Annotated in this window: 51 protein-coding genes and 1 tRNA gene (1 of these 52 cut by a window edge); 23 read left to right on the plus strand and 29 right to left on the minus strand. The window is 63.7% G+C overall.

All coding sequences use genetic code 11. The features are described from left to right. On the minus strand, positions 1-2,171 hold a 2,171-nt coding region (locus BLW40_RS17695), incomplete at its 3' end, for a P-loop NTPase family protein (protein WP_170834591.1). A gap of 749 nt (positions 2,172-2,920) precedes the next feature. On the opposite strand from BLW40_RS17695, the gene nadS reads away from it, so the two are divergent. Together nadS and BLW40_RS14780 are read left to right on the plus strand one after the other, a co-directional pair. Continuing rightward, a complete protein-coding gene (gene nadS, locus BLW40_RS14775) occupies positions 2,921-3,253 on the plus strand; it encodes a NadS family protein (protein WP_074770036.1) in 333 nt (110 codons plus the stop codon). Positions 3,254-3,432: 179 nt separating this feature from the next. After that, entirely contained in the window at positions 3,433-4,767 is a 1,335-nt protein-coding gene (locus BLW40_RS14780) for a ferredoxin reductase family protein (RefSeq protein WP_074769931.1), read from the plus strand. 87 nt (positions 4,768-4,854) lie between these two features. On the opposite strand, the gene soxR is transcribed toward BLW40_RS14780, so the two are convergent. The 3 genes from soxR to BLW40_RS14795 all read right to left on the minus strand — a co-directional run bounded on the left by soxR (position 4,855) and on the right by BLW40_RS14795 (position 9,945). Next, positions 4,855-5,352: a redox-sensitive transcriptional activator SoxR gene (gene soxR / locus BLW40_RS14785; protein WP_074769932.1), complete on the minus strand. Its 498-nt coding sequence runs from the start codon at positions 5,350-5,352 to the stop codon at positions 4,855-4,857. A 374-nt stretch (positions 5,353-5,726) separates the two neighbouring features. Next, positions 5,727-8,822, minus strand: a complete 3,096-nt coding sequence (locus BLW40_RS14790) for an efflux RND transporter permease subunit (protein ID WP_074769934.1) — start codon at positions 8,820-8,822, stop codon at positions 5,727-5,729. Between the two features lie 10 nt (positions 8,823-8,832). After that, a complete protein-coding gene (locus BLW40_RS14795) occupies positions 8,833-9,945 on the minus strand; it encodes an efflux RND transporter periplasmic adaptor subunit (protein ID WP_074769936.1) in 1,113 nt (370 codons plus the stop codon). Between the two features lie 176 nt (positions 9,946-10,121). Here BLW40_RS14795 and BLW40_RS14800 point away from each other — a divergent pair, with 176 nt between their 5' ends. Together BLW40_RS14800 and BLW40_RS14805 are read left to right on the plus strand one after the other, a co-directional pair. Beyond that, the gene (locus tag BLW40_RS14800) at positions 10,122-10,472 is read left to right on the plus strand and encodes a hypothetical protein (RefSeq protein ID WP_074769938.1); all 351 of its coding nucleotides are present in this window, start codon (positions 10,122-10,124) and stop codon (positions 10,470-10,472) included. A gap of 69 nt (positions 10,473-10,541) precedes the next feature. After that, complete coding sequence (locus BLW40_RS14805; RefSeq protein ID WP_083386810.1) at positions 10,542-11,024, plus strand: GNAT family N-acetyltransferase; 483 nt, start codon at positions 10,542-10,544, stop codon at positions 11,022-11,024. A gap of 10 nt (positions 11,025-11,034) precedes the next feature. Here BLW40_RS14805 and BLW40_RS14810 read toward each other — a convergent pair whose 3' ends face one another. Next, entirely contained in the window at positions 11,035-11,280 is a 246-nt protein-coding gene (locus BLW40_RS14810) for a hypothetical protein (protein ID WP_074769940.1), read from the minus strand. 374 nt (positions 11,281-11,654) lie between these two features. Beyond that, positions 11,655-13,088 carry a hypothetical protein gene (locus BLW40_RS17485; protein ID WP_074770040.1) on the minus strand — a complete coding sequence of 478 codons (1,434 nt, stop codon included), beginning with the start codon at positions 13,086-13,088 and terminating at the stop codon, positions 11,655-11,657. 149 nt (positions 13,089-13,237) lie between these two features. Between BLW40_RS17485 and BLW40_RS17700 the strand changes: the two genes are divergently transcribed. Further along, on the plus strand, positions 13,238-13,414 hold the full coding sequence (locus BLW40_RS17700) for a hypothetical protein (RefSeq protein ID WP_170834593.1): 177 nt from the start codon (positions 13,238-13,240) through the stop codon (positions 13,412-13,414). Positions 13,415-13,756: 342 nt separating this feature from the next. Here BLW40_RS17700 and BLW40_RS14820 read toward each other — a convergent pair. Continuing rightward, positions 13,757-13,832: transfer RNA gene (locus tag BLW40_RS14820), tRNA-Lys, on the minus strand. A 197-nt stretch (positions 13,833-14,029) separates the two neighbouring features. Between BLW40_RS14820 and BLW40_RS14825 the strand changes: the two genes are divergently transcribed. Next, the gene (locus tag BLW40_RS14825; RefSeq protein ID WP_074769942.1) at positions 14,030-14,701 is read left to right on the plus strand and encodes a glutathione S-transferase family protein; all 672 of its coding nucleotides are present in this window, start codon (positions 14,030-14,032) and stop codon (positions 14,699-14,701) included. A gap of 164 nt (positions 14,702-14,865) precedes the next feature. Here the strand turns inward: BLW40_RS14825 and BLW40_RS14830 are convergent, their stop codons facing one another. After that, a complete protein-coding gene (locus tag BLW40_RS14830) occupies positions 14,866-15,822 on the minus strand; it encodes a lysylphosphatidylglycerol synthase transmembrane domain-containing protein (RefSeq protein ID WP_074769944.1) in 957 nt (318 codons plus the stop codon). Between the two features lie 165 nt (positions 15,823-15,987). Between BLW40_RS14830 and BLW40_RS14835 the strand changes: the two genes are divergently transcribed. Next, positions 15,988-16,185, plus strand: coding sequence for a hypothetical protein (locus BLW40_RS14835; protein WP_074769946.1), 198 nt, complete (start codon positions 15,988-15,990; stop codon positions 16,183-16,185). Between the two features lie 54 nt (positions 16,186-16,239). Here the strand turns inward: BLW40_RS14835 and BLW40_RS14840 are convergent, their stop codons facing one another. The 7 genes from BLW40_RS14840 to BLW40_RS14870 form a co-directional block, all read right to left on the minus strand. Continuing rightward, complete coding sequence (locus BLW40_RS14840) at positions 16,240-16,572, minus strand: cysteine-rich small domain-containing protein (RefSeq protein ID WP_074769948.1); 333 nt, start codon at positions 16,570-16,572, stop codon at positions 16,240-16,242. Positions 16,573-16,730: 158 nt separating this feature from the next. Next, positions 16,731-17,231, minus strand: a complete 501-nt coding sequence (tpx, locus tag BLW40_RS14845) for a thiol peroxidase (protein ID WP_074769950.1) — start codon at positions 17,229-17,231, stop codon at positions 16,731-16,733. Between the two features lie 74 nt (positions 17,232-17,305). Next, the gene (locus tag BLW40_RS14850; protein WP_244511214.1) at positions 17,306-17,650 is read right to left on the minus strand and encodes a hypothetical protein; all 345 of its coding nucleotides are present in this window, start codon (positions 17,648-17,650) and stop codon (positions 17,306-17,308) included. An 89-nt stretch (positions 17,651-17,739) separates the two neighbouring features. Further along, entirely contained in the window at positions 17,740-17,976 is a 237-nt protein-coding gene (locus BLW40_RS14855) for a DUF1178 family protein (protein WP_074769954.1), read from the minus strand. A gap of 32 nt (positions 17,977-18,008) precedes the next feature. Further along, positions 18,009-19,073 carry a 5-oxoprolinase subunit C family protein gene (locus BLW40_RS14860; RefSeq protein WP_074769956.1) on the minus strand — a complete coding sequence of 355 codons (1,065 nt, stop codon included), beginning with the start codon at positions 19,071-19,073 and terminating at the stop codon, positions 18,009-18,011. Then, positions 19,070-19,795, minus strand: a complete 726-nt coding sequence (locus BLW40_RS14865; RefSeq protein WP_074769958.1) for a 5-oxoprolinase subunit B family protein — start codon at positions 19,793-19,795, stop codon at positions 19,070-19,072. The genes BLW40_RS14860 and BLW40_RS14865 overlap by 4 nt, the downstream gene beginning before the upstream one ends. A 15-nt stretch (positions 19,796-19,810) precedes the next feature. After that, positions 19,811-20,899 (minus strand): HD domain-containing phosphohydrolase, encoded by a 1,089-nt coding sequence (locus tag BLW40_RS14870; protein ID WP_074770042.1) that lies wholly within the window; start codon positions 20,897-20,899, stop codon positions 19,811-19,813. Between the two features lie 445 nt (positions 20,900-21,344). Between BLW40_RS14870 and BLW40_RS14875 the strand changes: the two genes are divergently transcribed. Then, complete coding sequence (locus tag BLW40_RS14875) at positions 21,345-21,758, plus strand: DUF2155 domain-containing protein (RefSeq protein ID WP_083386812.1); 414 nt, start codon at positions 21,345-21,347, stop codon at positions 21,756-21,758. Positions 21,759-21,933: 175 nt separating this feature from the next. Further along, the gene (locus tag BLW40_RS14880) at positions 21,934-23,451 is read left to right on the plus strand and encodes a succinyl-CoA:acetate CoA-transferase ScpC (protein ID WP_074769960.1); all 1,518 of its coding nucleotides are present in this window, start codon (positions 21,934-21,936) and stop codon (positions 23,449-23,451) included. Positions 23,452-23,640: 189 nt separating this feature from the next. On the opposite strand, the gene BLW40_RS14885 is transcribed toward BLW40_RS14880, so the two are convergent. Continuing rightward, positions 23,641-24,048 carry a hypothetical protein gene (locus BLW40_RS14885; RefSeq protein ID WP_074769962.1) on the minus strand — a complete coding sequence of 136 codons (408 nt, stop codon included), beginning with the start codon at positions 24,046-24,048 and terminating at the stop codon, positions 23,641-23,643. A gap of 333 nt (positions 24,049-24,381) precedes the next feature. On the opposite strand from BLW40_RS14885, the gene BLW40_RS14890 reads away from it, so the two are divergent. Next, entirely contained in the window at positions 24,382-27,957 is a 3,576-nt protein-coding gene (locus BLW40_RS14890; RefSeq protein WP_170834594.1) for an ATP-binding protein, read from the plus strand. A gap of 61 nt (positions 27,958-28,018) precedes the next feature. After that, positions 28,019-28,906 carry a universal stress protein gene (locus tag BLW40_RS14895; protein ID WP_244511215.1) on the plus strand — a complete coding sequence of 296 codons (888 nt, stop codon included), beginning with the start codon at positions 28,019-28,021 and terminating at the stop codon, positions 28,904-28,906. 149 nt (positions 28,907-29,055) lie between these two features. Here the strand turns inward: BLW40_RS14895 and BLW40_RS14900 are convergent, their stop codons facing one another. The 5 genes from BLW40_RS14900 to BLW40_RS14915 form a co-directional block, all read right to left on the minus strand. Then, on the minus strand, positions 29,056-29,472 hold the full coding sequence (locus BLW40_RS14900) for a hypothetical protein (RefSeq protein ID WP_074769968.1): 417 nt from the start codon (positions 29,470-29,472) through the stop codon (positions 29,056-29,058). 79 nt (positions 29,473-29,551) lie between these two features. After that, a complete protein-coding gene (locus tag BLW40_RS17705) occupies positions 29,552-29,704 on the minus strand; it encodes a hypothetical protein (protein ID WP_170834595.1) in 153 nt (50 codons plus the stop codon). 66 nt (positions 29,705-29,770) lie between these two features. Further along, entirely contained in the window at positions 29,771-32,278 is a 2,508-nt protein-coding gene (locus tag BLW40_RS14905) for a sensor domain-containing protein (protein WP_074769970.1), read from the minus strand. An 8-nt stretch (positions 32,279-32,286) separates the two neighbouring features. Continuing rightward, entirely contained in the window at positions 32,287-32,907 is a 621-nt protein-coding gene (locus BLW40_RS14910; protein ID WP_074769972.1) for a chemotaxis protein CheC, read from the minus strand. Then, complete coding sequence (locus BLW40_RS14915) at positions 32,904-33,275, minus strand: response regulator transcription factor (protein WP_074769974.1); 372 nt, start codon at positions 33,273-33,275, stop codon at positions 32,904-32,906. The genes BLW40_RS14910 and BLW40_RS14915 overlap by 4 nt, the downstream gene beginning before the upstream one ends. 599 nt (positions 33,276-33,874) lie before the next feature. Between BLW40_RS14915 and pufB (BLW40_RS14920) the strand changes: the two genes are divergently transcribed. The 4 genes from pufB (BLW40_RS14920) to pufA (BLW40_RS14935) all read left to right on the plus strand — a co-directional run bounded on the left by pufB (BLW40_RS14920) (position 33,875) and on the right by pufA (BLW40_RS14935) (position 35,285). Beyond that, the gene (pufB, locus tag BLW40_RS14920) at positions 33,875-34,018 is read left to right on the plus strand and encodes a light-harvesting antenna LH1, beta subunit (protein WP_074769976.1); all 144 of its coding nucleotides are present in this window, start codon (positions 33,875-33,877) and stop codon (positions 34,016-34,018) included. Between the two features lie 30 nt (positions 34,019-34,048). Then, entirely contained in the window at positions 34,049-34,222 is a 174-nt protein-coding gene (gene pufA, locus BLW40_RS14925) for a light-harvesting antenna LH1, alpha subunit (protein WP_021133196.1), read from the plus strand. Positions 34,223-34,941: 719 nt separating this feature from the next. Next, positions 34,942-35,082 (plus strand): light-harvesting antenna LH1, beta subunit, encoded by a 141-nt coding sequence (gene pufB, locus BLW40_RS14930; RefSeq protein WP_002725582.1) that lies wholly within the window; start codon positions 34,942-34,944, stop codon positions 35,080-35,082. A gap of 29 nt (positions 35,083-35,111) precedes the next feature. Further along, the gene (pufA, locus tag BLW40_RS14935; protein WP_021133196.1) at positions 35,112-35,285 is read left to right on the plus strand and encodes a light-harvesting antenna LH1, alpha subunit; all 174 of its coding nucleotides are present in this window, start codon (positions 35,112-35,114) and stop codon (positions 35,283-35,285) included. A 310-nt stretch (positions 35,286-35,595) separates the two neighbouring features. Here the strand turns inward: pufA (BLW40_RS14935) and BLW40_RS14940 are convergent, their stop codons facing one another. Both BLW40_RS14940 and BLW40_RS14945 read right to left on the minus strand, forming a co-directional pair. Beyond that, positions 35,596-37,605 carry a YgiQ family radical SAM protein gene (locus BLW40_RS14940; protein WP_074769978.1) on the minus strand — a complete coding sequence of 670 codons (2,010 nt, stop codon included), beginning with the start codon at positions 37,603-37,605 and terminating at the stop codon, positions 35,596-35,598. A 6-nt stretch (positions 37,606-37,611) separates the two neighbouring features. After that, positions 37,612-39,399, minus strand: coding sequence for a M3 family oligoendopeptidase (locus BLW40_RS14945; protein WP_074769980.1), 1,788 nt, complete (start codon positions 39,397-39,399; stop codon positions 37,612-37,614). A 67-nt stretch (positions 39,400-39,466) separates the two neighbouring features. Between BLW40_RS14945 and BLW40_RS14950 the strand changes: the two genes are divergently transcribed. The 4 genes from BLW40_RS14950 (at position 39,467) to pufA (BLW40_RS14965) (ending at position 43,278) form a co-directional block, all read left to right on the plus strand. After that, complete coding sequence (locus tag BLW40_RS14950) at positions 39,467-41,311, plus strand: AMP-dependent synthetase/ligase (RefSeq protein ID WP_074769982.1); 1,845 nt, start codon at positions 39,467-39,469, stop codon at positions 41,309-41,311. A gap of 167 nt (positions 41,312-41,478) precedes the next feature. Next, positions 41,479-42,780: an RsmB/NOP family class I SAM-dependent RNA methyltransferase gene (locus BLW40_RS14955; protein WP_074769984.1), complete on the plus strand. Its 1,302-nt coding sequence runs from the start codon at positions 41,479-41,481 to the stop codon at positions 42,778-42,780. A gap of 154 nt (positions 42,781-42,934) precedes the next feature. Then, positions 42,935-43,075, plus strand: coding sequence for a light-harvesting antenna LH1, beta subunit (gene pufB / locus BLW40_RS14960; protein WP_039853353.1), 141 nt, complete (start codon positions 42,935-42,937; stop codon positions 43,073-43,075). A gap of 29 nt (positions 43,076-43,104) precedes the next feature. Then, a complete protein-coding gene (gene pufA / locus BLW40_RS14965; protein WP_002725584.1) occupies positions 43,105-43,278 on the plus strand; it encodes a light-harvesting antenna LH1, alpha subunit in 174 nt (57 codons plus the stop codon). Positions 43,279-43,531: 253 nt separating this feature from the next. Here the strand turns inward: pufA (BLW40_RS14965) and BLW40_RS14970 are convergent, their stop codons facing one another. The 3 genes from BLW40_RS14970 to BLW40_RS14980 are packed head-to-tail and all read right to left on the minus strand — an operon-like array spanning position 43,532 to position 49,322. Then, complete coding sequence (locus BLW40_RS14970; protein ID WP_074769986.1) at positions 43,532-44,956, minus strand: efflux transporter outer membrane subunit; 1,425 nt, start codon at positions 44,954-44,956, stop codon at positions 43,532-43,534. A gap of 31 nt (positions 44,957-44,987) precedes the next feature. Next, a complete protein-coding gene (locus tag BLW40_RS14975) occupies positions 44,988-48,128 on the minus strand; it encodes an efflux RND transporter permease subunit (protein ID WP_074769988.1) in 3,141 nt (1,046 codons plus the stop codon). 15 nt (positions 48,129-48,143) lie between these two features. Then, positions 48,144-49,322, minus strand: a complete 1,179-nt coding sequence (locus tag BLW40_RS14980; protein ID WP_074769989.1) for an efflux RND transporter periplasmic adaptor subunit — start codon at positions 49,320-49,322, stop codon at positions 48,144-48,146. Positions 49,323-49,494: 172 nt separating this feature from the next. Between BLW40_RS14980 and BLW40_RS14985 the strand changes: the two genes are divergently transcribed. After that, a complete protein-coding gene (locus BLW40_RS14985; RefSeq protein WP_211656777.1) occupies positions 49,495-50,088 on the plus strand; it encodes a TetR/AcrR family transcriptional regulator in 594 nt (197 codons plus the stop codon). A 5-nt stretch (positions 50,089-50,093) separates the two neighbouring features. On the opposite strand, the gene BLW40_RS14990 is transcribed toward BLW40_RS14985, so the two are convergent. From BLW40_RS14990 to BLW40_RS15000, 3 genes are all read right to left on the minus strand, one after another. Then, complete coding sequence (locus BLW40_RS14990) at positions 50,094-52,067, minus strand: methyl-accepting chemotaxis protein (RefSeq protein ID WP_083386811.1); 1,974 nt, start codon at positions 52,065-52,067, stop codon at positions 50,094-50,096. 45 nt (positions 52,068-52,112) lie between these two features. Then, entirely contained in the window at positions 52,113-53,789 is a 1,677-nt protein-coding gene (locus tag BLW40_RS14995; RefSeq protein ID WP_074769995.1) for a methyl-accepting chemotaxis protein, read from the minus strand. An 83-nt stretch (positions 53,790-53,872) separates the two neighbouring features. Further along, positions 53,873-54,850 (minus strand): mitochondrial fission ELM1 family protein, encoded by a 978-nt coding sequence (locus BLW40_RS15000; protein WP_074769997.1) that lies wholly within the window; start codon positions 54,848-54,850, stop codon positions 53,873-53,875. 167 nt (positions 54,851-55,017) lie between these two features. On the opposite strand from BLW40_RS15000, the gene BLW40_RS15005 reads away from it, so the two are divergent. The 3 genes from BLW40_RS15005 to BLW40_RS15015 form a co-directional block, all read left to right on the plus strand. Then, positions 55,018-55,563 carry a hypothetical protein gene (locus BLW40_RS15005; protein WP_074769999.1) on the plus strand — a complete coding sequence of 182 codons (546 nt, stop codon included), beginning with the start codon at positions 55,018-55,020 and terminating at the stop codon, positions 55,561-55,563. Positions 55,564-55,697: 134 nt separating this feature from the next. Beyond that, positions 55,698-56,378, plus strand: a complete 681-nt coding sequence (radC, locus tag BLW40_RS15010) for a RadC family protein (protein ID WP_074770001.1) — start codon at positions 55,698-55,700, stop codon at positions 56,376-56,378. Positions 56,379-56,393: 15 nt separating this feature from the next. Beyond that, positions 56,394-56,548, plus strand: partial view of a hypothetical protein gene (locus tag BLW40_RS15015; protein ID WP_074770003.1) — the 5' portion only. Its footprint extends 229 nt past the window's final position; only the first 155 of its 384 coding nucleotides appear in the window; it begins with the start codon at positions 56,394-56,396; the stop codon falls past the right edge of the window.

Consider the following 56,548-nt stretch of genomic DNA (forward strand, 5'->3'; position numbering starts at 1 on the left):
GCGAAGGCGGCGGCGATTGCGCTAGGCGCCTCTTTCCCCATGTTCCCCTGGGCCAGCAGTGGGGCTATGACATGCGAGGCTTCCGCCGTTGCACCATGATTGGTCAGCCAAACGAAAGCCGATTCGCTTAGGGAAGCCGTGATGGTTCGGGTTGACTTTAGGGCTCGGCCGATAAGATGGCGCGCCTCCCTATGAGAACCGTTTCTTTCCAGCCACGGGGTGATCAACCGATCCCATAATACGACCAACCCGTCCTGGAACAGTGGCGCGGAAATCATAGATCCGAGGGCGTAGGAGACGGTATCCAGTGGCTCGGCCGTGAAGGACTCCGCGATCAACGGGGAGTGGGTGTCCAACCACCGGCCGATGGCGGCAGAGAGGGACGTGACCAGCTCCGGCTCCCCGGCACTGAACGTTCGCGACAGGGCGTCAGCATGGCGGCCCAACACCCTCAAATATACCAGCCCTGCCGAAAGAATAAGGTCCAGGCTCCGGGGGCGCAGATTCCCGCTTAAGGGATCCACCAGGCATTGGGTCAATATCTCGTCGGTCACCACGTCGTGCGCGACGTGAACGAAATCTCCATCGCTTTCCAGCCACCCCAGGTCCCGCAGATGGGCGATCAATTCCTCAGCGCGCTCGACCAAATTGGGAGCGGCCTCGGCCAGCACCGCCCTGGCTATATCCTCCATCTTCCATTCGACGAGGGGGGCCGCGGCCATAACGGCGGCGGCCGCGATCACGGACGGTTGGGGCGGTTCCCTGGTGGGGAGGAGGCCAGTGGGCCGGGCGGGTGGGGGCGGAATCAGATTGTCTTCCTGTAACCGCCTTTCCAACCAAGCAGAGAGGTCCCCCTGCCGCATCCCGGCAAGAAGAGCGCCGAGTTCCGCCCCGCCACCGGCCAAGGACTGCCGACGTTCGATCTCCCGCGCGATCAACAGGGCGATGATGGGGCGGTTGCCGACGGACGTCAGCATGGTGTCTTCGCCGAGCCTGTCGCAGGAACGGGGCGCCACCGATCGCACCATGGCCCGCACGATCCTGTCGCGTTGTTCCGGCTGCGGGACAAAGTCTACGCGGTCGAAAAGTACCTTCCAGTTCCGTTCGTTGACCCTGGCCATTCCGGGCCGGGACAGGGCGAGAAAGCAGACCCGTCCGCCCTTCCCGACAACCGGGTCGATCACCGACAACCGCAGGTCGTCCAGGTTCAGGGCGGCCATCTGCTCCAGATAGTCCAGGACGAGCAGGATTGGGCGCGTTTGTTTTCCCGACGGCACGCTCTCGGCCAGGGTGGCGGCAGTGACCTCGGATCGGCCGGCGACAACGTGCAGCACACGCCAACCGGCACGGCTGGCACGCGTAGCGATCTCCAGGGCGATCCGCGTCTTGCCGATGCCTCCCGGCCCGACCACCAGCATTCCGCGGTTATTGGCGCGTCGCTCGACAGCCTCAAACAAACGGTCCGGGTGAGTGTCAGACGTCTGGTCCGGGGCAACGAAAGCGAGGTTGTCCTCCTTGAGATACAAGCGAAACCCGTGGAGGCGGCTGACGTAGGTCTCATGGTCAAGAATGGAGTCGAACCCCACCCCTAACCACTTGTCGGCAAGAAGCGTATCCCGATCGAATTCCGCGCGCAGGTTCTGCCAATCGGCAACCTGCACCTGCTCGATCGGCGGCCGCTGGGCGGCGGGGAGCCCATCGAAGAAGCCCTTGATCTTCTTTTCAAGGTCCAGGCGCGACTGGGCGTCGGGACAAGTGACGGACAGGCAATAGAGGTAGCCCCTGGCGCTTCTCCATGGTTCATATCGGCCGATCCAACCGCCCTCGGCCGCCTTGCGAAGGGCCTGCGCAACCTTGTGCCAGCCTTGCTTGACGTTGGCCCAGCAATCGCTAGCGGTGGAGTCGTGCCATTTGCATTCGATGATAAGGGGTGCGTGTGCATTCAATAGTAAAGGAGGGCGCTGCGGCGGGAGGGACTTGAGGAAGACGTCGATACGGCCGTCCGCCCCGACGGTCGGAGGCGCGCTCGCATGCGGATCGACGTTCAGGAACCAGTCGCCGACCAGGGACTGGAACCCATCCTCCGGCTTCTTGTCCGCGAAATCTGCGCTTCGTCTCCCCTCCATCGCTTTCAGGGAGAAACCTTGCGGGAACGCTCGCCCGGCCCCCATGCTGCCCCCTTATATTGTCGTCGAGCACGAACGAAACCACACGCAATCTGATGCGTTGTTCTTATCTTAACCTAATATGAACGCTACCCTTGTGTCGGCGCAAGTAAACGTGGATCTGCTGTTCGACATCAAGCCACGCGGCGCATTCCATCACAGCGCAATCGCGAACTGCGACAGTTGTCTTGACTATTGCCGTGTCGAGGCGCCACAATCGTTGCTTGTTGGTGCCTTCGAACCGTTCTACGGAACACGATAAGAACGACTGAGTTGGAATTCCAACTCTGAAGAAGTTGGAAGATGGCCGATGCTCTTCCTTTGTTCCCATAAGGGAAGCCCGCGAAAAGCGAGGCTTTTCAGGGGCTTAAACTTGTTGGGCGCGCACGGACTCGAACCGTGGACCCGCTGATTAAGAGGTCGCGGAACGAGGCGGGAACGCGCACCGTACACGGCCTGGGAGCCAAGGGCAGGGAAGGGGAATGATACCGTCGCGCCCGCTGCCGATTCCCCCGAATCTCCCGTGATTTTCCCGTGGCCCCCCGCTATCCCCGGGGGACTGATGGGGGACGATCCACTCCCTGGAACGTGGCCACATCCATAAACCGCCTCGAACCCGCGACCGAAAGCGATGGCGTCTCATGCGCCATTGGCGCATAGTCACGAGATGGGCCGGGAGCGTATAACCGTCGTCGAAACCTCTGCCTTCATCGCCAAGGCCAAAGCCATCGCCACCGCGTAGGGAGAGAATGACCATGGGAGAGCAGGCCTTCAACGACATCATGGCCGGTCTGGAGGATGCCTTGGCCTATGCCAAGGGTGATCGCAGCCGGGGCCAGGAAACCGTCGTCGACATCCCGACTGTCGATGTCCGCGCCGCCCGCCAGCGGCTGGGCCTGTCGCAGCCGGACTTCGCCAGCGCCTTCGGAGTCAGCGTTGCTACGATCAGAAACTGGGAACAGCAGCGCCGCCAGCCCAAGGGCGCGGCACGAGTGCTTTTGACCGTCATCGAACGCAACCCGGCGGCAATCATGGATGCCTTGCGTGATCTGCGCCAGGACCACAAGGATGGTGCCACTGAGGGGTGAGAGCGCGTACTGACTGACGCCGGTATTACGCCCCCCCCATTCGGTAGGAAATCCACTTATCGTCCTGTCCGAATTTCCGGGGCCGGCTCTCTCGCCGCTCGCATCGGCAAGATCCCTGTGGGACAAACAGGAAAACGCTGCCGCGACCATCGTCACCTTCGGCAATCGAGGAGAAGAGTGTGCAGAAGATCCGGGCGTCGTTGTGGGGCATTCTGGCGCTGTTGACTGCCCTTTGGCTGGCAGCAGAACTGACCGTGTTGCAAACAAACACCTTTTTTGCCATCCGCGCCCTGATGATGCAATACAGCGGTGTCCTCGCCATTGGCTGCATGAGCGTCGCCATGATCCTGGCGCTACGCCCGCGCTGGCCGGAGACGTGGTTCGGCGGGCTGGACAAGATGTACCGCCTGCACAAATGGCTTGGCATCGGCGCTCTGGTGATTTCTGTGATTCATTGGCTGTGGGCGCAGGGGACCAAATGGGCTGTGGGCTGGGGCTGGCTGGTCAAGCCGCAGCGCGGACCCAGGCCGGTTCTGGAAAATCCGGTCGAGCAGCTTTTCCGTGATTGGCGTGGTCTGGCGGAAAGCGTGGGCGAGTGGGCGTTTTATGCCGCCGCGCTGCTGATCGTCCTGGCGCTCGTTAAACGCTTTCCCTACCGGCTGTTCTTCAAGACCCACCGCCTGATAGCGGTGGCTTATCTGGTGCTGGTGTTTCACACCGTGGTGCTGACCAAGTTCAGCTATTGGATGTCGCCGCTCGGCTGGGTGATGGCACCGCTGCTCGGCCTGGGCACGTTTGCCGCCGTGATCGTTCTGCTGCGCCGCGTCGCCGCCGATCGCAAGGTGGCGGGGGAAATCGCCGCCATCCATTATTACCCGGCCTTACGGGTGCTGGAAACGCAGGTCGCCCTGCCCGAGGGCTGGCCCGGCCACAAGGGGGGGCAGTTCGCCTTTGTCACCTCCGATGTGTCGGAGGGCGCCCATCCCTATACCATCGCGTCGGGCTGGACCGACTCCAACCGCCGCATCACCTTCATCGTCAAGGAATTGGGCGACCATACCCGCCGTCTGCGCGAGAAACTGCGCGTTGGGCAGAGCGTCACCGTGGAAGGCCCCTATGGCTGCTTCACCTTCGATGATTCCTGCCCGCGCCAGATCTGGATCGGCGGTGGTATCGGCATTACCCCCTTCGTCGCCCGCATGCAGCACCTTGCCCTGCTCCAGGGGGAAAGGCCGGGGCAGAGCATCGACCTGTTCCACACAACAGCCGATTATGACGAGGAGGCGCTCGCTAGGCTGACGGCCGATGCCGAGGAGGCGAAGGTGCGCCTGCATGTCCCCCGCGACGGCCGCCTGACTGGAGAGCGCATCCGTGCCATGGTGCCGGAATGGCGCGATGCCAGCATCTGGTTCTGCGGCCCCGCCGCTTTCGGTCAGGCGTTGAGGACCGATTTCGCCGCTCAGGGACTGTCGGTGACGCAACGGTTCCACCAGGAACTGTTCGCCATGAGGTAAGCTATTGAAATAAAAGCGGAGAAGGTTCGATCCCGGACGGCTGCCCTCTATAGATTCAGACAAAACGCGCTTTGGGAATCGTCTATCTCAAACGACATCATGACGTTCCGAGGCTATGAGTTCAGCGTTGAACTGCCCTTTCCCCAGGCACCTTGGCCCCGGTCCATTTCGCCCGAGTTCATCGCCGGGATTTCTTAACGGGCAGTCTTCAAGCGAGAGGCAGCCGCATCCAATACAGCTGGTGATTTGATCGCGCAATTCGGTCAGGCTGACTATTCGTTTTTCGAGCATGTCTCTCCATGAATTGGCAAACCGAGCCCAATCCTCTGCCGTCGCTTCGTGATAATGGGGCAGATCGGCCACGGCCTCGCGTATCGTGGACAGGGTAATGCCGGTAAGCTGTGCAACACGGATGATGGCGATACGGCGGAGAACCGAGCGGTGATACCGTCGTTGATTGCCCTCCGTGCGCCAGCCTTGGATCAGTCCCTTGGCTTCGTAAAAGTGGACCGTTGAGACCGCGACACCGCTTCTCTTCGCGACTTCGCCGACCGTAAGGTTTGTTTTGATCGTGCTGTCGTCCATTCTTAAAACCTCAGCTAGTCGGTCGTGAAAAAGTCCTTCGGCCTTTGGCCTCAGTGTACTTTTCCCCGGTTCAAAAAGAATCCCCGTGCTCAATCAAGCTTTCCGCGCGGGGATGGATTTGGTTCCCTCCGAGGCCGATGGGCGACGCCCACGGCTTCGGAGGCGGGATTTCATCAGTTTTGCGCACTTAAGCGGCGCAAGGCTGGTGAAACAGACAACACGAAAAATGGGCGCTGGGCCGCCCCGAGCCCATTTTTCTCCTTTTAATCTAACGGGAAAAAGTACACCGAGCGACAGCGAGGGACTTTTTCACGGGAGACCAGCTATTCGCATGTCCTCCAACCGTGAAGATCGTGAGCGCCAGAGCGACACGATCAATCAACGGAGGCTTCGGGCGGATTGGTGGGTCTGACGTTGGCGAATGCTTGCTCTCGCTCGCTCGTCTTGCTTGGGCGGTGGTCCTTGGCGATCAGCGTGTAGAAGGTGGGCAGTACGAACAGGGTGAACAGCGTACCGATCAGCATTCCCATCACCACGACGATACCGATGGCAAAGCGGCTGGCGGCACCGGCGCCTCCCGCAAACAGCAGCGGCACCAGACCGGCGACCATCGCCGCCGTGGTCATCAGCACGGGCCGCATTCGGACTTTCGCCGATTTCCGAATCGCGGCGTGCCGGTCGAGTCCCTCGCTGTGCTGGATTTCGTTGGCGAAGGCCACCATCAGGATGCCGTGTTTGGAAATCAGCCCGATCAGGGTGACGAGTCCGATCTGGGTGTAGATGTTGAGCGTTGTGAAGCCGAGATAGAGCGGCAGCAACGCACCGCAGACGGCCAGCGGCACCGTCACCAGGATCACCAGCGGATCGCGAAAGCTTTCGTACTGTGCCGCGAGAACCAGGAAAATGACGATCAGCGCGAAGCCGAACGAGACGGTCAGGCGATTGCCTTCCTGCACGTACTGCCGACTGTCGGCCAGCCAGTCGATGGTCACGCCGGGGCCGCTTGGCTGGGCTTCCATGAACGCCACGGCTTGCCCCATCGTCACGCCGGGTTTCAGCACGCCTGAGAGGGTCGCTGCATTCATCTGATTGAATTGCGGCAATCGATTCGCCTGCGGCACGACATCGATCTTGATGATACTGGACAGCGGCATCATCGCGCCCGATTGCGCCCGGACGTAGAAGCGGCCCAGTGTTTCCGGCGTCAGGCGATCCTGCTGGAGAACCTGCGGGATCACGTCATAGGATCTGTCGTGATAGTTGAAACGATTGACGTAATTCTCTCCGACCAGCGTGGCGAGGGTATCGGCGATTTCCTGCATGGTGATGCCCACCATCCCCGCCTTGGCGGTGTCGATGGTGATCCGGGCGGACGGGCTATCGAAAGCGAGGTCGCTATCGACAAAGACAAACAAGCCGCTTCGCCATGCCGCCGCTTTCAGGACGGCCATGTCCTGATAGATAACGCTGAAGTCGGCGGGGGAACGCAGCACCATCTGAAAGGGCAATCCTCCGCTGGATGCGGGCAGTGCCGTGGGCTGGAACGGCGTCACCGAGGCGCCGTGCACGCCATTGGCCTTCCCATAAAGCAGTTTCTGGATATCGGTGGCGCTGCGGGTGCGCTCGTGCCATTCCTTGAGGACGATGCCGCCAAAGGCTCTGTTCTGGCCGTCGGTTCCGTCAACAAACCAACTGCTGGAAAATTCGGGGATCTCCGTGAAGATGCGGTCCACTTCGCGGGTCGCGGCGGAAGTGTAGTCGATACTGGCATATTGAGGTGCGCGGACTGCCGTGTAGACATAGCCCTGGTCCTCCTGAGGGGCCAGTTCGCGCCGCGATCCCATGAACAACACCACGATTGCCACCAACATGGCCGTGGCGACGAGCAGGACGACGGGGCGTATCGACAACGTCCAGTCGAGCGCATGACCATAGCCGGAAGACAGTCTTTCGAAACGATGCTCGACCGCTTTGGCGAAACGGCCTTCGGTGACTTTGCGGCTGAGAAGCAGCGAACTCATCATTGGCGACAGAGTGAGTGCGATGATCCCCGACACCACCACCGAACCGGCCAGCGTGAACGCGAACTCGCGGAACAGACTGCCCGTCAGGCCGCCCATCATTCCGATCGGCGCATAGACGGCGGCCAGCGTGATCGTCATCGCGATCACCGCACCGATAATTTCGCGTGCGCCGACCAGGGACGCTTCGATCGGGGATAACCCATCTTCGATATGGCGGTGGATGTTCTCGACCACGACGATCGCATCATCGACCACCAATCCAATCGCCAGCACCATTGCCAGGAGCGTCAGCAGGTTCAAGGAGAAGCCGCACATCAGCATCAGCGCCGCCGAGCCGATCAGCGACAGCGGAATGGTGACAACCGGGATCACAACCGCGCGCGGCGAGCCAAGGAACAGGAAGATGATGATCACGACGATCACAACCGCTTCGATCAGCGTCTGCTTGACCTCCGCAATCGAGGCATTGACGAAATGCGCGACGTCGAACGTGCTCTTCACGATCAGCCCTGGCGGTGCCGACTTCTGAATCTGTGGAATCAGCTCCATGGCCGCATCGACGATATCCAGCGGGTTGCCGTCCGGTGTCGGAGTAAGGGCGATGAAGACGCCCTTGTGGCCCGAGGCACGCGCACCGCTGTTGTAATTCTGCCCCCCCAATTCCAGTGTCGCGACATCGCTCAACCGGACCAATCCGTCCGAACCGGTCTTGATCACCATGTTGCGGAAATCGTCGATGTTCGCGATATCGGTCGATGCGGTGATGTTGGTAACGGTCGCGCTATCCTTCAACTGACCGGGGGCCGCCTGGACATTATTGGCTTTGAGAGCGGCGGCAATGTCGCCAGCGGTGAGGCTGCGTGCGGCGAGTCGCACGGGATCGATCCACACCCGCATCGAAAGGGTCTGCCCGCCCAGAATATCGGCCGCAGCCACCCCCTTGATCGAGGTGAACAATGGCTGCGCAACACGGGTGGCGAAGTCGGTGATCTGGGGAACCGCCAGCGTATCGCTGGTGAACGAGATGTACTGAACCGCCGAAGCGCCGTCGGTCACCTTTTCGATGACCGGATCGTAAGCCCCTTGGGGAAGGCGGTATTTGACCTGTTGTACCTTGGCCAGAATCTCGGTCATCGTGCGGTCGGCATCGGCGTTGATCACCAGCTTCGCCTTGATCTGGCTTCGGCCCATCGTCGATATCGAGGTCAGATATTCGATTCCGCTCGCCGTCGCGACCGACTGAGCGATGGGCGTGGTGACAAAGCCCTGCATGACGTCTTGGGTTGCACCAGGAAAGCTGGTGTTGACCGTGATCGTCGCACTTTGCAGATTCGGATATTGCCGCACCGGCAATGAGAAAAGCGCACTCAGGCCCGCCAGCAAAATCAGCAGGCTGACGACGACAGACAGGATCGGTCGGCGGATGAATAGATCGGTGAACCGCATGATGATCCTCTCAGGGCGACGGACTTGATACGACCGTCGGCTGGGCGATGCGGACCGCCGCGCCCGGCTGGACGCGGAGCTGGCCGCTGGTGATAACGCTGTCGCCAGGGGTAAGACCTGTTTCGATGACGATACGGTCGCCGAGACGCTGCCCGGTAATCACCGGCAGAAGCTCGGCCTTGCCATTTCGGACGACAAAGACGCTATCACCCGATGCGCTGGTCTGGACGGCGGTCGTCGGGACCAGAATCGTCTCCGGGCGCATCGGCTGCATGATCCCTGCGGTTACATAAAGGCCGGGGCGCAGGATTTGATGGGGATTGGCGAGCGTCGCCTGAACGCTGATATTGCGCGTGTCCTGTCCGACCTTGGGTTCAATCGCATTGATCCGGGCTGGAAAGAGCCGATCCGGGTACGCGTCGGTGCGAACCGTGACGTCGCCGCCAAGGCGCAGCTTCGACAGATCCTGTTGCGGCACGGTAAAGTTTACATAGAGCGGATCGAGCGCTGTCAATGTCGCCAAAGGATCGCCCGCATTGACATATTGGCCCAGATTGACCCGTCTGATCCCGATCAGACCCGCGAACGGTGCCCGGATCGCTTTCTGGGCAATGCGTGCATCGATTCCCTGAATGGCGGCGTTGGCCTGTGTCAGTTCGGCTTCGCGCTGTTGTAAAAGCTGCTTCGGTTCGGCGCCAATCGGGACAAGCCCAACCGAACGCTCATGCTGCAACCGCGCGAATTGAGCGCGTGCTACGGCTTGCGCCCGATCCGCCCGGTCCGGTGCGTCATAGAGCTGTACGAGCGGAGTCCCGGCCGTAACCGATGACCCTGCTTCGAAATGGATCGCAACCACGCGACCCGCGACTTCGGGGGCCAGGGTTACTTCGCGTACCGCCTGTAGCGAGCCGGTCGCTTCGAGCGATTGAGGCAGCGTTTCCGGCTGAACCGTCTGGGCTGAGACTTCCACCGGCGGGGGGGCATGGCCGCCCGCATTCGTTGAAAGCCGGGCACCACGCCAAAGGTAAATCCCCGTAAAGATCGCGAGAAGGATGAAAGTCGCGAAAACCAACGGCACACGGTACCGCCGAGGCTTAGGCAACCGTTCCAAGGTGTCGGGCATGTCGGCTCCAGATCGGATTTGCGGGCATTCCCAGCCCATGAGAGTGACTCATGGCGCAGCCGTGGGGGGCTTGGGCGCGCAGGCCGACTCCATCCTTACAACCTCAACATTAGTTGAGGTCAAGAGCCTTGATGTTATAAATGGTTGGGGGTGACGCAAAGCACAGCGTTACCGCCGTGGCGAATACAACAGGTGGCGACGGCTGCTCTGGCCGTCAAGATGGCCCGGATCTCGTTCTCGCCCTTGCGGTCGATACCGACGACGGCCATTCCGTGCCGTTCGAAATGCGCCTGCATCTGGTCGTGATCGCGTCCGGGCTCCGTCTTTCCGCCCGATCGGGGGTTCGCCTCAACCCGATGCGTGCCTTGGCTGCCGATCTGGGCGGGGTCGCGACAGGTGACCGAGATGGCCGCTGTCGAAATGTCCCGACGAACCCCGACGGCGGGATGGACGTCGCCATCGCCTCAGCCGCTTCCCTCTGGCGGGTCAAACGGCACAAGCCCATAATCGGCCGCATCGCCGCCTAATAAACGTCGTCAACCGGGGAAACCGCAGCCGTCAGGGGACGCTTACGGTAAGCTTGAGGTGACCAATCATTGAACTCGCTCCCTGCCGGTATCCTGATCCACTACCTCGCCAACCACCCCCACCACGTCCACACCTGTGCCACCTGGGAACATCAGGAATGGGGGATGGGCGGCGGCAGGACGATGGATGATGCCCTGGCCAGCTACACCGGCAGCCGGAGAGACAGGCTGCCGCTCACGCTCCTGGCCTGCGGAGCAAATGATGACCTACTGGGGATGGTGAGCCTATGGGCCAGCGATTGCCCATTGCGCCCTGACATCACGCCGTGGGTGGCTTCCCTGTATGTAGCGCCGAACGGTAGAGGCCAGGGCATCGGTACCTACCTGTTCGAACGGATACAGGAGGAAGCAAGGCGGCTGGGCATTACCCGACTCCATCTGATGACCCAGCACTCAGATGCGGTCTATGCCGCACAGGGCTGGAAAATTTTTGAGCGGATTGACGGGCCTGGCTCGATGCGGGATGCGGTGCTGATGTTTAAGGTACCCTAGGCCAGCGGCATCAAGGCTCTCTCGTCCTTTCCCAAAGGTAGGTTTCGATAACCTCCGACCTCAAGGTTCGTAGGGTTGTGCCGCTATAGGGGGTGACGATCACCTCCAGCAATTCGTTGATATGGGCTATCCGCTTTTCCTCATCCCAGGCGTCGAATTCTTCAGGAACGATAAATTCCGAGTCTGGCTTTTCGATCATGCCGTCGGGCCGCGTATTGCTCTTGGTGTGCTCGGCAAAGCGGACAAAAAATGCCACTCGCCTTGATGTCGTGGAGCGTCAATCACCTCTTCGCCGCGACTGACAATCCCCATCCAGATTGTCGCGCCATACGCAGCCGGCCGCTGGACGTCACGGAGGATGCCTCAGCGCCGTGACGGTGCTGAGGCATCCTCACTGTCACGATGACGTGTGGCCGAACCGGTCAGGAGAGGGGCTGACGGTGGAGGGTGGGGAGAATACGGCGGGATGGGGCCGGAAGGAGAATGGCGGGCTTGGGGGAGGTCGAAGACGGAAAGTGGACCTTCATATTGAGTGCACTGTCACCGTAATCATGGCTGGTGATCCGCGCAATGTGCTTAATGCGTGTCATTGTAATTTACATCGATAAACGTTCGTTTACGGTTGTTATATCAAGTTGCTATCTCACGAAATCGGTCTTCCATTATCCGATCTATGAGTGGCCTATTGTTGGCGGCGATTGCCATCAACATTTCAATAATGTCCTTATCCTCTAAGGCGATAATTGCTCCCCGCCCATCTCTGAGGGTATCCCTGCACCGTGCAACAAAGCGATCTCTGTCAGTGAAGCTTCTCCCCAAAATAAGTCCCAGGCGCCCGCGAGCAGGTGAAAACCGTCCAGCCATCTGGTCGAGCTCTGCGTTGGCGATGTCATTAGAATAGTTCTTGCACTCCACCATAATCAGTGATGCAGCTATATTATGCTCACTCCTTCTGCGGAAGAAGAAACCTCCAGTTGACCCGTTTGTATAAACAATATCTATTCTCTTTCTGCCGTCATGAATCTCGTGCTCCTTCTTTGGGTAAATTATATTTGGGTAAAATATAAAGCTAACCAAGCCAACCATTAGGCTGTGGTACTTCGATGCGTTATCATTTCCAGGCGGTATTTTTTGAAGCACGTGAATAGATGCGTTGCAAAATGCGGGTTCATCAAATTTTTCATCGAGCTCCTTATCTGTTACTTCGCGAGGCACGCCCATAAGCGTCCTGTATCTTTCTAGTATCTCTGGATGTTCAGAGGAGAAGTCGGCGAGAAAATTCTTTGAAAGCGGATGAATTTCAATAAGTCTCTTTTTGGTCACGCGCTCACGGCCATTTTTCAGAACCTCAACAAGTCCTGAGTGCTGGCGAAGGTGTTCACTCTGTAAGTATGTTAATACAAATTCATTATAATAAGCTTGGTGCGAGAATGCCATGCTCCATCGTGCCGTTGATTTCGGAACCAAAATAACCTTTTTGTTGTCTACTATGGGCAGGCTAACGTATATTTCCTCCCATTTGCAGTCTGCACTATTCCATAGTTTCCCAGATGGGACGTCTCGCCTCATCTCAATACTATGAAGTGCGCATTGTGCCTGGGTGTATTCGATAAGGTTTCGCCGAATTATGTTGGTGGTCATGTCCGAAATTTTGTCCGGGCCGATCCGTTCAACAAAGAGTTCGCACTCCGAGAGATCGGAAAGCAGCCCTGTTTGGGCTGCCCGGCTTCGCGCCAACCGATCAAATAAGTCATCTGCCTGGCTGCCGCCAATTCCTCTTCCTGCTGGTTTGCCGGTAGAAACGCCTAGGCATGTCTCATTTGGCTCTCCCAAGTGATTCATCAGAGCGCGGCCACGTTGTGCGTCACCATTACGAATGGCCTGAATTACCGCATCAAAGAAAGATATTACAGCTTCTCTGCAATACACCGACCATGCGTCGTTCCTGACGTTAAAAACATAGGGGTCTATATAAAGTGGTGTATCTCTGTCGGTGTCGACATTAACAAAGTCGAGTTCATTTTGCCCTTTATTTATGCGGAAATACTGTGCAAAACGGGGCATGTTCCTCTCCGCCAGCTTGGAACGCAATATAGCGGCACGATGCTGCATGCAAATAAATGGATGTGCAATATAATTGATATCACCTGCATGGCTTGCACGGAAGGCCGATTGATAGCTGAATTGCCCGTATAGGGAGCAAGGAGCCTTTCATGAAATCCGTCGTTTGCTACCTCCGTGTCAGTGCGGCCACCCAGGGGCGCTCCGGTCTCGGCATCGAAGCCCAGGGGCCGCCCGCCAGCAATTCGCCGACCCACGGCTTCACCATCGAACGGTACTTTGAGGAAGTCGAGACTGCCAAGGGCATCGATGCCCTGGGGTTCCGGTGACACTTCACTTGATTCCCCGCCCCTTCCGACGTCCGCTATCGGCAATCCACGTTGACCTACGGCACGTCGGTAATAGGCGCTCAGAAGCCGTCGAGGAAGTCGTCGGGAATGTCGACGCGTTCCTGGTCACCGCGACCCGCACGGTCGTCCGGTCGTCACGTCGATCGGCCTGGAACGCCGCTGGCTCAACCATCGTCTCGACCGGGTCGAAGCCCGCCTCGACGTCCTGTCGGCGTAGGCCATGTCAACAAGGAGGAAGGGGATCTGTGGGGGACCGGAAAAGCGAAAGGCCCGATCTTGCGATCGGGCCTTGGCCTAAGACGCCGGTGCGTCTTTAAAACTTGGTGGGCGCGCACGGACTCGAACCGTGGACCCGCTGATTAAGAGTCAGCTGCTCTACCAACTGAGCTACGCGCCCGTAGTGCCGTTCAACGTGAGCGGCGATCACCGGAGGCCCGGTTTATAGGGAAGTCCTCGAGTCGGCGCAAGCGAAAAAACGCAGTCTCGCCGAGTTTTTTCGATCCGGTTCCAACCGGGCCGGAAGAGGCGAGGTCATGCCGCGGCGAGACGTCGCCTCCTCTGGTGGGACGGAGAAAAAAGCGCTAAGAAGACGGCATGAGAACCCTCTACCACCACCCTCTGTGCCCGTTTTCGCGTCTGGTTCGCGTTGTTCTTGGCGAGAAGAAACTGGAGTTCGAGGCGCGGATCGAAAAATTCTGGGAAGCACGCCCCGAATTCGTCGCCCTCAATCCCTCCAGCGAGGTTCCGGTTCTGGTCGAGGACAATGGCGTGGTTCTGGCCGACGCCATCGCCATCGCCGAATATCTGAACGAGATTCACCGCGAACTGCCTCTGCTGCCCGCCGATCCCGCCTTGCGGGCCGAGGCCCGTCGTCTGGTCGGCTGGTTCTGTCACAAGTTCTATAACGAGGTGACCGACAATCTGGTCGGCCAGAAGGTGTTCCGTCGTCTCGGCAGCCATCATTCCGAGCCGGACTCAACCCGCATCCGGCTGGCCTTCTCGCTGATCCGGGCTCATCTCGATTATATCGGCTGGTTGACCGAGCGCCGCTCCTGGCTGGCCGGGGCCGCCTTCTCGCTGGCCGATATCTCCGCCGCCGTTCAATTGTCCTGTCTGGATTTCATCGGCGACGTACCGTGGGACGAACATCCCGCCGCCAAGGACTGGTACGCCCGCGTCAAGTCGCGCCCCAGCTTCCGCCCGCTGCTGGCCGACCATCTGCCCGGCTTGCCCCCGCCGCGCCATTACGCCGACCTGGATTTCTAGAGCGCATTCCACTCAAACGAAGTCAGCGTGGAATGCGCGACAAGCCCGAGCGGCGCTTGAGCCACGCCAGCCCCGGAGGGGCTGCGGCCTTAGGCAAAATCCTAGAGCCGATTCCATTTGAATGGAAAAGGCTCTAGGACGCTCCGGGAGAGCATCCCCCGCCGTTATTTCGCCTCGACCGGTTCGGAATTTTTCTGCCGACGGATATCGGACAGCAGCCACACCACCCCACCGGGCAGCGCGGTGGCAGTGCTGACCAGCCCGAACAGCACCGACAGCACCAGGGCGGAATGGGTTTCGACCCCGACATAGCCGAAGGCGGCGACCATCGCGGTTTCGCGCACGCCCCATCCGGCGATCGAGATCGGCAGGGTCATGATCAGGATCACCGGCGGCACCAGCACCAGACAATCAATCGCCGAGACGTCGAGCCCCAGTCCCAGCGCCAGCACATAGACCTGAAGCGACAGATTGGCGTGGCCCAGCATCGCGACGATCAAGGTGGCCCCGCCCCAGACCGGGCGGAAGAACAATTGGCGGGTGTCGCCCGCCAGATGGATCAGGCCGCGCACGACCCGCCAATGGTGCAGCGAGGCGGGCAGCCGGTCCAGCACCGACAGCACCAGGATGCCGAACAGGCCCAGCACCGACAGCACCGGAAAGACCCAGCTTCCGGGGATGGTGGGGACGCGCGCCAGCAATAGCGGCTGGGTCATCGCGACCAGCAGGACCAGGGCGAGCACGGTGGCGGCGCGTTCCAGCATCACCGAATTGATGCTGGCGGTCAGCGACAGGCCCGACCGTCTTGCCGTCCACATTCGCACCGCGTCGCCGCCGACGGCACCGGGCAGAATGATCGCGAAGAACACCCCGATATAAAAGACGATGAAGGTCTGCATCGTGGTGAAGGTGGCCTTTAGCGCCCGCAGCACCAGCCACCAGCGGACGGCGCCCAGCCACACCTGAAACAGCCCGAGCAGCACGGCGACGATCAGCATCGTCGGGTCGAGGGTCCGAGCCTGGGCCCAGGCCGAGGTCAGATCGATCTTGCTGAAGACGAACCAGATCAATCCGAGGGAGAGAGCTCCCTTCAGCACCCAGGGCAGCCACCGCTTCACCATTGACATCATCACCGCGCCAAACCCGAAAAGACGGTTTCTATACCACGAAATCTGGGGGGGAGATACCGCGCCACCGCCCAGGGATGCGGTAGAGAAACAGCAGTGGAAACATCGCCGCAACGACGATATTCTCCGGTCTTTGCCGTACAAGGGATTGCCGGGTCGATGGACGACAGCACTGCGAAAATGGTCGCCGAGGCCTATGACGAGACCTTTTCCGAATCGCTGGCGCAGGGGCGTCCGCCCGATGTCGCCCACCGCGAGGGGGTGACGGCGGCGGCGATGTTCCTGGCGTCGATGACCGGGCAGGACGATTCCGTGGCGATTGCCGAGGTTGAAAAGCTGGGTCTCGCCCCGCAATAAGGCCGACGGCTCCCGGATCGGAGCCGCCGGATTATCCCGGCCGGGTCGCCGAGATTACTCCTTCGGGTCTTCGTTATCGCGCGGCCAGGGGCGGGTCTGCTCGCCGCCATCCCACAGCACCGGCTGGGCCAGCCATTTCTGGATGAAGGCCCAGGATTGGGTATAGCCGTCATGGGGCAGGGTGCAGGCGGAGCAATCCTTCCGCCGCACCCCGTTCTTGCTGGTGAACGCCTTGAACGGACCCGGACAGTCATAGGCGTTGAGTGGGCAATAACAGAACAGACAGTTGAAGTCCCGCTTCACCCCCTGGTGACAGGGATAGAACGGACATTCGCTGTTGGTGAAGCCCTTGAAGGCGTCGTTGGCGGTGCTGTCCTTGGGTTCCACGGGCTCTTCTCCGCTGTTGTTTTTAGAGCATCGTGCGCCAAACATGACGCACGATGCGCTTGCGGCCATTGAGGCCGCGGCCAAGTGCCCGGAGGGCACGCCCGGCGAGGGGGATATATGAATCGGCTAAAGCGTGGTGCAGATTAATGCATCACGCTTTAGCCGCGTACCGCCGCCAGGGCGGCGGCGTAATCGGGTTCGTCGGCGATTTCGGCGACCAACTGGGTGTGGACGATCGTGCCATCCTTGATCACGACGACGGCGCGGGCCAGCAGACCGGCCAGCGGGCTATCGACGATCCGCAGGCCATAGCGGTCGCCAAAGCCCTTGTCGCGCAGATCGGATAGCGGCTTGACCCGCTCCAGCCCCTCGGCACCGCAGAACCGGGCCTGGGCGAAGGGCAGATCGGCGGAAATGCACAGCACCGCGACATTGCCCAGCGCATTCAACTCGGCATTGAAGCGACGCACCGACGCGGCGCAGGTCGGCGTATCAACGCTGGGGAAGATGTTCAGCACCACCGTCTGACCGGCGAAGGCGGCCAGGCCGACATCGGCGAGGTCGGTTCCGGTCAGGGAGAAGTCCGGGGCGGGCGTTCCGGGCGCGGGCAGTTCGCCGACAGTGTTAACGGGGGTGCCCTGAAGGGTGATGGTCGCCATGGGATTCGGTTCTCCGTAACGGATTGGGAACCCTGACTGTGCCCCATCCCCCGCCTTGGGGCAACGAAGGAAGGTCAGGCCATCCGGCGGCGCAGCACCGACCAGACGATCCAGGCGGTGACCGCCGGGGCGCACATCAGCATCAGCCGGTTGACCGCGACGGCAAAGCCCCAGCGTTCGCCCGACAGCAGGAAAGCCTGTTTGCACTCGAAACGCTGCTGGAAGGTGCCTTCGCAGGTCCGCATCCGCTGCTGCATCGTCTTCGAAGTGTGGTTATCGACGATTTCGGGCGGCACCGTGCCGAAGAACATCCAGCCCGACACCGCCAGCCAGATCACGCAGCCGAGCGTAACAAACCAATCGCCGGTTCGACGCCGCCGCTGGATTTCGACATAAGGATCGGACAGGAACATTGTCATCGAACTGACTGGACAGAGGATGGGCCGGGACGGATCAGTCTGACAGGGCCGGGTTAAGGGGGGATTAAGTCCCCCTCCCCGGCGCGCCGTCAGTGCTGGTTGGCGAAGGCGCAGCCGCCGCAGCCCTGGGGCGGGCAGGCCGGGGCGGGAGCGGCGGCCTTGGCCCGGCCGAGATTGGGGGCCATGATCGCCTTGGCGACGTCGGTGGCGCCGCATTCGGGGCAGGCCAGCGTTCCGGCGGCGGCGCGGCTGTCATACTCGGCACCGTTGGCGAACCATTCCTCGAATTCGTGGCCGTGGGCACAACGCAGGCGGTAGAGAATCATCGGGGGCCATTCCTTTGCTGGGAGCCGCCCCGTTATATCGTTCCGGCCGAGGGCGGTGCAACCGGCTCTTCATCGCCGGTCACCGCGCCCGAGATCAACTCGGCCCGATAGAGCGCGGCAAGGTCGATCCGGCCGTTTTCCTCAACCGGAGCAAGGGAGTCGAGGCAGTCCTGCATCGCCCGTTCCTGGGCGCGCCGCACCGCTTCGGCCTCGGCGACCGTCACGGCGCGAAATTCGAGCCGATCGCCCGGGAGGGCGCGGCCCAGACGGGGCAGGTCGGCCGAGATCGCGGTGGCGATCTTGGCATAGCCGCCGGTGGTCTGGTGGTCGGCCAGCAGCAGGATCGGGCTGCCGTCGCCCGGCACCTGAAGGCATCCGGCGACGATCCCGTCGGAAACGATGTCGGCTTGACCACGATGGCGCAGCTTTGGTCCCTCCAGCCGCATCCCCATCCGGTCCGAGCGCGTCCCGACCTGATAGCAAGACGACAGCAGGGTGGCGAGCGCGTCCGGGGTAAAGGCGTCGGCCTGCGGTCCGGGAACCAGCCGGATCGGGCCGTCGCCATAGGGCAGGGGGCGGGTCAGCCTCCGCTCCGGCCCCGGTTCGGCATTGTCGCGGCAGAGCGGCAGCGGTCCCGCTTCCAGCGTCCGCCCGCCCAGCGGCCCCAGACCGGCGGCGAGGTGGGTCGACAGGCTGCCCAGCAGCGGGGCGATGGCGAAGCCCCCCTCGACCGCCAGATAGGCGACCAGACTGCCATTGATCGGACCGATCTCGAGCAGATCGCCCCGTTCCAGCCGCCACGAGCGGTCGGGGGCCAGCGTCCGCCGCTCTCCGGTGGTTTTGGTCAGGCTGATCCGGGCCGGACCGGCCAGCGCGATCCGCACCGACTCCGCCGCGACCCGCAGCAGCGGACCGGACAAGGTCAGTTCCAGACATCCCGTGCCGGGGGGATTGCCGACCAGGGCGTTGGCGAGGCCGAGCCCGATCCGGTCCATCGCTCCGGCGACCGGGATGCCCATCGCCCGCCACCCGATCCGCCCCAGATCCTGGAGCGAAGTGCGCGGGCCGGGTCGCAGCAGGTCGAGCGTCGGGGTCATCGCTGCGGGTCCGGTTCGAGACGGGGGCGGGTGGCGGCCAAGGCGGCGAAGCGGCCGGGATCGACCGGTTCGAAGCGGACCCGATCCCCGGCGGCCAGCGGCACCGGCGGCGACCATGCCGGATCGAACAGCGTCAGCGGGCAGCGCCCGAGCAGGTGCCAGCCGCCGGGGCTGTCGCTGGGATAGATTGCCGCCATCGTGTCGGCGATCGCGACCGACCCGGCGGGGACGCGGGGGCGGGGATCGGCGCGGCGCGGCAGCCGCAAGGCCGGGTCGAGCCCGGTCAGATAGGCGAAGCCGGGGAGGAAGCCGATCATGCCGACAACATAAGCGGGGGCGCACAGGCGGGCGATCACCGCGTCGGGGCCAAGGCCGGTCGCGGCGGCCACCGCCGCCAGATCGGGGGCGAAGGCTTCGTCGCAGCAGACCGGGAGAACCCAGCGCCGGGGCGGGGGCGGCGCGGCCTGGGCGGTTGCGTCATCAAGTGTCCGCAGCGCCGCTTCCAGCTCTGCCCGGCTGGCGGTCAACGGGTCATAGACGACCAACAGCGAGCGAAGGGTGGGGACCAGATCGACGAGTCCGATCAATCCGCCGCTTTGGCGGGCCTTACGGGCGGCGGCGGCGAGCTCGGCGACGCGGGCACCCGGTTCGGGATCGAGTCCGTCGCCATACTCGATGGCGAAGGCGGTGTCGCCCAGGCTGATGACGTGCGGCGGTCGCATGCCCGATGGTAAGATTTAATCCCGGACCGCGTCCAGCAGCATGGTGCGGAACAGGCGGAGCAGATGCTGGTCGAGATGGTGGCTCATCTGCTCGGTCATCAGGGTCAGGGCCTTTTCCGCCTCCATCGCCGGTTTATAGACCCGGCGGTCGGTCAGGGCGCTGAACACGTCGGCGATCGAGGCCATCCGGGCCAGTTCGTTCAGTTCGCCTTTGGGCAATCCGAGCGGATAGCCGGTGCCGTCTAGTTTTTCGTGATGTTGGGCGGCGATGATCACCACCGGCCTGGGGATCGCGGCCCCGGCGTCGAGATAGCGGATCGTCTCGGTGACGTGGCCCTTCATCACCGCGAATTCCGCCTCGGTCAGGCGGCCCGGCTTGTTGAGGATTTCATGGGGAATCGCCACCTTGCCGACATCGTGGAGCAGGCCGCCGCTGGCCAGCATCATCAAATCCTCGCGCGGCAGCCCCAGCGTGTGGCCGAACAGCGACAACAGCGTCGCCACCCGCAGGCTGTGGGCATAGGAATAATTGTCGTGCTCTTTGACCCCGTCGAGAATGCCCCGGACATCGTTGGTGCCGATCGCATCGACCAGGGGGGCGCAGGCGTCCTTGACCGAGGTGAAGCGCACCGGCTCGCCCGCCGCGATCGAGTCCGATATGTCGTTGAAAATCTCGACCGTGCCCTTCAAGGCCTGACGCGAGGGGTCGGTCAGTTCGTTCCACCGCGACTCGACATCGTGGTTGATCAGGGCCGAGATCGTCCGGATCAGATGGTTGCGGCCATAGGGTTTGGGCAGACAGGCATTGGCCCCGCATTGGCTGAGGGCCGAGGCAATCTCGGCCTTGTCGTGGCGCGACACCAACACCACCGCCACCTCGGCCAGGACCGGCTCCTGCCGCATCTGGTGGATCAGGGCGAAGCCGCCATGGGGCGGGATTTCGTCGTCGATCAGCACCACCCGGGGCGGCGCGATGCGCAGCCCATGCCATCCCCGTTCGGCGTCGGGATATTGGTTGACCCGATACATCGACATCAACACCTCGGCAACCTTGGCTCGGTTGGTGGCGTTGCTGTCGATGACGGAGATCAGAGGGACGTGCATCGGAATGTGCATAAGCCGAATATGAGTGGTAGCCTGAGACGACAGTGATAGATTGACGCCAGTCACCAAGGCTAACGATAGACCGATCGTAGGCGGTGAAATAAGAGCAAATTGACGCATATTGCAACGAATTACGCCGTGCCATTTTGTCGCGGGAGGGCGCGTATCTCTCAGGGTGATTTGCTTGATTTGACAATCCCCCGCAGTTGCGCCCTGTCTTATCTGAGAGCGTGAGGCGTGGAACGGGCTTCCCGTTGCCTGCCGTCGCGGTTACCTTGCGCCATCCGTTCCGCCCCGGCACGACTGAAGGTTCCGATCGCTGCCGGTTGGTTTCAGGGGAGATCCTCGCATGCGTCCGAACATGGCCGTCTTCGCCCTCGCGCTTTTGGCAGCGCCGCTGAGTGGGCTGGCTCAATCCGCGCCACCGGGTGCTTATCCGGACCCGATGACGTCGGCCCCGGTGCTGCGTCCGCCGCTCCAGCCGCCCGCGCCGGTCGCCGCGCCGGTTCCTGTGTTACCGCCGCCGCCGCTGCATCTGGGAGCCGACCTGTCGTTTCCGGTCGCGGTGTTGCAAGGGCTCGACAAAGTCAGCGCCCGGGTGCTGACGATCGAGGCTCCGGTCGGCACGCCGGTCCGCTTCGGCTCGCTCGAGATCATCGCCCGGGCCTGCAAGAAGCGGCCGCCCGAAGACCTGCCCGAAAGCGCGGCTTTTCTCGATATCTGGGAATTGCGGCCGGGCGAGCCGACGGCGGAACTGTTCCGCGGCTGGATGTTCGCCTCCAGCCCGGCGCTGTCGGCGATGGAGCACCCGGTTTACGATATCTGGGTGCTCGATTGCAAAGGGGCGCCAGGGCGCTGATTTATGGCGCAGCGCAACATAATTTCTTCCCGGCCTGAGCGGCGAAATAAAATATCGAATTTCGGTGCGGATGCAAGCCCCTCGTGCGAATGTGCAGCCTGCCCATTCGACATTGGTGGTAGCGGGGGCGGGGGGGTAAAGAACCCCAATGGACATCTGTGTGGAGCCGCCGTGCATGTATAGAGATCGTATCCTGCTCAAGTCGCTGTGGGGCAAGGTGGTTGGTGCGGAAGAAGCCGCCCTGCACATCCAGGACGGAATGACCGTCGGGATGAGCGGCTTCACCCGTTCCGGCGACGCCAAGGTCGTCCCCATGGCTTTGGCCGAACGCGCCACCGAGCAGCCGCTGAAGATCAGCCTGATGACGGGCGCCAGCCTTGGCAGCGACATCGACAAAACCCTGGCCGAAGCTCATGTGCTGTCGCGCCGTCTGCCGTTCCAGGCCGACCCGGTGCTGCGCAAGGCGATCAATGCCGGCGAGGTGATGTTCGTCGATCAGCATCTGTCGGAAACCGTCGAGATGCTGCGCTCGCGCCAGTTGCCGAAGATCGACGTCGCCGTGATCGAAGCGGTGGCGATCACCGAAGACGGCGGGATCATCCCGACCAGCTCGATCGGCAATTCCGCGACCTTCGCGATCCTGGCCGAGAAGATCATCGTCGAGATCAACATCCATCAGAGCATGGATCTGGTCGGTCTCCACGACGTCTATATCCCGACCCGGCGTCCGCACCGCGAGCCGATTCCGCTGATGACTCCCAGCGACCGCATCGGCCTGCCTTATATTCCGGTCGATCCCTCGCGCATCGCTGCGATCGTCATCACCGAGAAGATGGACTCGTTTGCGACGATCACCCCGCCGGACGAGGAAACCAACGCCATCGCCGGTCATCTGATCGAGTTCTTCCGCGACGAAGTGCGCAAGGGCCGTCTGTCGACCTCGCTCCAGCCGCTCCAGGCCGGGATTGGCTCGATCGCCAACGCGGTGCTGCACGGCTTCATCGACAGCCCGTTCCATAATCTGACGATGTATTCCGAGGTGTTGCAGGATTCGACCTTCGAACTGCTCGACGCCGGCAAGATGACCTTCGCCTCGGGTTCGGCCCTGTCGCTGTCGGGCGATTGCGCCCGCAAGTTCTTTGGCGACGTCAAGCGCTACAAGGACCGGCTGGTGCTGCGGCCGCAGGAAGTGTCGAACCATCCCGAGGTGATCCGTCGTCTCGGCCTGATCGGCATCAACACCGCGCTCGAGGCCGACATCTACGGAAACGTCAACTCGACCCACGTCAACGGCACCCAGATGATGAACGGCATCGGCGGTTCGGGCGACTTTGCCCGCAACTGTTATCTGTCGGTGTTCGTCACCAAGTCGATCGCCAAGGGCGGCAAGCTGTCCTCGATCGTGCCGATGGTTACCCATGTCGATCATTGCGAACACGATGTCGATCTGATCGTGACCGAGCAGGGCCTGGCCGATCTGCGCGGGCTGGCCCCGCGTGAGCGGGCCTCGCTGATCATCGAGAATTGTATGCATCCGACCTATCGCGACATGGCGCGCGATTACTACAAGCGGGCGCTGGCCCGTGGCGGTCACACTCCGCATCTGATGGACGAAGCCTTCTCCTGGCATCTCAATGCCCAGCGGACCGGCAGCATGCTGGTTCAGGCTCCGACCGCCGCCGCCGCCGAGTAAATCCGGTCGCGACGTGTCAGACGAAAAAGGGGCGCTCCGCTATCGGGGCGCCCCTGTTTTTTGGCTAGAGTTTGTCTGAGTTTAACGGTCTCGCCTTTTGGGGCCGTCACCCCCGGGCTTGACCCGGGGGCCGACCATGACGGGTCGGGTGTTTTCCCTTGACCCGGACAAACTCTAAAACCTGCGGTCTCAGCCGAGAGCGTTGTCGAGCAGATAGCGGGCGATGTCGGTCGGCTTGACCTTGATCTCGTTGACCTCGCGGCCGTTTTCGAGCGCGAAGCGAATCCGCATCGAGTTCTCGACCGTGCCGGGATTGATCTTGACGATTCCGGCCTCGCCTTTCAGGCGGGGATAATAAGCGGGATCGACCATCTTTTCCTTGCGTCCCATCCGCTCCAGGATCGCCGCTTCGGATTCGGCGTCGGCGGGACGGGCGGTGACCACCACCCAATCGGCGGCTCCGGCCAGCCCCTGGGCCAGATGCTCGGCGGGCGTCCCCTCGGCGAGATAGCCAAGTTTATAAAGGTGCTTGCCCAGCCCGACATCTCCGCCCCAGGCTTGCAGGATTTTGCTTTTGGCGACGTAGGCTGTCCCCATTCCTTCCCCCTTGCGATCGGGGCGAACCCGACCCGGTCCGCCGTTCGTGTCCCGATTCCGAAGTTCGTATCGTCGAAATCCGGCATCTTTCGAACTTCGGAATCGATCAGGACACGAATAACTCTATGTTTTCTAGTGTGGTTTTCGGATTCGAAGCTCCTAAAATCGTTCGCGGCACGAATGATAGGAACTTCGAATCCTCCACACTAGCGAACTGGTAGCACGCGGCGGGGGGCTTCGGCAAAGCCTTGCGCCGGGCTTTGCCCCGGGCGTGGCCTCGGGCATGATGGGGATGGGGCGATCAGCGGAGGACGGGATCGGGTGCCGGGCGCGATGACGCAGAACGGGCCGGACGGTGCGCCGCCCCCGCCGGGACGGGCGGCGGGGGGATGGCGATTCGGCATCCGCGCCAAGCTGGTGGTGGCGATCGGCGCGGTCGGGGCGATGATCCTGTTCGGGGCCAGCCTGACTTGGTTCAGCTATACCGAGATCGAGCGGTTGCTGGCGGCGATGACCCGCACCAACCTGCCCAGCGTCTCGAACGCGCTGAAACTGTCCGAGGCGACGGCGCGGCTGGCGGCGGCGGCTCCGGCGCTGGACGGGTCGATGTCGCAATTCCAGCGCCAGAGCAATTTCGTCGCGTTGCAACAGCAGACCGAGGGGTTGCTCGGCCTGCTCGACGGGCTGGCCGGGGCGGCGACCGACCAGAACCGGGTCGAGGAATTGCGTTCGATGATTGCCGCTTTCGCCGACAATGTCGTCGATCGCAACATCCTGGTCGATCGTCGCCTGCAATTGTCCGAGCGCGCCCGGACCCGCGCCGAAGCGATTTCCCAGTTGGACATCGAGGTGCGCGGCTCGGTCGAATGGCTCAACAACGACCAATTGCTGGCGGCGGTGGTGCTGGCCTCGACGATCCTGCGCGAGACGGTGACCGCGCCCGATATCGAGAAGATCGGCGACCTGCGCCAATCCTATGACGAGCAGGTACGCCGGATCGCCCTTTTGTCCGACGAAATCGACACCGGACCGGCGGCGGACCGCGCCCGTGCCCTGACCCGCCGGGTGCTGGTGCTGGGGACCGGGGCGGAAAACGTGTTCGAACTCCGCACCCTCCAGATGCTGACGATCGCCCGGCTGGCCGCCGCCAACGACGAAGGCCGCGATCTGGTGGCGCGGACCTCGTCGGCGGTGGGGCGGGTGGTCTCCGCCGCCGAAACCGACGCCGCCGACAACGAACTCCGCGCCGAGACGGCGGTGCAAAACGGCCGCTATACCCTGCTGGCGGTGGCGATGCTGACCTTTATCGGCCCGCTGCTGTTCGTCTGGCTGTATCTCGGCCGCAATCTGGTCGGGCGGCTGACCGGGCTGGCCGAGGCGATGCATCGGATCGTGCTGGGCGACTTCCACACCCCGATTCCCGGCGGCGGCAAGGACGAAATCGCCGACATGGCCGCCGAACTGGTGGTGTTCCGCGACGCGATGGCCAAGGTCAACGATTCGTCCAAGGCGCTGATCGAAAGCGAGAACCGTCTGCGCCGCATCCTCGACACCTCGCCGCTGGCGCTGGCGATTTCATCGGTGGCCGATCACCGGGTGCTGCTGGTCAATCCGCGCTGGACCGAATTGTACCGGCTGCCCGACAGCCAAGCCGTCGGGCTGGATGCCTCGACCGTCTATGCCGATCCCGTCAATTTGCGCCGTCTGGTCGATCTGGTCGAACAGAACGGCTTTGTCACCGGCTTTGAATGCCGGATGCGGACCCGCGACGGCCGCGATTTCTGGGCGATGCTGTCGGCGGCCGAGATCGAGATGGACGGCGAGACGGCGGTGATCGTCTCGTCGATCGACATCTCGCGCCACAAGGAAGAGGAAGCCGCCCTGGCCGAGGCCAAGCGGATGGCCGAAGAGGCCAATCAGGCCAAGTCGCTGTTCCTCGCCACGATGAGCCACGAAATCCGCACCCCGATGAACGGGGTGTTGACGATGGCCCATCTGCTCGAAGACATGCCCTTGCCGCCCGAACAGCACGAGATGTCGCGGGTGATCCGGGATTCCGCGACTTCGCTGCTGACGATCATCAACGACATTCTCGATTTCTCGAAGATCGAGGCCGGGCGGTTGCCGCTCGAGGTGATGGAGGCGTCGCCGGTCGATCTGGTCGAGGGCGTCGCTGAACTGCTCGCCCCCCGCGCCCGCGAGAAGGGGATCAGCCTGATCACCCACATTGATCCGGCCCTGCCCGCGCGGGTGCTGGGCGATCCGGTGCGGCTGCGCCAGATCGTCACCAATCTGGCCGGCAATGCGATCAAATTCACCGATAGCGGCTATGTCCGCCTTTCGGTCGAGACCGCCGACCCCCACGCCCGCCCGCTGGCGCTGACCCTGTCGGTCGCCGATACCGGGATCGGTCTGGACGAGGAGCAAAAGGCGCGCTTGTTCGAGCCGTTCATGCAGGCCGACGCCACCATCTCGCGCCGCTATGGTGGGACCGGTCTTGGCCTGTCGATCTGTCGCCGTCTGGTCGAATTGATGGCGGGCGAGATCGCGGTCGAGACGATGCCAGGGCGCGGTTCGACCTTCCGCGTCACCGTGCCGCTCGACGTTGCCGATTCCGCGCCCGAACCCGGACCCGATCTGGCCGGGATCGCCGTGCTGGTGCTGGCCGAAGGGCCGGTGGCGGCCGAGGGATTGCGCCGCTATCTCGGCCATCTCGGTGCCCAGGTCGCGGTGGTGGTCACCCCCGATGGCGCCCAGGCGGCGGTGCGGGCGGCGGCGCTGGCGGGGTGGAGCTACGACGTGATGCTGCTCGACGGTAGTCAGGATCACCGCCAGCGTCTCGGGCTGGCCGGGGCGCTGATGCAGATCGCCGCCACCGAGGGGGGTATGCGGGTGGTGACGATGGTTGCTCCCGGCGGGGGCCTTGCCGCCGAGGCCGAAGCCGAAGCCCGCGCCGCCGGGCTGTTCGCGTTGCTGCAAAAGCCGGTGCGCCGCCGCGCCTTGTGGCGAACCGTCGCCGCTGCCGCCGGCCGGGGCCGCCTTGACGACGAGACCGGGGCGGCGGACAGCCTGGGCGGGGGCGAGGGGCTGTTCGAAGCCCCCGCCGTCGCCGAGGCCGCCGCCGCCGGGGCGCTGATCCTGATTGCCGAGGACAATCCGACCAACACCGTGGTGATCCGCCATCTGATGGAGCGGCTGGGCTATGCCTGCGAGATCGTCGCCAACGGGGCCGAGGCGTGGGAGCAGATGCGGATCCGCGATTTCGGCCTGCTGCTGACCGATTGCCACATGCCGGAGATGGACGGGTATGAACTGACCCACCGGGTGCGCGAGGCCGAGATCGAGACCGGGCGGCGGCTGCCGATCGTTGCCCTGACCGCCGACGCCCTGTCCGGGACGGCGCGACGGTGCCAGGACAGCGGGATGGACGGCTTTCTGGCCAAGCCGATTGACCTTGCCCAGCTTGACGAGACCTTGCGTCGATTGCTGCCCGCCGCCCAGACGCTGCGCCGCCGCCGCCCCGCCGTCGCCGCCGCCCCCGCCCTCGCCGCCGTCGCGCCGTCGCCCGCCCCGAGCGAACCGCCGCTGCTCGACCTCGAGCCGATGCGCGGTCTGTTCGGCACGATCGGGCCGGACGCCCGCGAGATGTTCGGCCTGTTTCTCGACTCCACCCGTCCGCTGGTGGCCGAGATGCAAACCGCCATCGCCGCCGCCGACCTGACGACGGTGCGCGAGGCCGCCCATGCCGCCAAGGGGGCGGCGTTCAGTGCCGGGGCGATCCGTTTCGCCCGCTTGTGTGCCGGGCTCGAAACCGCCTGCGCCGAAGAGGATGCCGCCGCCGCCGCCGCCGTGCTGCCGCAGGCGGTGGCCGTCTTCGCCGAAACCGAGGTGGCGGTCGCTGCGGTTTGACGCCGCCCCGATTGACGGCGGCGGCGATGGCTTTCACTGTGGATGGCGGAGAGCCGCCCGAATGGCGGAAGAGAGGGAGAGGGCGACGATGAAGGACATCCTGGTTCATCTCGACGACAGCGAACGCTGTGCCGTGCGTCTCGGTCTGGCGGTCGGTCTGGCGCGGCGGTTCGAGGCCCGATTGACCGGATTATTCGCCCGGATCGACAGCTTTGCCCCCGGAACGGTGGCCCATCAGGCCAGCGATTTCCTGGTCGCCGCCCGCGAAACCGTCCGCACCGGCTTCGAGACGGCGGTCACCGCCGCCGGAATCAAGGGCCGCTGGTGGCACTTGTCGCACGGCGAACCCGGTCATGTCCTGGGCGAAACCACCTTTTGCGCCCGGTTCGCCGATCTGGTGGTGATGGGGCAGGCCGAGCCGAAATCGCCGCTGGTCCCCGACGATATGGTCGAGCATGTGATCTTGAATTCCGGCCGCCCGGTGCTGGTGGTGCCGTATAGCGGAACCTTCGCCACCCTGGGCGAGCGGGTCGCCATCGCCTGGAACGCCAGCCGCGAGGCCGCCCGCGCCCTGGCCGATTCGCTGCCGCTGCTGGCCGGGGCGGCGTCGGTGACGGTGCTGTCGCTGCGCGGCGGGCACGATGCCGAATCCCGCGCTCTGCCCGATGTCCCCGCCGTCGATATCCTCGACCATCTCGCCGCCCAGGGAATTCGGGCCGAATCCGAGCATCTGACCGGCGAGCAGATCGGCAAGATGGACATGCTGCTGTCGCGGCTATGCGATCTGGGGGCCGATCTGGTGGTGATGGGGGCGCAAGGCCCCGGACTCCTGTCGATGATGCGCGGCAGCGGGACGCATTACGTTCTGTCCCACATGACGGTACCGGTGCTGATGGCGCAAAAACAACACACTTTTTCCCGTTGGATTAAAAGGAGAAAAATGGGCTAGGGGCGGCCCAGCGCCCATTTTTCGTGTTGTCCAAATCCATCCCCGCGCGGAAAGCTTGATTGAGCACGGGGATTCTTTTTGAACCGGGGAAAAGTACACTGAGGCCAAAGGCCGAAGGACTTTTTCACGACCGACGCATTAGCGCCGCCCTACCGTTCCAGCCGCTGACGGATCTCGGTCTCGCATTGGAGCAGCCAGACCAGCCGACGCATCCGGGCCGATTGCTGGGCAAGCGCGCGCCGTTCTTTTTCGGCGGGATCGTCGGCTTCGTCGCGAGACAAGCGGCTCATCCGGCTTTCGATGCCGCCGGTCTGCTGGGCGGACTCGGCGTCTTGCCGGGCGCGGCGGGCGGGTTTGCCCAGCAAATCGTCGCGTTCGGCACCAATCGCGTCAAGCTGACCGCGCCAGAACGGACCGGGATAGAGCAGGGCGGCAAGGACGGGTGGCCCCTTTTCGGGCGCGCACCGGTCGGTGAGGGCAACCTGCGACGGCGGCCATGTCGCCCAGACCATCACGGCCAGCCCGACCCCCAGCAAGATCAGAATTCGGATGCGTGACCGGCTCATCGGTTTCCCCCTGCCGTTTTGCCGAGGATACGGCGAAGGCGGCGGCGCTGACAATGCGACGGGAGAAGGGGGCGGGCGGTCAGGTGGCGGGGGAGAGGTGGCTGTCGTCGTTCTTTTGGGCGGCGCGCTCGATGCGAACGGCGTGGCGCCATGCGCTGAACAGAATGACTGCCGCGGCCAGGGCCATGAAGAGGATGGCGGCAAGCGTGATGTCCTGGACCGACAGGGTCATGATGTCCTCTAAGGATGTCGATCCGTCAGGATGACATGTTTTTTGCAGGTGCGAAAGGGGGCGAGGTCAAGCCAGCCAGTCGCGCTGCTGGCGGACCAGTTCGGCAAAGTCCTCGGCGGGGACGGCGCGGCTGAAATAGAAGCCCTGGGCTTCATCGACGCCCTGGGTCAGCAGGAAGTCGAGCTGGTTGCGGCTTTCGACGCCTTCGACATTGACCCGGGTACCGAGGGAATGGCCGAGATCGACAATCGCCTTGACCACTGCCGCATTGTCGGGATGCAGGCCGATATCGACGACGAAGGAGCGGTCGATCTTCAGCTTATCGACCGGGAAGCGCTTTAGATAATTGAGCGACGAATAGCCGGTGCCGAAATCGTCGATCGAGACCAGAATCCCGCGATTGCGCAGCGATTGCAGCACCTGGATGGTGGTCTCGACATTCTGCATCGCGATGCCTTCGGTAATTTCGAGCTGGAGGCAGTCGGGGGCGAAGCCGGTCTGATCCAGGATGTCGTCGATCATCGCCAGCAACGACTGGCTGTGCTTGAACTGGACCGGCGACAAATTGACCGCGACCTGCATCGGCCCCAGCCCCTGGCGCAGCCAGGCGCGGCCCTGGAGACAGGCGCGATGCAAAATCCAGCGTCCCAGCGGGGCGATGAGGTCGGTCCGTTCGATCACCGGGATAAAGTGAGCGGGCGGCACCCAGCCCAGGGTCGGGTGGTTCCAGCGCAGCAGCGCCTCGCAGCCGACGATCCGCCCGGTCTTGAGGTCGAGCAGCGGCTGGTAATGCAGGTCAAGCTGATCGGTGCCAAGCGCCAGGCGCATATCGCGCTCGATCGCCTTGCGCGCCTGGACCTCGGCGTCCATCTCGGCGACGTAGAAGTGATAGGCGTTGCGGCCCTGCGCCTTCGAATGAAACATCGCCAGATCGGCGTTTTTCAGCAATTGGTCGGCGGACTCGGCGTCGTCGGGATAGAGGGTGATGCCGATCGAGGTGCTGGTCAGCACCTCGTGATCCTCCAGCCCGAACGGCTCGGACAGGCTGGCGATGATGGTGTCGGCGACGTGGCTGGCTCCCTCGGCGTCGCTCAGATTGGTCAAAATCACCGCGAATTCGTCGCCGCCCAACCGGGCGACGGTGTCGGTCTCGCGCAGGCAGCGGGTCAGCCGCCGCGCCACCGCCGTCAGCAAAAGGTCGCCGACATGGTGGCCCAGCGTGTCGTTGACGTCCTTGAACTTGTCGAGGTCGAGGAACAGCAGCGCCAGCCGCGACCCGGTTCGCCGTGCGTTGGCCAGCGCCTGACGCAGCCGTTCCTGGAACAGGGCGCGGTTGGGCAGTTCGGTCAGCGAATCGTGGTGGGCGAGATGCTGGATGCGGGCGGCGCTCAGCTTGCGTTCGGTGATATCGCGGCCCACCACCACCAGCCCGCGGCGGTCGCCGTCGGCGGTGAACAGCGGCACCTTGGACATGTCGAAGATGCGCGGCCCGCCGGGCGAGGCCATCGTCAGTTCGAAGGTTACGGTGCGGCCCTCGCGCCATGCTTTGTCGTCGGTCTCGCGGGTTGTCAGCAGGAAGTCGTGATGATCGGAGGCCAGCCGCGATAATTCGCGGGCAGTGCGGCCGACGTAATCCTGGCCGCGCAAACCGACCATTTCCAGACAGACCCGGTTGGCGACCAGCCAGCGCCCGGTGCCATCCTTGAAGCAGACCAGATCGGGCAGGGCGTTGATCAGGGTGGTCAGCCATTCCTTCTGCTGGCGCAATTCCTCTTCGCTGACCTTGCGGGCGGTGATGTCGTGACCGATCGCGATGAACAGGTCTTGGCCACCCAGTTGCATCGACGATAGCGACAGTTCGAGGAACAGCCGGGCACCGCCTTTGAGGACACCGGTGACTTCGGTGCGGCGGTCGAGATAGGGAGCGGTGAGGATCGTTCCGTCGGCTCCGGCCAGTTCGGGGATCAAGGTGGTGACATTGCGCCCGACGATCTCGGGCGGGGTGTACCCGAAAATCTGCTCCGCCGCCGGATTGTAGGTGCCGATACCGCCATCCTCGCCAAAGGTGATGATGGCGTCGGCGGTGTTGTTGACGATGGCGCGGTTGTGCAGCTCGGATAGCCGGTAATTGTCGGCCAGGGCCTCCATCGTCCGGGCTTGGCGGCGCAACACCGTTTCGCGCGCCGCCATCGGGGTGATGTCGAACACCTGGATCAGGCAACAGCGATGGCCATCGTCGTCGATCGGGCGGATCACCACGATCTGGTGCATCGGCTCGGGGCGGTCGGGGTCGCCGGACTGGCGGGTCAGCGGGAACAGGGTCTTGTTCAGCGACGAGGACAGCAGCGCCGACAGCCCTTCGTTCAGGGCCTGATCGACCGCCGGTCCGATCCGCGAGGTGGCGACGGTGGGGAACAGATCGGCCAGATCCGAGCCGATCGCGGTGCGGGCCGAAACGCCCGAGGCGCGCACCATCCAGGCGTTCCACAGCAGAACGGAGCGGTCGGGGGCCAGGAGAACCAGACCGATTTCGCCCGCATCGGTTAGGATTTGTAACAGGGGGCTGACGGACATCGGCCGGTCTATCCCGCCACGACCCGCGCGACATAGGCGGAAACCGTCGATGCGAAGCTCTGTGCCGAAACGATATCCATCACGAAGGCAAGATAGCCGCGGACTCCCTTCGCCGCGACCGAGAAATCGACCTGGAGGAACATCACCAGTTCCGAATCGACGTGTTTGCTGTCGAGGATGCTGGCCCCGCGCCCGCAGACATAGGTCGGCAGCGAGCTTTCGATCATCAGTCCCAATTGGTTGGCCAGACTGCCCAGGCAGGCGTTGAGAATGATGTTGCCGACCTCGATCAGCGCGTCTTGCTCCAGTTCGGTCAATTGGTCGAGCGGAACGGTGTCGGCCAGCATCGAGCGGACCAGATCGAGGCTTTTGCGCTCGGGGAAGATCAGCAAAATGTCGCCGGAAAAGCTGCTGTGGAATTCCTGGCGGACCGCCACCGACAGGCCGCCACCGGTCGCTTCGTCCAGCCGGGCTGCGCTCTGCTCGGGGGTGAGGAATTCAACGAACGGTACCGACAGGGTTACCTCGTCCTCGACCAGCCGCGACAACGAGGCGGCGGCCTGACCGACGGCGATGTTCAAGATTTCGGTAACGGCGTCGTGCTCGATCTCGCCAATGATCGTCGTCATGACTCACCTTGCCGACTGTCGAGGAAGCGGGCCAGATCGTCCTCGCGCAATGGCTTGATCAGGAAGCCCACGCCGATCCGTTCGGCATGATAGCGGATTGGGTCTTGGATGTTCGCGGTCAGCAGGCTGATGGCGGCGTCGGGGAAGTCGCGGCGCAAATGCTCTGCCGCCGCCATGCCGCCGATTCCGGGCATGTTGACATCCATCAGAACATAATCGGGTCGGGCGGCGGCGGCGGCGATCAGGGCGTCCTCACCGTTGCCTGCTTCGACAACCCGCCAGCTTGGGCGCAACCGCACGATCGCGGCTCCGGTCATCATCCGCGCGACCCGGCTGTCGTCGACCAGCAGAATCGTCTTCTCGGTCATTCCATGATCACTCCACGACCCCCCCCCCCGCGGCGCGATGGGCGCGGGGGCGTGTCTCGGAGTCTATGATAGACCTGGGGGGGCGCCGCAAGGGTATTCTCCCTCATAATGTGCGAACGCGGCAGCAGGTGCCGCAGGTCCAGCCTTTGTGGGGGAGGCTGTCAAAATCGAATTGACACCATCAGACGTCGATGCAAGAGTACGTTCCGTTATCGAGGGTGGCCCAAGGGGAACGCCCGGACAAACGACGAATCGGCGATGCGTTAAGGTTTATTCCGTATCTTCCGATCTGTCATCGTGTCTGGGTCTCTTTATCCCCATAATTTGGTTGTGTACCTTCGAATCGTTGCGGAATTTTAGCCGCGACGTGCCCAGAGTAGGGCATGATAGCGGCGAAGCGGTGATGCGCGCCAGCGATGGGTCCCGATGCGGCCTTGTCCGCTCCACCCAAAGTGAGAGGCAGCGCTCCAGCGAAGGGTAGACGTTGACGGGCACGGTTCGAGGCTTGGTCAACGGAAGAGTTTGTCGTGGCAGGGTATCGCCACGATAGGCCCCGCCGCGCGGGACGTGCGCGGCAACCACCTTTGGAGTGTAGACTCATGGCTGAGAAGAGAAGCTTGTCGGGCCTGACCGAAGAGGAAGCGGTTGAGGTTCATGATCAGTTCAAGACCACCTTCAGCGCGTTCCTGATCGTCGCCGCCGTCGCGCACGTTCTGGTGTGGGTTTGGAAGCCCTGGTTCTGATTTAGACCAATTCCTTAGGGGGATTTTCCTATGAGCAATCCGAAAGACGATTACAAGATTTGGCTGGTCATCAATCCGTCGACCTGGCTGCCCGTGATTTGGGTTGTCGCCGTCGTCGTGGCGATCTCCGTTCACGCCGCCGTTCTGGCCGCTCCGGGCTTCAACTGGATCGCCCTGGGTGCCGCTAAGAGCGCCGTGAAGTAATTCACTCTTCCTGAGTGCTTTACTGAATGGATACGGACGGGACTTGAGCGGTACGCTCGGTTCCGTCCGTAGCTTTTTCTAGAGCCTTTTCCATTCGAATGGAATCGGCTCTAGGATTTTGCCTAAGGCCGCAGCCCCTCCGAGGCTGGCGTGGCTCAAGCGCCGCTCGGGCTTGTCGCGCATTTCACCCTGACTTCTGTTTGAGTGGAATGCGCTCTAGGGTCGGCTTCCGTCCGGTCCCGCCCGTCGTCAGCGCCAGCGCGATTGATCCGCCGCCTGATGGCCCGCTTCCCATTTCCCCTGTGACGACGACGTCCGCTCCCGGTGACCAGGGCGCGCGGAGGTGTCGTCGATTTCCTGTTGTCTGCCGTTTCCTGGCCCGGCCGCCCGCCTGGGCTCGATCGGAGGCGATCCGTTTCTGGTCCCGGTTTCCGTCGTTCGATCCCCCATGAGCGCGATGGTGGAAACGCAGTTCGGTGCGGGGCCGTCCGTCTTGTCCAGGATACGCGCAGCGGGCGCTGAGTTTTGATAGTTAATCCACCATAAATCACAGACTCCAGGCTCCCCCTCGGCCTGTCTTCGCGAGCGAAGATCAAAGTTTTGCGTCAGGCTAAAATCGAATTGACAGGGGAGGGCGTCAGTGCAAGATTACAGTCCGTTAATGAGGCCTTGCAGCGACGAGTTCCGCCGTTGCCCCCCATTATCTTGGAGTTCAAAACATGGCTGAAAGAAGCTTGTCGGGTTTGACCGAAGAAGAAGCGGTCGAGGTCAATGACCAGTTCAAGACCACCTTCTCCGCGTTCCTGATCCTCGCCGCCGTCGCGCACGTGCTGGTGTGGGTTTGGAAGCCCTGGTTCTGATTTTCGACTTTTCTTAGGGGGATAATCCTATGAGCAATCCGAAAGACGACTACAAGATTTGGCTGGTCATCAATCCGTCGACCTGGCTGCCCGTGATTTGGGTTGTCGCCGTTGTCGTGGCGATCTCCGTTCACGCCGCCGTTCTGGCCGCTCCGGGCTTCAACTGGATCGCCCTGGGTGCTGCTAAGAGCGCCGTGAAGTAATTCACTCTTAACAGAGTGTTTTATTGAACGGGTTGCGGACGGGACTTGAGCGTAGCGCTCGGTTCCGTCCGTAGCTTTTTGGGGGGGTGCATTTCGTCTCCTCCCGTCGTCGCAGCGACGACACGCGGGTTTTGCCCGCTCCTTTGCCGCATAGCGGCCTTTCCCGTCTTATCGCCGCCCGATCAATCCGCTCCGTCACCGGGGCCGGATCGCGCTCGGCTGCTGCCCCCAATCTCCAGCTTTTTTAAAACAAAGGGGGTTCGGGGCTTGCCCCGACCGGGTGCGGGCGGGAGCCCGCCTATGGCCCGTCTCAGCGCGATCGACGTGGCGGCGGGGCCTTGCCCGTCATCGGCGGAGCCGCTGGCCGACGGGTCGGTGCGGCGGGGCCAGGTCGTTTGCCGCCACGGGGGACAAGGTGGTGTGGGCCAGAGCCGATCAAATCGGCGCGTCCCATCTTCATCAACGCCTCGCGCAGGATCGGAGCGTTCTCGGGATCGTGCCAGCGCAGGAACGCCTTGTGGAGGCGACGCTGGCGCAGGCCCTTGGCGGTAAAGACGGTCGGGCTGTCGCGCTCGATTGGACGGAGCGGGTTGCGGTCGCTGTGATACATCGCGGTCGCCAGCGTCATCGGCGTGGGCAGGAAGGTCTGGACCTGATCGAGCCGGTAATCGTTGCGCTTCAGCCACAAAGCGAGGTTCAGCATGTCCTCGTCGGTGGTACCGGGATGGGCGGCGATGAAATAGGGGATCAGCCGCAGCCGCTTGCCCGAGCGGCGCGCCGAGGCCTCGAACAGGGTGCGGAAGCGTTCGAACACCTCGACTCCCGGCTTCATCATCAGCGACAGCGGCCCCGATTCGGTGTGTTCGGGGGCGATTTTGAGGGTACCGCCGACATGGTGGCGGACCAGTTCATCGACATAGGCCGGGCTGTTGAGCGCGATATCGTAGCGGACGCCCGAGGCGACCGAGACGGTATGCACCCCCGGCACGGCGCGGGCGGCGCGATAGAGCGCGACCAAGGGGGCGTGGTCGGTGACCAGCGAGGGGCAGGGGGCGGGGAACAGACAGGACAGCCGCCGACATTTGGCCTGGGCGCGGGGCTTGCCGCAACCCAGCCGCCACATATTGGCGGTCGGGCCGCCGAGATCGGAAATCGCCCCGGTGAAACCGGCGGTGCAATCGCGGATCGTCGCGATCTCGCGCAGCACGGAGTCGGGCGAACGGTTCTGGACGATGCGGCCTTCATGGGTGGTGATCGAACAGAAGGTACAGCCGCCGAAACAGCCCCGCACGATTGCGACCGAGAAACGGATCATCTCCCACGCCGGAATGCGGCCGCTCCCGTGGCCGGGATGGGGGGCGCGGGCATAGGGCAGTTCGTGGACGGCGTCGAGATCGGGAGTGGCGAGCGGCAAAGGCGGCGGGGACAGCCAGACCTCTTTGTCGCCGTGACGCTGGACCAGCGGGCGGGCGTTGAGCGGGTTGGTCTCGGCGTGCAGGATGCGGGTCGCGTGGGCGTACAGCACCGGATCGTCGCGCACTTGCTCGAAGGCGGGCAGCCGCACCACCACCCGGTCGGGATCGGCGGCGGCGGGGGCGGGCGGGTGAATGCCGTCCAGCCCGCTTTCGTCGATCACGGTCCAGCCCTCGGGGACGCAATCCCGCACCGTCGCGGTGCCGCGAATGTCGCCCATCGCCCGGAGGGATTCACCCCGGGCGGCGCGGTGGGCGATGTCGATCACCGCCCGCTCGCCATTGCCGAACACCAGCAGGTCGGCCTTGGCATCGAGCAGGATCGAGCGGCGCAGCTTTTCCGACCAGATGTCGAAATGAGCGACCCGGCGCAAGCTGGCCTCGATCCCGCCCAGCACGATGGGAACGTCGCGGAACGCCTCGCGGCAGCGTTGGGCATAGACGATCACGGCGCGGTCGGGCCGCTTGCCCCCTTCGCCGCCGGGGGTATAGGCGTCGTCGCTGCGGATGCGGCGGTCGGCGGTATAGCGGTTGACCATCGAATCCATGTTGCCGCCGGTGACGCCGAAGAACAGCCGGGGCCGCCCCAACGCCGCGAAGGCGTCGGGGCTGCTCCAATCGGGTTGGGCGATGATGCCGACCCGAAAGCCCTCGGCCTCGAGGACGCGGCCGATCACCGCCATCCCGAAACTGGGATGATCGACATAGGCGTCGCCGGTGACCAGCACGACGTCGCAGCATTCCCAGCCCAGCCGGTCCATCTCGGCACGGGTCATCGGCAGGTGGGGGGCGGTCTGCCGCGGTTGGGACCGTGAGAACAGAGCGGGAAGCGAAGACAGATCGGTCACGGCCTCCTACATCCGCTCCAACTCGTCGATGAAGCCGATCACGACGTCCAGCCCCTGACGCCAGAAATCGGGATTGGCGGCATCCAGCCCGAACGGGGCCAGCAGGTCGCCGTGGCGGAGCGTGCCGCCCGCCCGCAGCATGTCGAGATAGCGATCGGGGAAGTTGGGGATGCTCCCGGCGGCATAGGCCGAATAGAGCGAATTGACCAGGCAATCGCCGAACGCATAGGCATAGACGTAGAAGGGCGAATGGACGAAGTGGGGGATATAGGCCCAGTAATTCTTGTATTCCTCGTCGAAGCGGAAGGTCGGCCCCAGGCTGTCGGTCTGGACCTGCATCCACAATTCGCCGATCCGCTCGGGCGACAGTTCGCCCTGGCGGCGCTCTTCGTGCACCAGCGATTCGAAATCGTAAAAGGCGATCTGGCGGACGACGGTATTCAGCATGTCCTCGACCTTGCCCGCCAGCATGATCCGCCGCCGCTTGGGGTCGGTCTCGCGGCCGAGCAGGGCGCGGAAGGTCAGCATCTCGCCGAACACCGAGGCGGTCTCGGCCAGGGTCAGCGGGGTATCGGACATCAGCCCGCCCTGGCCGCCAGCCAGGATCTGGTGCACGCCGTGGCCCAGTTCGTGGGCCAGCGTCATCACGTCGCGGGTGCGGCCCATGAAATTGACGAGCAGATAGGGGTGGGCCGACGGCACGGTGGGATGGGCAAAGGCGCCGGGCGACTTGCCGGGACGGGTGGGGGCGTCGATCCACTTGTTGTCGAAGAAGCGGCGGCCCAGCGCTTCCATCTCGGGCGAGAAGGCGCCATAGGCCCCAAGCACGAGGTCGCGCGCCTCGGTCCAGCTATAGAGGCGGTCGTCATCGTCGGGCAGGGGGGCGTTGCGGTCCCAGTAATCGAGCGTCTCGACCCCGAACCACTTCGCCTTCAGGGCGTAATAGCGGTGGGCCAACTCGCCGTAGCATTCCTTGACCGAGGCGGCCAGGGCATCGACGACATGGTCTTCGACCTGATTGGACAGGTTGCGAAAGGATTGCGGCCGGGCATAGCGCCGCCAGCGGTCGTCGATCTCCTTTTCCTTGGTCAGGGTGTTGGTGATCAGCGCGAACAGCGGCGCGTTCTCCCCCAGCACCTGCCCCAACGATTTCGCCGCTTCCTTGCGCTTGGCCCCGTCGGTGTCGGAGAGAAGGTTCAGCGCCTCGGCCGAGGTCAGGTCGCGGCCGCCAATCGGAAAGCGCAGCCGCGCCATCGTCTCGTCGAACAGGCGGTGCCAGGCGGCGGTGCCGACGACGTGAAGGTCGTGCAGCATCTTTTCCAATTCGTCGGACAATTGGTGATCGCGGAAGACCCGGATGTCGCGCAGCCAGGGGGCATAGCGGCGCGCTTCGGGCGCGTCCAGCAGCCGCTCCAGCACCGCTTCGTCCAGCCGGTTGATCTCCAGCGTAAAAAACAGGGTGTGACTGGAAATATCGGTGACCCGCTCCTGCATGCTCTGATAGAAGCGTCCGCGCTCGGGGTCGGACACGTCTGCCGCATACAACAGTTGCGCATACGACATAATCCGTCCCAAAATGTCGCCGATACGTTCGTATTCGATCAGAGCGGCACCGAAATCGGGACCGTTCAGTTCGTGCAGCCGGCCAGAATGGTGTTTGTCGAATGTCTTTGCAGCTTCATAAGCAGTGGCGAGATCGTCCTTTAGGCGTGACGAATCCGGTCCCGGATACAGATCCGAGAGGTCCCATTCGGGAAGTTGGACGTTCGCAACTGCGGAAGCCTGATGAGTCATGCGCTGTCTCCTTGTGCCAGTCGCAAATATAGGTATCACTGTATCAGGGGAACAGGGAGATCGTCGCATGGAGGATATTCGCGCCTGCAAAAGCCTGCCGGGCATGTTTTTCGACTGGGCGGCCCGGTTGGGGGACAAGCCGTTTCTGGCGGCGCGGCGTGACGGGGAATGGCGGACGCAATCATGGCGCGCCGTTGCCGACGAGGTGATTGCGCTTGCCGCCGGTCTGGAGCGGCTGGGCATCGTTGCCGGCGACCGGGTGGTGCTGGTTGGCGAGAACCGACCGGAATGGGCGATTGCCGATCTGGCGATCATGGCGGCCGGGGCGATTTCCGTTCCCGCCTACACCACCAATACCGTCGCCGACCATTGTCACATCCTGGATAATTCCGGGGCCAAGCTGGCGATCGTTTCGACTCCGGCGCTGGCGCGGCGGGTGCTTGCCGCCGCCGCCGAGGCCCGTGCCCGGCCGGGGGTGATCGTGATCGACCCGCCCTTCGCCGACCCGCCCGAGGGAATTGTCCGCCATACCTGGGACGACGTGCTGGCGTTGGGTCGGGCAAGCGGAAGCGAGGCGCGGGTGCGCGCCCGCGTCGCCGGTCTGCGCCGCGACAATACCGCCTGTATCATCCACACGTCGGGGACCGGGGGGGTGCCCAAGGGGGTGATGCTGTCGCATGGCGCGATCTTGCACAATTGTCATGGCGCCGCGCTTTTGGTCGATGATCTGAATGGCGGGGTTCATTACGACGAAGTGTTCCTGTCGTTCCTGCCGCTGTCGCATGCCTACGAGCATACTGCCGGGCTGTTCCTGCCGATTTCGATCGGGGCGTCGATCTATTACGCCGACAGCATCGAGCATCTCTCCGCCAACATGCTCGAGGTCCGCCCCACCATCATGACGGCGGTGCCGCGTCTGTATGACAGCATCCGCATCCGCATCCTGAAGGGGTTGAGCAAGGCCGGGCGGGTGCGCCAGAGCCTGTTCCACGCCGCTTTGACGCTTGGTACCCGCCGGATCGACCAGGACGGGCGGTTGGGGCCGCTCGATACCGTGGCCGACCGGGTGCTGGAACGGGTGGTGCGCGACAAAATCCGCGACCGCTTCGGCGGCCGGTTGAAGGCGTTCGTCTCTGGCGGCGCGCCGCTGCCGCCCGAGGTCGGCCGCTTCTTCCTGGCACTCGGCGTCACCATCCTGCAAGGCTATGGCCAGACCGAAGCCGCCCCGGTGATCAGCGTCAATCGCCCCGGCCGGGTCCGGGTCGAATCCGTCGGCTCGGCGATCGAGGGTGTCGAACTGCGCATCGCCGAGGACGGCGAAATCCTGGTCCGCGGCGAATTGGTGATGCAGGGCTATTGGCAAGACTCGGCCTCGACCGCCGCCGCGATCGATCCCGATGGCTGGCTGCATACCGGCGATATCGGGGTGATCGACCCCGACGGCAATCTGCGGATCACCGACCGCAAGAAGGATATCATCGTCAATTCCGGCGGCGACAACGTCTCGCCGCAGCGGATCGAGTGTCTGCTGACCCTCCAGCCCGGCATCGCCCAGGCGATGGTGCATGGCGATCGTCGGCCGCATCTGGTCGCCCTGATCGTGCCCGATCCCGAGCGGGTCCAGGCGTTGGGCTCGCCGCCGCGCACTCCCGAGCGGGTGGTGATCGAACATCCCCGCCTCAAGGCCGAGATCGCCCAGGCGGTCGAGCAGGTCAATGCCCGGCTGGCCCCGGTCGAGCGCATCCGCCGCTTCGCCGTGCTGGCCGAGCCGTTCTCGGTCGAGAACGGATTGTTGACGCCGACGATGAAAATCCGTCGCCACCTGATCCGTGAAAGCCACGCCGAGATCCTGGACGGGATGTACGAAGATCGCCAGACGCGGGCGGCGCGCCCCAAGGCCGAGGCGATGTAGCGACGTCGATACCGGGCGCGGCACGAGCTTTTGTTGCTTTTGCCGCCCCGGCTGCACTATGAGTCGGCTCCCGTTCCCGCCGCGCACGGGAGCGGCCGGCGGCCTCGTCGGGCCGCGCCGATGGGCGCATCCTGGCCCGCGTTCACTTCTTTTTCAGGTGCTTTGCCATGACTCCCGCCGCCAGACTTCAGGCTGCCATCGACGTTCTGTCCGCGATCGAGAAATCGGCCAAGCCCGCCGATTCCGTCGCCGCCTCGTATTACCGCGACCGCCGCTATATCGGGGCCAAGGATCGCCGCGCCGTCGCCGAGGTGGTGTGGCGGGTGCTGCGCCGCCGCGCCCGGATTGATTGGTGGCTGCGGTTCTTCGAGGTCGAGGAGATCGATTCGCGCAGTCGGGTGCTGGCCGACATGGCGCTGGAAGGCATCCAGCCCGACCCCGATCTGTTTCGCGGTCCGCATTCGGCCTGGGCTCCCGAGCCGGAAGAGCGCCGCTTTATCGAGCGGATGCTGGAACTGAAATCGCCGTTCCACCGCGATATGCCGCCGCATGTCCGCTCGGAATATCCGGAATGGATCGAACCGCGTCTGGTCGCTCTGTTCGGCGACACGCTCGGCGACGAAATGGGGGCAATGCGCGACGAAGCGCCGCTTGACCTGCGCGTCAACGCGTTGAAGGCAACGCGCGAGCAGGCGATTGCCGCCCTGGCTGCGGAAAAGATCCGGGCCGAGCCGACCGCGCTGTCGCCGTTGGGGCTGCGGCTGGCGTCGCGGCTGCCGCTGGTGCAGATCCAGGCGTGGCGCGACGGGCTGATCGAGGTCCAGGACGAGGGCTCGCAACTGGTCGCGCTGATCGTGGGCGCCAAGCCCGGGATGGCGGTGGTCGATTATTGCGCCGGGGCCGGGGGCAAGACCCTGGCGATTGCGGCCGCGATGGCCAACAAAGGCCGTCTGGTCGCCTGCGACGTCGCCAGTTGGCGGGTTGATCGCGCCGGGGACCGCCTGCGTCGCGCCGGAGTCCACAACGTCACCCGGCGGGTGATCGAGGGCGAGTCCGACAAATGGATCAAGCGCTCGGCCGGAAGCTTCGACCGCGTCCTGGTCGATGCGCCCTGTACCGGGACCGGGACGTGGCGGCGCAATCCGGATGCGAAATGGCAGTTGGGCGAGTCCGATCTGCTTGAACTGATCGGACGTCAACGCGACATCCTGACCAGCGCGGCGCGGCTGGTCCGTCCCGGCGGGCGGCTGATCCACGCCACCTGTTCGCTGATGACGGAGGAGAACGAGGCCCAGGTCGAGGCGTTCCTGGCCGCCCATCCCGAGTATCGGCAGGTTCCGATCGACGAAGTGTGGGCCGAAACGCTGGGCACCCCCTGTCCGGTGGCGGGACCGCATCTGCGGCTGACCCCGCTGCGCCACCACACCGACGGCTTTTTTGCCTCGGTGCTGGAGCGGGCGGCGGGCTGATCGCCGCCGCTACCGATGCGGGTGGTCGGGAAAAACGATCTGGCCCGAAATTCGGTTTGACTTCGGCAATCTTCAATGCAACATTACATTCCGTTAATACGGCCCGGCAGCGGCGGACCCCGCTCGTTGCCCCCATCGTGATGGAGTGACATACATGGCTGAGAGAAGCTTGTCGGGTTTGACCGAACAGGAAGCCGCTGAATTCCACGGCCAGTTCCAGACCACTTTCCTGACCTTCCTCGTGTTCGCCGTTGCGGCGCACGTGCTGGTTTGGGCCTGGAAGCCCTGGTTCTGATCTAGCCTTTTCTTAAGGGGTTTTTTTCTATGAGCAATCCGAAAGACGACTACAAGATTTGGCTGGTCATCAATCCGTCGACCTGGCTGCCCGTGATTTGGGTTGTGGCCGTGGTTGTGGCGATTTCGGTGCACGCCGCCGTCCTGGCCGTTCCGGGCTTCAACTGGATCGCCCTGGGTGCCGCCAAGAGCGCCGTGAAGTAATCACTCTTCACGAGTGACTTTACTTTGGTGAGACGGACGGATCTGAGCTAACGCTCGGGTCCGTCCGTTGCCGTTTCTAGAGCCTTTTCCATTCAAATAGAATCGGCTCTAAGGCCGCAGCCCCCCTCGCCACGACAGCCTGCTTCTTCGGATCGCAGACAGAGCAATGCCGCGATGAGGGGGCCTCACCGCGGCTTGGTCTTTTCCGTCCGCCCGGTCGGGCGATGCCTCTTTCGGGGCGGGCGCTGTCTTGCTACGACACGCCGCCGCCGAGAACCTTGTAGAGGGTGACGAGGTTCGACAGGCGCGAGATCTGGACCGAGATCAAATCCTGTTCGGCGCTGTAGAGCGAGCGCTGCGAATCCAGCACGGTCAGATAGTTGTCGATGCCGCTGTCGTAGCGGGCGCGCGACAGGCGATAGCTGTCGCGGGTCGCGGCGACCAGATCGGATTGCGACTTCATCTGCTCGGACAGGGTGGTCTTGGCGGTCAGGGCATTCGCGACCTCGCTGAACGCGGTCTGGATCGACTTTTCGTACTGAGCGATCGCGATATCGCGGTTGGCCTTGGCGCTGTCGAGGTTGGCGAAGTTCTTCCCGGCGTCGAAGATCGGCGTCGTGATCTGCGGCACGAACGACCATGCCCCGGTACCGGCGGCGAACAGGGTGTCCAGCGTCGTGCTGGAACTCCCGAACGTGCCGGTCAGCGACAAAGTGGGGAAGAAGGCGGCCCGTGCGGCACCGATATTGGCGTTGGCGGCCTTTAAGGTGTGTTCGGCCTGGACGATATCGGGGCGGCGCAGCAGAACCTCGGAGGGCAGGCCGGTCGGCAGATCCTCGACGAAATGCAGCCCGCCGAGATCGTCGGCCGCCGCGTCCAGCCGGGATTCGTCGATCGGCGCGCCGACCAGCAGGACCAGCGCGTTCTTGTCCTGCTCGACCTGACGCAGATAGCGCGAGCGGTTGACCCGGGCGGTTTCGACCGCGGTCCGGGCCTGGGCGACGTCGAGTTGCGAGGCAGCGCCACGTTCGAAGCTGCGCAAGATCAACTCCAGCGAGGCCTGACGGCTGTCGAGGGTCTCGTTGGTGAGCTTGAGCAGGGCGCGGTCGCCGAACAAAGTCAGTGCAGCGTTGGCGACCTCGGCAATCAGGGAGATCCGGGTCGAGTCCCGCGCTTCCTCAGTCGCCAGATACTTTTCGAGCGATTCCTCTTCCAGGCTGGACAGCCGTCCGAACAGATCAACCTCGAACGAGGTGATCCCCAGGTTAGCGTTGAAGCGGCGGGTGTCGGACGCCTTGGGCGGGTTCGCCGAGCTGACCGATTTCGGGCTGTGGTCGGCGGTTGCCGACGCTCCGGCGGTCAAATGCGGGAACAGGTCGGATTCGGAAACCCGATAGGTCGAGCGCGCCACATCAATGTTGAGCGCCGCGACCCGAAGGTCGCGGTTGTTCTCCAGCGCCTGCCCGATCAGATACTGAAGCGACGGGGCGGTGAAGAACTCCTTCCACGCCATGTTGCCCAGCAGCGGAGCCTCGGGCTTGGTCGGGGCGGCCGGACCCGCCCCGGCGGGCCAGGCGGCGGGGACCGGGGCTTCGGGCCGCAGGTAATCGGGGACCAGCGAGCAGCCCGACAGCAGGGTGGCGGCGGCAAGAGCCGCGAAAAGCGGTCTGGTGGTCATGGCGGTGTTCCGAATGGAGGAGAAGACAGAATCAGACATCGGCGGACCCTTCCGGGGCGGCGGGCGTTTCCCGCTTTTTGCCAAAACGACCGAGGACGATCACGAAGAACAGCGGTACGAAATAGATCGCGAGGAAGGTTGCGCTGATCATACCGCCCATCACGCCGATACCGATTGCGTTCTGGGCACCGGACCCGGCTCCGTTGGCGATCGCCAAGGGCAGAACGCCCAGGATGAAGGCCAGCGAGGTCATCAGGATCGGGCGTAGGCGCTGTTGGGCCGCCGTGACTGCCGCGTCGGTCAGCGTCATCCCTTTCTCATAGAGATCCTTGGCAAATTCGACGATCAGGATCGCGTTCTTGGCGGCAAGACCGATGGTGGTGAGCAGCCCGACCTGGAAATAGACGTCGTCGGGCAGGCGGACCGCCGTCACCGCGCCGACCGCGCCCAGCACGCCGAGCGGCACCACCAGCATCACCGCAAACGGGATCGACCAGCTTTCGTACAGCGCGGCGAGGCAGAGGAACACCACCAGCACCGAGATGCTGTAGAGCGCCGGAGCCTGCGATCCGGCCTGCCGTTCCTCATAGGACAGGCCGGTCCATTGATAGCCGATGCCGGGCGGCAGCTTGGTTGCCAGATCCTCCATGATCGCCATCGCTTCGCCCGAAGAATGGCCGGGGGCGGGGGCTCCCATGATCTCGCGCGAGGGAACGCCGTTATAGCGTTCGAGCTGGGGCGAGCCGAACGACCAATGGGCGGTGGCGAAGGTCGAGAACGGCACCATTTCTCCGGTGCTGTTGCGGACTTCCCAGCGATTGACGTCCTCGGGCTGCATCCGGAACGGGGCGTCGGCCTGGATATAGACCTTCTTGACCCGGCCTTTTTCGATGAAATCGTTGACGTAGGCCGAGCCCCACGCCGCCGACAGGGTGGAATTGATCGTCGAGAGCGACAGCCCCAACGCCGACGCCTTTTCCCGATCGACCGACACTTGGTATTGCGGGGTGTCCTCCAGCCCGTTGGGCCGCACGCCCACCAGGGCCGGATTCTGAGCGGCCATGCCCAGAATTTGGTTGCGGGCCTGCATCAACGCCTCGTGGCCCACGCCGGCCTGATCTTGCAACTGGAAGTCAAAGCCGTTGGCGTTGCCAAGCTCGATCACCGCAGGCGGGATGAAGGCGAACACCATCGCGTCCTTGATCTTGGACAGGTTGGCCATGGCGCGTCCGGCGATGGCCTTGGCCTTGAGGTTGGGGCTGGTGCGTTCGCTCCAATCCTTCAGGCGGATGAAGGCCATACCGGCATTCTGGCCGCGACCGGCGAAGTTGAAACCGGCCAGGGTAAAGATGCTGTCGACCGTGTCCTTTTCCTGTTCGCGGAAATAGGCCTCGACCTTCGACATCGTTTCGGCGGTGCGTTCGCGGGTGGCTCCGGCCGGAGTCTGAACCTGGACGAACATCAGTCCCTGGTCTTCCTCGGGAAGGAAGGCGGAGGGCAGATTGATGAACATCACGACCAGACCGGCCAGCAACACGGCATAGACCGCCAGCGACGGCACCACGCGGCGCAGCACGCCGCGGACGCCGGTGATGTACATCGAGCGGCTGCGGTCGAAATTGCGGTTGAACCAGCCGAAGAAGCCGTGCGACGACAGGCCGTGGCCGCGTTCGACCGGCTTTAGGATCGTCGCGCACAACGCCGGGGTCAGGATCAGCGCCACCAACACCGACAGCCCCATCGCCGACACCAGGGTCAGCGAGAACTGGCGATAGATCGCGCCGGTCGAGCCGGAGAAGAACGCCATCGGCACCAGAACCGCCGAGAGCACCAAGGCGATGCCGATCAGCGCCCCGGTGATCTGATCCATTGATTTGCGGGTTGCTTCCTTGGGCGACAGCCCCTCCTCGCTCATCACGCGCTCGACATTCTCGACGACGACGATGGCGTCATCGACCAGCAGGCCGATTGCCAGCACCATCGCAAACATCGTCAGCGTGTTGATGGTAAAGCCGCTGGCGGCGAGGATGCCGAAGGTACCAAGCAGAACCACCGGAACCGCGATGGTGGGGATCAGGGTGGCCCGGAAGTTCTGAAGGAAGACGAACATCACGACGAAGACCAGCACGATCGCTTCGATCAGGGTCTTGATCACCTCTTCGATCGAGATGCGGACGAACGGCGTGGTGTCGTAGGGATAGGTGACTTCCAGCCCCTCGGGCAGAACCTTCTTCAATTCCTCGAACTGCTTGCGGACCGCGGTGACGGTATCGAGCGCGTTGGCGCCGGTCGCGAGCTTGATGCCCATTGCGGCGGCGGGGTGGCCGTTATATTTGGCCTGGATTTCGTAGTTTTCCGAGCCGATCTCGATCCGGGCGACGTCCTTCAGCCGCACCAGCGAGCCGTCCTGATTGACCCGAAGCAGGATCGCGCCGAACTGCTCGACCGTCTCCAACCGGCTTTGCGCCAGAATGGTCGCGTTGATCTGCTGGCCCGGCACGGCGGGATTGCCGCCAAGCTGGCCGACCGAGACCTCGGCGTTTTCGGCGGTGATCGCGTTGACGACGTCGGCGGTGGACAGGGCATAGCTGACCAGCTTGTCCGGGTTCAGCCAGACCCGCATCGCATGCTGGGCCCCGAACACGGTGACTTCGCCAACGCCGTTGACCCGGCTGATCGGATCTTGGACGCGCGAGGTCAGCATGTCGGTCAGATCGACCTGGGAATAGCGGTCGTCCTTCGAGTAGAAGCCCGCGACCAGCAGGAAGTTCTTGGCGGCCTTGGCGACCTTGACGCCCTGGCTCTGCACCTCCTGCGGCAACAGCGGCATCGCCAATTGCAGCTTGTTCTGCACCTGCACCTGGGCGATGTCGGGGTTGGCTTCGGGGTCGAAGGTGAGCGTAATCGAAACATTACCGGCGGAATCGCTGGTCGAGGACATATAGCGAAGATGATCGAGACCGTTCATCTTCTGCTCGATCACCTGGGTGACGGTGTTTTCAACCGTCTGCGCCGAGGCGCCGGGATAGGTCGCGGAGATCTGCACCGCCGGGGGGGCGATGCGCGGATATTGTTCGATCGGGAGCGACAGGATCGACAAACCGCCCGCCAGCATGATGATGATGGCGATGACCCAGGCGAATACGGGCCGGTCGATAAAGAAACGGGGCATGGGGGGACTCTCCGATCAGCGGGCGGCGGCCGGGGCCGCCGGGGCCGCCGGGGCCGCTTTGGCGGGAGCGACGCGGACTTCGGCACCGGGACGGATTTTCTGTAACCCTTCGGTCACCACCAGATCGCCCGCGGCCAGCCCCTCTTCGATCAGCCAGGAATCGCCGACCGCCTGACCGACCTTGACCGGACGCGGGGCGACCTTGTTGTCGGGGCCGACCACCCAGACCGAGGCCTTGCCGTCGGCACCGCGCACCAGCGCCTTCTGCGGGATCAGGATGGCCTGATCCTTGACGCCCTGCTCGATCCGGGCGCGGACGAACAGGCCGGGAAAAAGGTCGTGGCGCGGATTGGGGAACACGGCGCGAAGCTGGACCGCTCCGGTGGTCTGATCGACGGTGACGTCGGAGAATTCCAACCGTCCGGGCAGGTCGTAGGATTGGGCGGTACCGTCGAGCGTCAACGTCACCGGCGCGGCGGCGGCGGCGGCGCTGCCATCGGGGGTGAGCGTCCGGCGCAGACGGATCAGTTCGGAACTCGACTGGCTGACATCGACGAAGATCGGGTCCAACTGGGTGATGGTGGCAAGGCTGGTGTTCTGGTTGGCGGTAACCAGCGCACCTTCGGTGACGCTGGATTTACCGATCCGGCCGCTGATCGGGGCGAACACCTTGGTGTAGCCCAGGCTGATCCGCGCCGTCTGTACCGCCGCTTCGGCGACCAGAATCTGCGCCTTGGCCTGATCGAGGCTGGCGATGGCGTCGTCGTAATCCTGGCGCGACACCGCGTTGATCCGCACCAGATCCTCGTAGCGGGACGCCTTGGCCTCGACCGATTTCAACGAGGCGCGGGCCTTGACCAGATCGGCCTGGGCGCTGTTGACGCTGGCCTGATAGGTCGCGGGGTCGATCAGGTAAAGCTGTTGCCCCGCCTTGACCTCGCTGCCTTCCTGGAACAATCGCTTCAAGATGATGCCGTTGACCTGGGGACGGACCTCGGCGACGCGAAAGGCGGTGGTGCGGCCGGGCAATTCGGTGGTCAGCGCCACCCGCCCGGGTTCGACCGCGAGGGCGGTCACCTCGACCGGAGCGCCCGGGGGGGCACCGGCGGACTGCTTTTTATCGTCGCAACCGGTTGCCACCAAAGCGGCAAGGGCGAGGATGGCCAGGGACGAAATTCTGGGGGGGAGGGACATTGTCGGGATCCTTGACTTCGGCGGCGCCAGTCGGAGAAGGGGTGGACGGCGCTGCTCATGCAGTGTACCGTACCGTACAGTTTAGTTTGGATCAAGACGCTTTCGTCGGGATATACGTAGGGACAGGAGAGACAGGCCGACCATGACAAAGGCAAAGCCGCAGGGGCGGGGGATGGCACGTCGCCAAGCCATGCTGGATGCCGCCCGGGAGCTGTTTCTCGAAAAAGGATTTGAGTGTACCAGCCTGTCCGATATCGTCGAGCGCTCCAAGGGGTCGCGCAGCACCTTATACGATCAGTTTGGAAGTAAAGATGGTCTTTTGCGTGCCCTGGTCGAAGGTATCACCTCGACGGTGTGGGAATTGCTGGGGGACGAAACCGGTCCCTGCACCTTTTGCGAGGCTGGGTTGATCGAACTGGGCGGGCGCTTCGTCCGCGCCGCCCTGGCTCCCGACAACATCGCGGTTTATCGGATTCTGGTCGCCGAAGGGCACCGGGTCCCCGAAATCGCCGAATTGTTTTTCAATACCGGGCCGCGCACGCTGGAACGCCGTCTGGCCGAACGGTTCCGCGCCGCGCTGTCGGTGCGCGAAGACGCCGGGTCGCCCGACGAAATCGCCCAGATCTATCTGGGGGCGATGCTGGGCGACCTGCATGTCCGCCAGGTTCTTGGCCTGGTGCCGCATTGGAGCGACGAACAAATCGATTCCCATGTCCGCATCGCGGTGGGGATTTTTCTCGACGGGGTCGGCCGTCCGGCCCAATGACGGCCTCAGATCGCCCGGATTCCGCCGAGGAAGCTATCGACTTCGTGGCGCAATTGGGACGAGACCGCCCCTAATTCCTTGGCGACGCTGTGCATCCGGTTGGCGAGGTCGCCAGTCTGCCCCGCCGCGCGCGACACTTCGACGATGCCGCGGCTGACTGCGGCGTTGCCTATCGCGGCTTCCTGGACGTTGCGGGCGATTTCCTGGGTTGCGGCGGTCTGTTCCTCGACGGCCGAGGCGATCGAGGTGACGACGCCGTCAACCTGTCCCACCACGTCGCGGACGCGCAGGATCGAGCCTGCGGCTTCATGGGTGTTGCTCTGAACCCCGGCGATCTGGCTTTGAATCTCGGCGGTGGCCCGGGCGGTCTGGGTCGATAGCGCCTTGACCTCGCCCGCGACGACGGCAAAGCCCTTGCCCGCGTCGCCCGCGCGGGCCGCCTCGATCGTGGCGTTCAGCGCCAACAGGTTGGTCTGACCGGCAATGTCCTCGATCATCCGGACGATTTCGCCGATCCGGTCGGCCGCCTGTTGCAGGTCGCCGACCCGGCGGGTCGCCTCGGCGGTGTGCTCGACCGCCAATTGCGAGATGCGGGTGGTGTCTTGGACCCGGCGGCTGATTTCCGAGGTGGAGGCCCCCAATTCCTCGGTCGCCGAGGCCACGGTCTGGACGTTGGTGGTGGATTCCTCGGCGGCATGGGCAACCGTGGCGCTCTGATCGCCGGTCAGGGTGGCGGCGGCGTTCAGTTCGGTCGAGGCGCTGGCGACCTGATCGACCACGGTCGAAACCCCGATCATCACCTGGCTTACCGCCTGATCGAACCGGCTGGTCAATTGATCGCGGCGCAGGGCGCGGTCGAGTTCGCGCTGGCGAGCCTGCTCGGCTTCGCGTTGAAGCCGCTCGGTCTCGGCCAGTTCGCGGCGGAACACCTCAAGCGAGCGGGCCATCTCGCCGATTTCGTCGCGGCGGGATTGATGCGCGATGTCAAGGTCGCGGGCTCCGTCGGCCATTCGCTGCATCGCGGCGGTGGTGGCGAGCAGCGGCAGGGTGATCGAGCGTCCGATCGAGCGCGTCGCCAGCAGGAAGATCACCGCCAGGGCCAGGGTGAAGCCCCAGGAAATCATGTGGGTCCGCTCGACGGTGGTGGCGACATTGGCCAGGGCTTCGTCGCGTTCCTTGCCCGCGGCGTCGGCCAGTTGGTCGAAGCGGTCGCCGAAACTGGCATAGCTCTCGCTGAGAGCCTTGCGGGCCGCCTCGGCGTCCTGATCGAGTTCGACATAGGCGGTGACCGTGCGTAGATAGCTCTCGGCATCCTGACGCAGGCTGGCGCGCTGGCTTTCCGGCAGGCCGCTGCGGTCGAGCGTGGCGAGGAAGGCGCGCTGTGCCGCCGCGACCTTAGCCAGATAGTCGGGACGATGACGCAGCAGGTAATCCTTTTCCGAGCGGCGCATCGACAGCAGGTGCATCATCAGTGTCGGGTCGGTGCCAGCCGAGGTCAGGTTGGCCTCGATCGCGTGGGCGGCGTCGCGAAGTTGCTTCTCCAGCCCCAGAGTCTCGTTGAGGCCGACCTTGATCAGGTTGTCGGAGACGGTGCCAAGCGCCTGACGATAGCGCACGATCCCGCTGCCAATCGCGTCGAGATCGGGGCGGAAGGCGTCGGCATGGGGTTCGCCCGCCATCCGCTTGGCGAGCTCGGATGCCTGGGTCGCTGTCGCCAGCGCGGTTTCGGCGTATTTCGGCTCCTTGCGGATCAGGAAATCCTTTTCCGCCCGTCGCATTTCCAGCGCCAGGATGCGCAAATCACGGCTTTGGCTGAACAGAATGTTGTGGGCCTCGGCTTCCTCCTGTTCGGAGGAAACGATCGCTTCCGACCATGTCTGGGTCAAGAGCAGGAGAAAAAGGGCGGAAAGCCCGATTACGGCCAGGGTGGAGACCCGGGCGGCCAGGGATTGGGATGGGTCCATTCGGCGTGGCAGCATGGGGGGGGGTCTCCTGTGAAGACTTCGCTTCTATATTACCCTTTTTTACTCTTTGCTTCTGATATCCGCCAGAAAGCGAACCAGCTCACCTTCGAGGGAACGGCTATGAGTTTTTAGACTGTCCGCGATCGAAAAGACGTCTTTGGCCATTCGGCCGGTTTCGGCGGCAGCTTGGGCAACTTCGGTGACGCTGGTCGAAACGTCGCGGACACCCTGGCTGGCCGCCTCGACATTGCGGGCGATCTCGTTGGTCACCGTGCCCTGTTCCTCGACCGCCCCGGCAATCGATGTCGAGAAGGAATCGATCCGGGTAATGGTGTTGGCAATGGCATGGATGGCTTCGACGGTGGCGCGGGTTCCGTCCTGAACCGCCGAAATCTGCTGGGCGATGTCCTCGGTCGCCTGGGCGGTCTGACCGGCCAGGGTCTTGACCTCATGGGCGACGACGGCAAAGCCCTTGCCCGCCTCTCCGGCGCGGGCGCTCTCGATCGTCGCATTCAGCGCCAGCATGTTGGTCTGGCTGGCAATACCGTTGATCAGGCTAATGACCTCGCCGATCCGGCTGGTGGACGATGACAGGCCCTCGACCTTGCGGTTGGTCTCGGCGGCTTCGGCCACCGCGGCCCGGGCGATCGCGGTCGATTGTTCGACCTGACGGGCAATCTCGCGGATCGAGGCCGACAATTCCTGTCCCGCCGCCGACACCGATTCGACATTGGCCGAGGCGGTGTCGCTGGCCGAGGCCAGCGCCGCCCCTTGTCTGCCGGTGCGGTCGGCGTTCGCCGCCAGATCGTCGGCGGCGCGGTGGAGATGGTCGGTCAGCGAGCCGATCTCGGCGACGACGCCGTGGACCCGCGTTTCCATCTCGTTGGCCAATGCCGCCATCTCGACGTGACGCTGCGCCCTGACCCGTTCTTCCTGGGCGTTTTGCGCGCGGGTTAGCCGTTCATTCTCGGCGGCGTGGGCGCGAAACACCTCCAGGGTGCGGGCCATGTCGCCGATATCGTCTCTGCGGTCGGTCAGCGGCAGCGAGCGGTCGAGTCGTCCCTGGGCGATGTCGCTCATCGCGGCGGTGATCGCGCGCAGCGGACGCACAATCGTCCGGTGGGCCAGCCCCAGCCCCAGCCCCAGACCGACGATTCCGCATCCGAGCAGGATCAGCAGAGTCCAGGTCTTGACCGCCTCGGCCGAGGCGAAGAACTGCGCCACCGGGATGCCGACATACAAAATCCCGATCACCGCGCCGGACGAGTCGCGGATCGGGTCGTAGCCGGTGACATAGGGAATGCCCAGGATATCGACGAAGCCGCGATAGGGCTCGTTGCGGACCAGAACCGCCTCATAGGCGGCGTTGCGCGCCAGTTTGGTGCCAACGGCGCGGCTGCCGTCATCCTTGCGGACATTGGTCGAGACGCGGGTATCGCCCATGAAAATCGTCGCGGTGCCGCCGACCTGGGCCACCACCGAATCGACCGGAGTGAAATTGTCGTTGAGGGGAACGGTTCCGGCGACGATCCGTCCCTCGACAAGGCGGAAATCGCCGCCTTGCGCCTTCAATTCGTTCCACGCCACCCGCATGTTGCGCTCGATGGCGAGATAAGCGTCCTGCTCGGCATTGCGGTTGAGTACCCCGAGAGTCGCCACGCCGACCGAAACCCCGATCAGGATGGTGTTGAGTAGGATCACCAGCCCTACCCGCAGAGATATGGTTAAACGCGGCATGACCTTCCCCTTGCCTGAACATCGGCATTCTCTAGTATATGACCTTAGTCGGTGCCAATCCAAGGGTATATCAGGCTTTAGACCTAGGTCAGGGGGCCAATCCGCTGGCGCAGAGCGGCGGCAATATCGAATGCGGCGTCGAGCCGCGGCCGCGGCCAGGGCGACAGATCGGCGACGGACTCCAGCGGCCGCGCCAATCCCCGCTCGTACAGCAGGCGGTGCAACCGCTCGTGCTTGGGTGCGACCCAGCCCGGCGGCGACCAGATGAACACCGGGGCCGGGGCGGCGCAGGCCTCGCAGCACATGCTGACCGAATCGCCGGTGACGACGATGGCATCGGCCAGGGCCAGGAAGCCGAAATAGGGATTGTCGCCGGGTTGGCCATAAAGATGCAGCCAGCGCGGTTCGGGCAGCCGTGCCGCCAGCGCCTGGGATTGCGGCTCGCCGGTGCGGCGGCTGGTGGTCAGCAGCACCGATCCCTGCGCGGCGGCGGCCAGGTCGGCGACGCGGCGGCCCAATTCTTCGGCCATTGCGACCGGAAAGGGCCGCTGTCTGGTCGCGCCGCCGACGATCACCGCGATCCGGGGATGGGGCAGGGCGGCAAAGGCGGATTCCCACCGCTTCGCTTCTTCCGCCAGCCGGGCCGGGCCGACCCGGTGCGGCGCGCCGACGATCTCGATCACATTGGCGGCGGGGTGGGGGCGGTCGTGGGCGGGGATCGCGATCAGGTCGAAATCGTCGCGGCCGGGACCGCCGGGGTCCATGATCTGGGCCAGATGGGCGCCTGATTGCCGTTTGATCCAGCGCGCCACCGGGGCGGTGCGGCGTCCGGCGGCGATCACCAACCGGGGCCAGGGGGGAGCCAGCGCGGCGCGGGATTCCGCTTCAATGCCGATCAGCCCGGCCCCGCGCAGCAGGTTGGGCAGCTTGGCCCAGCGGTCATAGCGGATTGTCTTGATCGCGAAGGGCAGGTCCAGCGCCTCGGCGACGCCCAGCGCCTGACTGACGTTTCCGGCGCGGTCGTCGGCCAGAACCCAGACTGGAACCGACTGATCTCCCATCGTCTATAGCTCCGCCCCATCGTGGGAGGGCAGTTACTTTGACGGATCGGCCGCGCAATGCAAGCGCTTCCTGCCCGATTAGCCGGATGGGGGGTAATGAATGACTCGACTGGTCGGGTAAAGGTTGCTATATTTGATTCGTTCAATTTCGCATGGAGCCCCCCGCCATGTTCGCCGACAACACACTGACCCCCAAGGAAGCCGTTCGGCTCTGTGCCCTCGGTACCCTCGCGTCCCGGCCAATGCGCTATAGCGAACTGGCAGGCACCGTGCGCCATTTCACCAGCCGAATGATGGGCCCCTCGCTTGAGCTGATGGGAACCTCGATCGAACTGCTTCGCTATGAAGGTCTGGTCGAAGCCCGCGACGGCGCCGGGATGGAAGACGATTCGCCGCTTGAAATCACCCGAGGCGGCCGCCGCGAACTCCATTCCCTGCTAACCGCCCGTCTGCGGCTGGGCAGCGATCTGTCGAAGCTGGTCGTCGCGCTGAAGATTCGCTTCCTCGACCTGCTCGAACCGGCCGAACGCCGCGCCCAGATTGATCTGCTGATCGAAGCGGTCGAGACCGAACTGACCCGTCTGATCGATCTGCGCGGCAGCAGCGTCGATGAATGCGGCGAAGACAGCGCTTTGGTCGCGTGGCTCGACCACGACATCGCCCAGCTCGAAGAGCGTCAGGACTGGCTCGAAGCCTTCCTCGCCAAGCTGTAACCCTTTCGCCACCGGGGCGTTGCGGTCCCGGTGGCGGCGGTCATCGTACCCCTATCCGTTGGTCCCTGGTTCCGGCGCTTCCCTTGGCCCGGTCCGTTTGGCATCCTGCTTTCCAGCAAAGGATGAGCAGACGGATGGATGACGACGGTTATGATCGCAAGGGGCACCGGGAACGGTTGCGGTGGCGCTTTCACGAAGCGCCCGAGGCTCTGCCCGATTACGAGTTGCTGGAGATGCTGCTGGGCATCGCCATTCCCCAAAGAGACGTCAAGCCGCTGGCCAAGGCGCTGATCAAGCGCTTCGGCAGCTTCGCCGATGTGCTGACCGCCTCGGCCGACGATCTGAAGACGGTCGATGGGATTGGCGACGTCGCCGCCACCGCCCTGAAAGTGGTGCGCGAAGCCGCCATTCGGCTTGCCCGCGCCCCGGTTATCAACAGCGTTGTGATCTCGAACTGGGATTCGCTGCTCGATTACTGCCATACCGCGATGGCGACACTGCCGATGGAACAGTTCCGTCTGTTGTTCCTCGACCGCAAGAACGTGCTGATCGCCGACGAGTTGCAGCAGACCGGCACCGTCGATCACACCCCGCTTTACCCGCGCGAGGTGGTCCGCCGCGCCCTGGCGCTTCATGCCAGCGCCCTGATCATGGTTCACAACCATCCCAGCGGCGACCCCAAGCCCTCGAAAGCCGATATCGACATGACCCGCGCCGTGCGCGAAGCTTTGGGGGCGGTTGGCATCGCCCTGCACGATCACCTTGTGGTCGGGCGCAAGGGCCACGCCAGCTTCAAGGCAATGGGATTGCTGTAACGGGAGGACGGGGACATGGGGGATACCAACGCGTCGCAGCACGCTCCCGAACGGGGAGAGATCGAGTCCGCCCTGGCCGAGGCGACTCGGATCAAGCAGGACACGCTGTCGTTCATGCAGGCGGCGGAAAAGGCCGACAACGTCTTTATCCGCCGGAACGAGGGTAAGCC

It is taken from the genome of Magnetospirillum fulvum (assembly GCF_900108475.1).
GTDB lineage: Bacteria > Pseudomonadota > Alphaproteobacteria > Rhodospirillales > Magnetospirillaceae > Phaeospirillum > Phaeospirillum fulvum_A.

What these genes read in the sequence shown, in the direction of transcription:
- BLW40_RS14795 (WP_074769936.1), bottom strand. Translation starts at nt 9,945, where the DNA reads ATGCCCGACACCTTGGAACGGTTGCCTAAGCCTCGGCGGTACCGTGTG.
- BLW40_RS14895 (WP_244511215.1), top strand. Translation starts at nt 28,019, where the DNA reads ATGGCGGAAGAGAGGGAGAGGGCGACGATGAAGGACATCCTGGTTCAT.
- BLW40_RS14915 (WP_074769974.1), bottom strand. Translation starts at nt 33,275, where the DNA reads ATGACCGAGAAGACGATTCTGCTGGTCGACGACAGCCGGGTCGCGCGG.
- BLW40_RS14955 (WP_074769984.1), top strand. Translation starts at nt 41,479, where the DNA reads ATGACTCCCGCCGCCAGACTTCAGGCTGCCATCGACGTTCTGTCCGCG.
- BLW40_RS14830 (WP_074769944.1), bottom strand. Translation starts at nt 15,822, where the DNA reads ATGGTGAAGCGGTGGCTGCCCTGGGTGCTGAAGGGAGCTCTCTCCCTC.
- BLW40_RS14890 (WP_170834594.1), top strand. Translation starts at nt 24,382, where the DNA reads ATGACGCAGAACGGGCCGGACGGTGCGCCGCCCCCGCCGGGACGGGCG.
- pufA (WP_021133196.1), top strand. Translation starts at nt 34,049, where the DNA reads ATGAGCAATCCGAAAGACGATTACAAGATTTGGCTGGTCATCAATCCG.
- BLW40_RS15005 (WP_074769999.1), top strand. Translation starts at nt 55,018, where the DNA reads ATGTTCGCCGACAACACACTGACCCCCAAGGAAGCCGTTCGGCTCTGT.
- BLW40_RS14975 (WP_074769988.1), bottom strand. Translation starts at nt 48,128, where the DNA reads ATGCCCCGTTTCTTTATCGACCGGCCCGTATTCGCCTGGGTCATCGCC.
- BLW40_RS14950 (WP_074769982.1), top strand. Translation starts at nt 39,467, where the DNA reads ATGGAGGATATTCGCGCCTGCAAAAGCCTGCCGGGCATGTTTTTCGAC.
- BLW40_RS17485 (WP_074770040.1), bottom strand. Translation starts at nt 13,088, where the DNA reads ATGCCCCGTTTTGCACAGTATTTCCGCATAAATAAAGGGCAAAATGAA.
- BLW40_RS14865 (WP_074769958.1), bottom strand. Translation starts at nt 19,795, where the DNA reads ATGCGACCGCCGCACGTCATCAGCCTGGGCGACACCGCCTTCGCCATC.
- BLW40_RS14905 (WP_074769970.1), bottom strand. Translation starts at nt 32,278, where the DNA reads ATGTCCGTCAGCCCCCTGTTACAAATCCTAACCGATGCGGGCGAAATC.
- BLW40_RS14990 (WP_083386811.1), bottom strand. Translation starts at nt 52,067, where the DNA reads ATGCTGCCACGCCGAATGGACCCATCCCAATCCCTGGCCGCCCGGGTC.
- BLW40_RS14985 (WP_211656777.1), top strand. Translation starts at nt 49,495, where the DNA reads ATGGCACGTCGCCAAGCCATGCTGGATGCCGCCCGGGAGCTGTTTCTC.
- BLW40_RS14790 (WP_074769934.1), bottom strand. Translation starts at nt 8,822, where the DNA reads ATGCGGTTCACCGATCTATTCATCCGCCGACCGATCCTGTCTGTCGTC.
- BLW40_RS14870 (WP_074770042.1), bottom strand. Translation starts at nt 20,899, where the DNA reads ATGCACGTCCCTCTGATCTCCGTCATCGACAGCAACGCCACCAACCGA.
- BLW40_RS14880 (WP_074769960.1), top strand. Translation starts at nt 21,934, where the DNA reads ATGTATAGAGATCGTATCCTGCTCAAGTCGCTGTGGGGCAAGGTGGTT.
- BLW40_RS14835 (WP_074769946.1), top strand. Translation starts at nt 15,988, where the DNA reads ATGGACGACAGCACTGCGAAAATGGTCGCCGAGGCCTATGACGAGACC.
- pufB (WP_074769976.1), top strand. Translation starts at nt 33,875, where the DNA reads ATGGCTGAGAAGAGAAGCTTGTCGGGCCTGACCGAAGAGGAAGCGGTT.
- BLW40_RS17705 (WP_170834595.1), bottom strand. Translation starts at nt 29,704, where the DNA reads ATGACCCTGTCGGTCCAGGACATCACGCTTGCCGCCATCCTCTTCATG.
- soxR (WP_074769932.1), bottom strand. Translation starts at nt 5,352, where the DNA reads ATGGACGACAGCACGATCAAAACAAACCTTACGGTCGGCGAAGTCGCG.
- pufB (WP_039853353.1), top strand. Translation starts at nt 42,935, where the DNA reads ATGGCTGAGAGAAGCTTGTCGGGTTTGACCGAACAGGAAGCCGCTGAA.
- BLW40_RS14945 (WP_074769980.1), bottom strand. Translation starts at nt 39,399, where the DNA reads ATGACTCATCAGGCTTCCGCAGTTGCGAACGTCCAACTTCCCGAATGG.
- radC (WP_074770001.1), top strand. Translation starts at nt 55,698, where the DNA reads ATGGATGACGACGGTTATGATCGCAAGGGGCACCGGGAACGGTTGCGG.
- pufB (WP_002725582.1), top strand. Translation starts at nt 34,942, where the DNA reads ATGGCTGAAAGAAGCTTGTCGGGTTTGACCGAAGAAGAAGCGGTCGAG.
- BLW40_RS14875 (WP_083386812.1), top strand. Translation starts at nt 21,345, where the DNA reads ATGACGTCGGCCCCGGTGCTGCGTCCGCCGCTCCAGCCGCCCGCGCCG.
- BLW40_RS14995 (WP_074769995.1), bottom strand. Translation starts at nt 53,789, where the DNA reads ATGCCGCGTTTAACCATATCTCTGCGGGTAGGGCTGGTGATCCTACTC.
- BLW40_RS17700 (WP_170834593.1), top strand. Translation starts at nt 13,238, where the DNA reads ATGAAATCCGTCGTTTGCTACCTCCGTGTCAGTGCGGCCACCCAGGGG.
- BLW40_RS14970 (WP_074769986.1), bottom strand. Translation starts at nt 44,956, where the DNA reads ATGACCACCAGACCGCTTTTCGCGGCTCTTGCCGCCGCCACCCTGCTG.
- BLW40_RS14910 (WP_074769972.1), bottom strand. Translation starts at nt 32,907, where the DNA reads ATGACGACGATCATTGGCGAGATCGAGCACGACGCCGTTACCGAAATC.
- tpx (WP_074769950.1), bottom strand. Translation starts at nt 17,231, where the DNA reads ATGGCGACCATCACCCTTCAGGGCACCCCCGTTAACACTGTCGGCGAA.
- BLW40_RS14900 (WP_074769968.1), bottom strand. Translation starts at nt 29,472, where the DNA reads ATGAGCCGGTCACGCATCCGAATTCTGATCTTGCTGGGGGTCGGGCTG.
- BLW40_RS14850 (WP_244511214.1), bottom strand. Translation starts at nt 17,650, where the DNA reads ATGACAATGTTCCTGTCCGATCCTTATGTCGAAATCCAGCGGCGGCGT.
- BLW40_RS14825 (WP_074769942.1), top strand. Translation starts at nt 14,030, where the DNA reads ATGAGAACCCTCTACCACCACCCTCTGTGCCCGTTTTCGCGTCTGGTT.
- BLW40_RS14980 (WP_074769989.1), bottom strand. Translation starts at nt 49,322, where the DNA reads ATGTCCCTCCCCCCCAGAATTTCGTCCCTGGCCATCCTCGCCCTTGCC.
- BLW40_RS14855 (WP_074769954.1), bottom strand. Translation starts at nt 17,976, where the DNA reads ATGATTCTCTACCGCCTGCGTTGTGCCCACGGCCACGAATTCGAGGAA.
- nadS (WP_074770036.1), top strand. Translation starts at nt 2,921, where the DNA reads ATGGGAGAGCAGGCCTTCAACGACATCATGGCCGGTCTGGAGGATGCC.
- pufA (WP_002725584.1), top strand. Translation starts at nt 43,105, where the DNA reads ATGAGCAATCCGAAAGACGACTACAAGATTTGGCTGGTCATCAATCCG.
- BLW40_RS15000 (WP_074769997.1), bottom strand. Translation starts at nt 54,850, where the DNA reads ATGGGAGATCAGTCGGTTCCAGTCTGGGTTCTGGCCGACGACCGCGCC.
- pufA (WP_021133196.1), top strand. Translation starts at nt 35,112, where the DNA reads ATGAGCAATCCGAAAGACGACTACAAGATTTGGCTGGTCATCAATCCG.
- BLW40_RS14885 (WP_074769962.1), bottom strand. Translation starts at nt 24,048, where the DNA reads ATGGGGACAGCCTACGTCGCCAAAAGCAAAATCCTGCAAGCCTGGGGC.
- BLW40_RS14860 (WP_074769956.1), bottom strand. Translation starts at nt 19,073, where the DNA reads ATGACCCCGACGCTCGACCTGCTGCGACCCGGCCCGCGCACTTCGCTC.